The 57,671-nt window shown below is 56.7% G+C and carries 44 protein-coding genes (2 of these 44 running past the window's edge); 19 read left to right on the forward strand and 25 right to left on the reverse strand.

Annotated features, from left to right (window positions below; translation table 11 throughout):
* From DSM3645_RS21305 to rsmG, 8 genes are all read right to left on the reverse strand, one after another.
* Positions 1–890, reverse strand: the 5' portion of a protein-coding gene (locus DSM3645_RS21305) for a prepilin-type N-terminal cleavage/methylation domain-containing protein (RefSeq protein WP_002654645.1). It extends 268 nt beyond the left edge of the window; the window shows 890 of its 1,158 coding nt (coding positions 1–890); its start codon is at positions 888–890; the stop codon falls past the left edge of the window.
* Entirely contained in the window at positions 887–1,972 is a 1,086-nt protein-coding gene (locus DSM3645_RS21310; protein WP_002654646.1) for a prepilin-type N-terminal cleavage/methylation domain-containing protein, read from the reverse strand. Before DSM3645_RS21310 ends, DSM3645_RS21305 begins: the two co-directional genes overlap by 4 nt.
* Positions 1,972–2,940: a prepilin-type N-terminal cleavage/methylation domain-containing protein gene (locus DSM3645_RS21315; RefSeq protein WP_002654647.1), complete on the reverse strand. Its 969-nt coding sequence runs from the start codon at positions 2,938–2,940 to the stop codon at positions 1,972–1,974. The genes DSM3645_RS21310 and DSM3645_RS21315 overlap by 1 nt, the downstream gene beginning before the upstream one ends.
* Before the next feature lie 125 nt (positions 2,941–3,065).
* Positions 3,066–4,466, reverse strand: coding sequence for a type II secretion system F family protein (locus tag DSM3645_RS21320; protein ID WP_002654648.1), 1,401 nt, complete (start codon positions 4,464–4,466; stop codon positions 3,066–3,068).
* A gap of 192 nt (positions 4,467–4,658) precedes the next feature.
* Positions 4,659–6,386, reverse strand: a complete 1,728-nt coding sequence (locus DSM3645_RS21325) for a GspE/PulE family protein (protein WP_002654649.1) — start codon at positions 6,384–6,386, stop codon at positions 4,659–4,661.
* A 72-nt stretch (positions 6,387–6,458) separates the two neighbouring features.
* Positions 6,459–7,568 (reverse strand): type IV pilus twitching motility protein PilT, encoded by a 1,110-nt coding sequence (locus DSM3645_RS21330; RefSeq protein WP_002654650.1) that lies wholly within the window; start codon positions 7,566–7,568, stop codon positions 6,459–6,461.
* 382 nt (positions 7,569–7,950) lie between these two features.
* The gene (locus DSM3645_RS21335) at positions 7,951–9,672 is read right to left on the reverse strand and encodes a GspE/PulE family protein (protein ID WP_002654651.1); all 1,722 of its coding nucleotides are present in this window, start codon (positions 9,670–9,672) and stop codon (positions 7,951–7,953) included.
* A 194-nt stretch (positions 9,673–9,866) separates the two neighbouring features.
* Positions 9,867–10,553 carry a 16S rRNA (guanine(527)-N(7))-methyltransferase RsmG gene (gene rsmG / locus DSM3645_RS21340; RefSeq protein ID WP_002654652.1) on the reverse strand — a complete coding sequence of 229 codons (687 nt, stop codon included), beginning with the start codon at positions 10,551–10,553 and terminating at the stop codon, positions 9,867–9,869.
* Between the two features lie 83 nt (positions 10,554–10,636).
* On the opposite strand from rsmG, the gene DSM3645_RS21345 reads away from it, so the two are divergent.
* The 5 genes from DSM3645_RS21345 to DSM3645_RS21365 all read left to right on the forward strand — a co-directional run bounded on the left by DSM3645_RS21345 (position 10,637) and on the right by DSM3645_RS21365 (position 17,590).
* Positions 10,637–11,953: a Gfo/Idh/MocA family protein gene (locus tag DSM3645_RS21345; RefSeq protein ID WP_050769479.1), complete on the forward strand. Its 1,317-nt coding sequence runs from the start codon at positions 10,637–10,639 to the stop codon at positions 11,951–11,953.
* A 197-nt stretch (positions 11,954–12,150) separates the two neighbouring features.
* A complete protein-coding gene (locus DSM3645_RS21350; protein ID WP_040353171.1) occupies positions 12,151–13,878 on the forward strand; it encodes a purine-cytosine permease family protein in 1,728 nt (575 codons plus the stop codon).
* 50 nt (positions 13,879–13,928) lie between these two features.
* Positions 13,929–15,425: a mannitol dehydrogenase family protein gene (locus tag DSM3645_RS21355; RefSeq protein WP_002654655.1), complete on the forward strand. Its 1,497-nt coding sequence runs from the start codon at positions 13,929–13,931 to the stop codon at positions 15,423–15,425.
* A 291-nt stretch (positions 15,426–15,716) separates the two neighbouring features.
* Complete coding sequence (gene mqo / locus DSM3645_RS21360; RefSeq protein WP_002654656.1) at positions 15,717–17,225, forward strand: malate dehydrogenase (quinone); 1,509 nt, start codon at positions 15,717–15,719, stop codon at positions 17,223–17,225.
* The gene (locus DSM3645_RS21365) at positions 17,222–17,590 is read left to right on the forward strand and encodes a cupin domain-containing protein (RefSeq protein ID WP_002654657.1); all 369 of its coding nucleotides are present in this window, start codon (positions 17,222–17,224) and stop codon (positions 17,588–17,590) included. The genes mqo and DSM3645_RS21365 overlap by 4 nt, the downstream gene beginning before the upstream one ends.
* A gap of 113 nt (positions 17,591–17,703) precedes the next feature.
* Here DSM3645_RS21365 and DSM3645_RS21370 read toward each other — a convergent pair whose 3' ends face one another.
* Positions 17,704–18,087, reverse strand: coding sequence for a hypothetical protein (locus tag DSM3645_RS21370; protein WP_002654658.1), 384 nt, complete (start codon positions 18,085–18,087; stop codon positions 17,704–17,706).
* Positions 18,088–18,646: 559 nt separating this feature from the next.
* On the opposite strand from DSM3645_RS21370, the gene DSM3645_RS21375 reads away from it, so the two are divergent.
* A complete protein-coding gene (locus tag DSM3645_RS21375; RefSeq protein WP_002654659.1) occupies positions 18,647–20,128 on the forward strand; it encodes a sulfatase family protein in 1,482 nt (493 codons plus the stop codon).
* A gap of 51 nt (positions 20,129–20,179) precedes the next feature.
* Here the strand turns inward: DSM3645_RS21375 and DSM3645_RS28760 are convergent, their stop codons facing one another.
* Positions 20,180–23,686, reverse strand: a complete 3,507-nt coding sequence (locus tag DSM3645_RS28760; protein ID WP_002654660.1) for a tetratricopeptide repeat-containing glycosyltransferase — start codon at positions 23,684–23,686, stop codon at positions 20,180–20,182.
* Positions 23,687–24,139: 453 nt separating this feature from the next.
* Here DSM3645_RS28760 and DSM3645_RS21385 point away from each other — a divergent pair, with 453 nt between their 5' ends.
* A complete protein-coding gene (locus tag DSM3645_RS21385) occupies positions 24,140–25,243 on the forward strand; it encodes a glycoside hydrolase family 5 protein (RefSeq protein ID WP_002654661.1) in 1,104 nt (367 codons plus the stop codon).
* 113 nt (positions 25,244–25,356) lie between these two features.
* On the opposite strand, the gene DSM3645_RS21390 is transcribed toward DSM3645_RS21385, so the two are convergent.
* Both DSM3645_RS21390 and DSM3645_RS21395 read right to left on the reverse strand, forming a co-directional pair.
* Positions 25,357–26,028, reverse strand: a complete 672-nt coding sequence (locus DSM3645_RS21390) for a hypothetical protein (protein ID WP_002654662.1) — start codon at positions 26,026–26,028, stop codon at positions 25,357–25,359.
* Positions 26,029–26,055: 27 nt separating this feature from the next.
* Positions 26,056–26,460 carry a VOC family protein gene (locus DSM3645_RS21395; RefSeq protein WP_002654663.1) on the reverse strand — a complete coding sequence of 135 codons (405 nt, stop codon included), beginning with the start codon at positions 26,458–26,460 and terminating at the stop codon, positions 26,056–26,058.
* A 171-nt stretch (positions 26,461–26,631) separates the two neighbouring features.
* Here DSM3645_RS21395 and DSM3645_RS21400 point away from each other — a divergent pair, with 171 nt between their 5' ends.
* The 3 genes from DSM3645_RS21400 to ychF all read left to right on the forward strand — a co-directional run bounded on the left by DSM3645_RS21400 (position 26,632) and on the right by ychF (position 30,113).
* Positions 26,632–27,894, forward strand: coding sequence for a hypothetical protein (locus tag DSM3645_RS21400; protein WP_002654664.1), 1,263 nt, complete (start codon positions 26,632–26,634; stop codon positions 27,892–27,894).
* A 347-nt stretch (positions 27,895–28,241) separates the two neighbouring features.
* Positions 28,242–28,823 (forward strand): hypothetical protein, encoded by a 582-nt coding sequence (locus DSM3645_RS28765; RefSeq protein ID WP_237564907.1) that lies wholly within the window; start codon positions 28,242–28,244, stop codon positions 28,821–28,823.
* A gap of 198 nt (positions 28,824–29,021) precedes the next feature.
* Positions 29,022–30,113, forward strand: coding sequence for a redox-regulated ATPase YchF (gene ychF, locus DSM3645_RS21410; RefSeq protein WP_002654667.1), 1,092 nt, complete (start codon positions 29,022–29,024; stop codon positions 30,111–30,113).
* Positions 30,114–30,133: 20 nt separating this feature from the next.
* Here ychF and DSM3645_RS21415 read toward each other — a convergent pair whose 3' ends face one another.
* The 3 genes from DSM3645_RS21415 to DSM3645_RS21425 form a co-directional block, all read right to left on the reverse strand.
* Positions 30,134–32,566, reverse strand: coding sequence for a transglutaminase TgpA family protein (locus tag DSM3645_RS21415; RefSeq protein WP_002654668.1), 2,433 nt, complete (start codon positions 32,564–32,566; stop codon positions 30,134–30,136).
* Positions 32,563–33,747 carry a DUF58 domain-containing protein gene (locus DSM3645_RS21420; RefSeq protein ID WP_002654669.1) on the reverse strand — a complete coding sequence of 395 codons (1,185 nt, stop codon included), beginning with the start codon at positions 33,745–33,747 and terminating at the stop codon, positions 32,563–32,565. Before DSM3645_RS21420 ends, DSM3645_RS21415 begins: the two co-directional genes overlap by 4 nt.
* 96 nt (positions 33,748–33,843) lie before the next feature.
* A complete protein-coding gene (locus DSM3645_RS21425; RefSeq protein WP_002654670.1) occupies positions 33,844–34,785 on the reverse strand; it encodes an AAA family ATPase in 942 nt (313 codons plus the stop codon).
* Between the two features lie 464 nt (positions 34,786–35,249).
* On the opposite strand from DSM3645_RS21425, the gene DSM3645_RS21430 reads away from it, so the two are divergent.
* Positions 35,250–36,368, forward strand: coding sequence for a GNAT family N-acetyltransferase (locus DSM3645_RS21430; RefSeq protein ID WP_002654671.1), 1,119 nt, complete (start codon positions 35,250–35,252; stop codon positions 36,366–36,368).
* Between the two features lie 7 nt (positions 36,369–36,375).
* On the opposite strand, the gene DSM3645_RS21435 is transcribed toward DSM3645_RS21430, so the two are convergent.
* Positions 36,376–39,381 (reverse strand): hypothetical protein, encoded by a 3,006-nt coding sequence (locus DSM3645_RS21435; RefSeq protein WP_002654672.1) that lies wholly within the window; start codon positions 39,379–39,381, stop codon positions 36,376–36,378.
* Positions 39,382–39,700: 319 nt separating this feature from the next.
* Between DSM3645_RS21435 and DSM3645_RS21440 the strand changes: the two genes are divergently transcribed.
* Positions 39,701–39,937 (forward strand): hypothetical protein, encoded by a 237-nt coding sequence (locus tag DSM3645_RS21440; RefSeq protein WP_002654673.1) that lies wholly within the window; start codon positions 39,701–39,703, stop codon positions 39,935–39,937.
* A 255-nt stretch (positions 39,938–40,192) separates the two neighbouring features.
* On the opposite strand, the gene DSM3645_RS21450 is transcribed toward DSM3645_RS21440, so the two are convergent.
* The gene (locus DSM3645_RS21450) at positions 40,193–41,230 is read right to left on the reverse strand and encodes a hypothetical protein (RefSeq protein ID WP_131282774.1); all 1,038 of its coding nucleotides are present in this window, start codon (positions 41,228–41,230) and stop codon (positions 40,193–40,195) included.
* Between the two features lie 221 nt (positions 41,231–41,451).
* On the opposite strand from DSM3645_RS21450, the gene DSM3645_RS30305 reads away from it, so the two are divergent.
* The 3 genes from DSM3645_RS30305 to DSM3645_RS21460 all read left to right on the forward strand — a co-directional run bounded on the left by DSM3645_RS30305 (position 41,452) and on the right by DSM3645_RS21460 (position 43,896).
* The gene (locus tag DSM3645_RS30305; protein ID WP_131282776.1) at positions 41,452–41,664 is read left to right on the forward strand and encodes a hypothetical protein; all 213 of its coding nucleotides are present in this window, start codon (positions 41,452–41,454) and stop codon (positions 41,662–41,664) included.
* A 296-nt stretch (positions 41,665–41,960) separates the two neighbouring features.
* Positions 41,961–42,926 (forward strand): transglutaminase-like domain-containing protein, encoded by a 966-nt coding sequence (locus DSM3645_RS21455; protein WP_002654676.1) that lies wholly within the window; start codon positions 41,961–41,963, stop codon positions 42,924–42,926.
* Positions 42,927–42,930: 4 nt separating this feature from the next.
* Positions 42,931–43,896: a transglutaminase-like domain-containing protein gene (locus DSM3645_RS21460; protein ID WP_002654677.1), complete on the forward strand. Its 966-nt coding sequence runs from the start codon at positions 42,931–42,933 to the stop codon at positions 43,894–43,896.
* Positions 43,897–44,197: 301 nt separating this feature from the next.
* Here DSM3645_RS21460 and DSM3645_RS21465 read toward each other — a convergent pair whose 3' ends face one another.
* The 8 genes from DSM3645_RS21465 to DSM3645_RS21500 form a co-directional block, all read right to left on the reverse strand.
* Complete coding sequence (locus tag DSM3645_RS21465; RefSeq protein WP_002654678.1) at positions 44,198–44,695, reverse strand: peroxiredoxin family protein; 498 nt, start codon at positions 44,693–44,695, stop codon at positions 44,198–44,200.
* Positions 44,696–44,858: 163 nt separating this feature from the next.
* Positions 44,859–46,583, reverse strand: a complete 1,725-nt coding sequence (locus DSM3645_RS28770; RefSeq protein WP_161603398.1) for a TlpA family protein disulfide reductase — start codon at positions 46,581–46,583, stop codon at positions 44,859–44,861.
* A 154-nt stretch (positions 46,584–46,737) separates the two neighbouring features.
* Positions 46,738–47,544 (reverse strand): SDR family NAD(P)-dependent oxidoreductase, encoded by an 807-nt coding sequence (locus DSM3645_RS21475; protein WP_002654681.1) that lies wholly within the window; start codon positions 47,542–47,544, stop codon positions 46,738–46,740.
* A gap of 5 nt (positions 47,545–47,549) precedes the next feature.
* Positions 47,550–48,404, reverse strand: a complete 855-nt coding sequence (locus tag DSM3645_RS21480) for an LOG family protein (RefSeq protein ID WP_002654682.1) — start codon at positions 48,402–48,404, stop codon at positions 47,550–47,552.
* Positions 48,405–48,409: 5 nt separating this feature from the next.
* Complete coding sequence (locus tag DSM3645_RS21485; RefSeq protein WP_002654683.1) at positions 48,410–49,798, reverse strand: MBL fold metallo-hydrolase RNA specificity domain-containing protein; 1,389 nt, start codon at positions 49,796–49,798, stop codon at positions 48,410–48,412.
* An 89-nt stretch (positions 49,799–49,887) separates the two neighbouring features.
* The gene (locus DSM3645_RS21490; protein ID WP_040353180.1) at positions 49,888–50,907 is read right to left on the reverse strand and encodes a cytochrome d ubiquinol oxidase subunit II; all 1,020 of its coding nucleotides are present in this window, start codon (positions 50,905–50,907) and stop codon (positions 49,888–49,890) included.
* Complete coding sequence (locus DSM3645_RS21495; RefSeq protein ID WP_202595000.1) at positions 50,897–52,234, reverse strand: cytochrome ubiquinol oxidase subunit I; 1,338 nt, start codon at positions 52,232–52,234, stop codon at positions 50,897–50,899. The genes DSM3645_RS21490 and DSM3645_RS21495 overlap by 11 nt, the downstream gene beginning before the upstream one ends.
* 127 nt (positions 52,235–52,361) lie before the next feature.
* Positions 52,362–54,185, reverse strand: coding sequence for a UbiD family decarboxylase (locus DSM3645_RS21500; RefSeq protein WP_002654686.1), 1,824 nt, complete (start codon positions 54,183–54,185; stop codon positions 52,362–52,364).
* Positions 54,186–54,417: 232 nt separating this feature from the next.
* Between DSM3645_RS21500 and DSM3645_RS21505 the strand changes: the two genes are divergently transcribed.
* The 4 genes from DSM3645_RS21505 to DSM3645_RS28775 form a co-directional block, all read left to right on the forward strand.
* Positions 54,418–55,875, forward strand: coding sequence for a leucyl aminopeptidase (locus DSM3645_RS21505; RefSeq protein ID WP_002654687.1), 1,458 nt, complete (start codon positions 54,418–54,420; stop codon positions 55,873–55,875).
* Between the two features lie 274 nt (positions 55,876–56,149).
* Positions 56,150–56,518 (forward strand): DUF433 domain-containing protein, encoded by a 369-nt coding sequence (locus DSM3645_RS21510; RefSeq protein WP_002654689.1) that lies wholly within the window; start codon positions 56,150–56,152, stop codon positions 56,516–56,518.
* A gap of 3 nt (positions 56,519–56,521) precedes the next feature.
* Positions 56,522–56,857: a DUF5615 family PIN-like protein gene (locus tag DSM3645_RS21515; RefSeq protein WP_002654690.1), complete on the forward strand. Its 336-nt coding sequence runs from the start codon at positions 56,522–56,524 to the stop codon at positions 56,855–56,857.
* A 236-nt stretch (positions 56,858–57,093) separates the two neighbouring features.
* Positions 57,094–57,671: the 5' portion of a hypothetical protein gene (locus DSM3645_RS28775; protein ID WP_131282778.1), read on the forward strand. 10 nt of this gene lie beyond the right edge of the window; 578 of the gene's 588 nt are visible here — the first part of the coding sequence; the start codon lies at positions 57,094–57,096; its stop codon lies beyond the right edge, outside the window.

The following is a 57,671-nucleotide window of genomic DNA, read 5'->3' on the forward strand; positions in this document are numbered from 1 at the left end:
ATCAGCAAGTTGATATTGCCCACCGGCAGCGTCGCGGAAGCGGTCACGGCGGTAGCCGAAGTGCCCGATTGCCAATAGTAAGCGTCGACGCCCCCTTTAGGGCCGAACATGATCTTGGGGTATTCCTCGGTCGTGGGCGTGCCGGCAAACGCTTGCGAAGCGATCCCCGTCGAATTGGTCCCATACCCGGTCGTCCCTAAACCCGAGAACGCCAAGTCGATGCAAATGCCGGTCGGCATCTGCAGCGGCGTGACGCTGTTGCGCTGCGGTTGACGGTAGATTTTGAAAGGGGAAGTAATGGTTCCGGATGCGTACCATGGAAATGGGGATGGCTGATCAATATCCCACTCCACGCTGACCAATCGATATCCGTTCGTCGATATCGTCGGATTTACGGCGGTGACACGATACGGCTGATTTTGGTAACTAAAAAAAACAACGTCCCCCGGCTGAACAAAATCTGGATCGAGCAGCAATGTCGAATCGATCGGATGCAATGGCGGCATCCCCCCAGCTTGCACCTTGAACGCCAACGAAGCGGAGTTGGTTCCCATGGATCGGATTTCTACCGTCGATGCAGTAAAGTCGCCCGCATAGGGAGGCGGCGTTTCGACCATGAACAACGTGAGCCCGGCTTGCGGTTCGTTCGGACGATTGTTAACGATCTCGACGCCGACCGAACGGCCGAGCTCCAGCGCTCGCGTGCGAGCGCCGGCGATAAACGCGTTCACCTGACGCGCCGCTTCGCGTTGCTTTTTACCGCGAGCGCCGGTCCGCGCCGCGGTTGCGGCGATGCCGAGCAAGATCGACAACAGCGTCACCACGACCAACAGTTCGACCAAGGTCACGCCGCGGCGGTTTTGTTCCGATTTGTATGACTGTCCACTCATGGCGCGTTACCTCCGACAATCAAGTAATGATTGCTGATGTTGTCGACCGAGTTGTCGTAGCCGTCGCCGTTGACATCCGCACGGACAGCGCCCACACCGACCGAGCCGTTATCGCCGATAAAGGGCGCAGCGGTGAAAGCGTAGGGGTTGGCTACCGGCGATGTCGAAGAATAAACGATCGGCCCCGTACCATTATTTCCGGTGATGCCACGTTCGGTGTCGGCAGTCGTGCCTGACGAGTCGTCGCCCACGATATCAAAAATGCCATCCTTGCCAGGCGAAACGACCAGCGGCATCAGGTTGAAATGTGCAAAGCTATCGGCCGTTGTTGCCCCGGCGCCATCTGTATAAAGATTCGGGATTCCGCCTGTCCGTCCATAAACCTTCAGCGGATCGAAGGAATCGTAGACGCGAATATCTTGCAGTGAACTCTCGAAACCAAGATATCCCTGCGGCCAGCGGATAAACGCGATGGGGTTGCCCCAACCGTCCAGCACTTCGGGCACGCCATCCTCGTCGGTGTCTCCGACTTCGCTATCGTGCAAAAAGTCGAGCGCGCTCGTCTCACCGTCAGAGATCGACGCCAAAATGAGATAGAGACACTCAGAGTGTTGGTTCTCAGCGGTCCAGTAGTTGTCGTACGCATCCGTCCAGCTTAAAGCGCCAGTGAACGCGATAATGGCGCGTTGATGACGAGCGTAGGTCGACGAATATTGCCCCGCAGCGAGCGTTGTGTAATCTGTCGCCAAATCCGTTTTGCGATCCGGCATCTCCTGCATCATTAACGCACGAATGTTATCGACGCGATCCGTCGCAACTTGACGCGGGTTGCCTGTTGTTGGCCGGGGAGTCCGCCGCGTCCGATAGCTCTCGTAGCGAGTCATGATGAACTCGTTGAGCTTGGTGATTTGGCCGCGGGTCCGTGCTTCGCGGGCCGATTCGCCGGCGCCGGCCAGGGCCAGTAGGACCATGCCCGACAGTAGGCCGAGGATCACGACGACGACCAACATTTCGACCAGCGTAAATCCGCGGCGAGCAGCAGTCCGCCCGCGGCGGTCGTTTCGCGCGTGATTACGCATCATTATTCAGGCTCCTTGTTACGCAACGGCCCCTGAGCAAAGTTGGTGATGTTGTCGCGATCGTCGGTGGTGTAGGCGTACGCCGTCAACGAACTGGGAAGCGTTGCGCCAGCCAATCCTCCTGGATAGACTTTTACGTCGGTATTGGTGACCGCATAGTCGTCCCACTCACCGAAGGACCCATCGATGCCGGCACAGATAATTTGAAAGGTATCGGGATTGGCGAAACCCGAAGTGCTTCCCAGGATCTGGTAGTAAGGACGGGCCTGACCAATACCAGGGAACGCAGAAGATGTAGACGCCGGAAATCTCGCGGCGGCGCCTGCACCGGTCACGTAAGACCTGGAATCGAAATAGACGTACGGAGCATCCACACCGCTTGGATAATACTCGTACCAACCGTCGCCGTCTTTGTCTTGCAGGCGTTCCGGTTTGAAATCAAAATACCGCTTGCGCTCGCTGGATCCGGTGAGCGGATACTCGATGTCCGAACTAAATCCGCTCAGGCAGATCACCAGGATTTCGGGAGGGCTAATGTTATCGAGTGAAAGCGTGCCGGTCAAAATCGCAGGAGATACAATTCCTGCATCCACCAGATTTTGAATTTGCTGCTTCTCACCCGTATCAGACGAATCTAGCGCGTCATCGTAATCCTGTGAATTAATACGGGGGAAAAGCTTCTTGAAAAACGATTGAAATCTTGCTTCGCGAACGCCGTTGGTCGGATAGTAGGCGGCGTTACCATCTGGCGGATACGCACCATAATCATTCCTGAACAGCTTCATCGCCGTTTCCATCTGAACCAATTCGGCGGTCATCGCGCCTTCCTTCACGCGACCAACGGCCGCCGGAATCGCGACCAGCGCTAAGCCGGCCAGGATGCCGATGATCGTGATCACGACCAGCAGTTCGACGAGCGTAAACCCGCGCCGTGTTGATTTGCGCTGCGTTGCAAGTGCCCGAGTCTTCATGGCGAACCTTTCCTGGTAAACGCGTCGGCTTCGCTGCCGCGGTTCGTAGTAAGTGGTTATGTAGTTGGGGTGTTTGCAGCAGGGAGGCTCGGCTGGCGAGCGGCCTCCCTGCGGTGCGATAAGGTTTACGACAAGTTTTGAATCAAGCTGACCAACGGCAGGAAGAGCGAGACGACGATAAAGCCGACCGAGATGCCGAGAAACACGATCAAGATCGGTTCGAGCAGCTTGGTCAACGATTCGGTCATCACGCTGACGTCCTCGTCGTAGGTGTCGGCGACTTTGAAGAGCATCGTATCGAGTTCGCCGGTCTCTTCACCCACGTCGATCATGTTGGTCACAAACAGTTCGACCACGCGACGTTTCATTCGCATGAAGTACCAGAGCGCGCCGCAGATGGCGCAAACGCCGATCGCGGTGGGTGCGTACTGGGCCACATCGCCAGGCACAATCATCAGCGCCGCGGCCGGCAGCGCGGGGAACAGCATCCACAGGAAGAGCGCGACCGGGTGAAACGGAGCGCGACAGTTTTCTTCCATCGGTTTGAAGATCGATTCGCCCTCTTTGATCGACTCGGAGACGTTGTGATACATCTTCTCGAACATCGCGTGCCCTGACGTATCGCGGGCAATGTTCAAGCATTCGAGGATCGGCACGCCTGAGGCGATCAACGTTCCTAGGGTACGCGTGGTCCGCGCCAGGATGTTCTTCTCTTGCAAGCTGCCGGCGATCGGCACGTTCAGGAAGAACAAGTCCCAGCCCATGCGCCCTTGTCGGAATTTCCGCAGCAACTTGACGAACAAGACCAACGCCATCGGAATCAACGGAATCACGTACCAGTAGTTCACGATCGCCGTCGACATGGTGATCAACAACTGCGTCGGCGGCGGCAAATCAAGTTCGAAGTCGTCAAAGATCGTCTTAAACACCGGCACGATCTTGATCATAATGAAGGTCAAAATACCGACCGCCACCGTGATGACCACCGCGGGGTAAATCATCGCGCCTTTGACTTTGCGCTTCAGGTCTTCGTCCCGTTCCATGAAGTCGGCCAGGCGAAGCAAAATCACTTCCAAGGCGCCGCCGGCCTCGCCGGCTTTGATCATGTTGACGTAGAGCCGATTGAAGCACTTCGGGCACTTCGACATCGCTTCTGACAGACCGGCGCCCGACTCAATGTCTTCGCAGACGTCCATCAACGAGTTCTTCAAGCGTCCCGGTTTCGACTGCTTCTCAAGAATCTTCAAACTGCGCAAGATCGGCAGACCGGCGTTTTGCAGAATAGCCAACTGCCGTGTGAAGGTAGTCAGCTGACGACTGCTGACGCCGCCGATCGCGAACGTGCGGCCCCCTTTGCTACCTGCCTTACCGGCCGCCTTCGCCCGCGCCTTCTTTTCAGAAATGCGGGTAATGAAGTAGCCCATTTGGCGTATAGTAGCCACCGCTTCATCTTCGGTTGGCGCATCAATTACATCGCGGATCTCCTGACCCTCGGTGTCCATCGCTTCGAATTGATAGGTTGGCATGATCTTTTCCCGCGTGCAGCCTGGATTGTCGAACGGCGCGGCTGGTCGCGTCGGTCGAAGGATGTTGGCGTCAGGCGATTATTTCGCCGGGTCGCTCAGTTCGTGTGAATTCAACGTGTTTGTTTGTTAATTTTTCTCGTGTTGGCAGCATGACGCCGCGAGCACGAGGAGGCTTCGATTTGTTTCGCTTTGCTATGCTTCGAGCACGGTTTCGCGAACGACCTCTTCAATCGAGGTCAAACCGTCGTAAGCCAACAGCATTCCGGCGTCGCGGAGCGAGGTCATCCCCACGCGCCGCGCCTCTTCTCGAATCTCGTCGGTCGACGCGTTCCGCATAATCATGTCGCGGATATCGTCATTCATAATGAGCAGTTCAAACAGGCCGATGCGCCCTTTGTAACCGGTGTTGTTGCAGTTCTCGCAACCGATCCCTTTGTAGAACTTGCGGCCGGCCAGTTCTTCGGGCTTCATCTTCAACTCGAACAACATATCGTTGCTCGGGATCGATTCTTCGCGACACTGACTGCAAATGCGCCGCACCAGCCGCTGAGCCAAAATGGCTTCGACCGTCGCGGTGATCATAAACGTCGGAATGCCCATGTCCTTCAAACGCGTGACCGTCGAAGGAGCGTCGTTGGTGTGCAGCGTGCTGAACACCAAGTGCCCTGTCAGCGACGCTTGAATCGCGATCTCGGCGGTCTCTTTATCACGAATCTCGCCGACCAGGATCGTATCGGGATCTTGTCGCAAAATGGCTCGCAGGCAATTCGCGAACGAGTTGCCGATGTCGGCGTCGATCGGAATCTGCACGATGCCGTCAATGTCATACTCGACCGGCTCTTCGGTCGTGATGATCTTCTCGGTGATTTCGTTCAGTTCGCTAAGCGCTGAGTAAAGCGTGGTCGTCTTGCCGGAACCGGTCGGTCCGGTCACGAGCACGATACCGTTGGGACGCTCCATCACGACGCGAAAATCCTTCAGCGTGACCGGATCCATGCCGACCTTCTCTAGATCGAGCGACACGACGCTGCGATCGAGCAGTCGCATCACGACGCTTTCGCCAAACATCGTCGGCAACACTGACACGCGCAAGTCGACCGGGTGCCCGCCGACGGTCAGTTCGATCCGACCATCCTGCGGCATCCGCCGTTCCGCGATGTCGAGATCGGCCATCACCTTGATCCGAGTAGTAATTGCAAACGCCAAGTGACGCGGCGGCGGAACCATTTCAAAGAGCACGCCGTCCGCTTTGACGCGAATCCGAAACTCTTCTTCAAACGGTTCAAAGTGAATATCGCTGGCGTGATCTTTGATCGCCATCAGCAGAACCATGTTCAGCAGCTTCCGCACCGGGGCGCTGTCGGCCAGCGCTTCGGCGTCCGTAATGTCGATCGGCCCGTCACCCATCAGCGCCGATGCGGCTTTCGCCAAAACGGCGTCACCCTCGAGATCGTGGACCAGGCTTTCGAAGCTTTCGGTATCTTCCGAGTAATAGCGATCGAGCGTTTTTTGGATGTCTCGTTCGGTCGCGACGACAACGCGAATCGAGTAGCCCAAAAACTGTCGCAATTCATCCTGCGTCGACAAATTCTGCGGTTCGCACGTCGCGACCGACAGCTCGTTCAAATCTTCGTCAAACGAGATCGGAATCACTTTGTAGAGCTGGGCCATCGGCTCGGTGACGCGCGACAGCAAGTCGCCCGGAATCGAGACGTCGTCCAGACTGACGACCTGCATTCCCAATTGCTCGGCCAACGCTTGAACAAGCTGATCATCCGTGATCAGGTTCATGTCTTCAGCAATCTTGCCGATCGCCTGATGTTCAGCTTGCTGCTCTTGCTCTTCGAGCAATAGCACCAACTGTTCATCACTGATGAACCCTAAGTCGACCAGAATTTGTCCCAGGCGTCGAATCGCCATTGATAAGTCCTTGCTGCTTCTACTTGGCTGCGTCTATTTGAAGGTAAATCTCTGCCGTCGTTTCGGTTGACGTTAGTGAGCGGAAGCTTCGGCCACTTCGTCTTGCTCCAAGCCTCGTTTGGCGTCCGCGATTCGCTTGGCCAGGTCGGTCGGATGCTGGGCTTTGCCGAGCACCTCTTCTTGCGAGACTTTCTCTGCTTTCCACAAGTTGTAAAGCGAGTCGTCCATCAGGATCATCCCGTGCTTGGCGCCGGTTTGAATCATCGACGGAATACGAAACACCTTGTTTTCGCGAATCAGGTTCTTGATGCCGGAGGTGCAGTTAAGCAGTTCGTAAGCCGCACAACGTCCGCCGCCGATCTTGGGGCAGAGCGTTTGCGACAACACGCCGATCAAACCTTCGCCCAACTGCGTCCGAATCTGGTCCTGCTGGTTCGTCGGAAACACGTCGATAATGCGGTTGATCGTGCCGGCGGCGCTGTTGGTATGCAACGTACCGAACACGACGTGCCCTGTTTCCGCCGCGGTGATCGCCGCTTCGATCGTTTCCAAGTCGCGCAGCTCACCCACCAGAATCACGTCCGGGTCTTGTCGCAATGCGCGACGAATCGCTTCGGCGAAAGAGGGGACGTCGACCCCAACTTCGCGTTGATTGACCGTCGACTTTTTGTGGTAGTGATAAAATTCGATCGGATCTTCGATCGTGATGATATGGTGATCGATCGTCTCATTAATGTTGTTGATCACGCTCGCGAGCGTCGTACTTTTTCCCGAACCGGTCGGCCCGGTCACCAGAAACAGCCCGCGAGGGCGTTTGCACAACTCGATCACTTTGTCGGGCAAACCGAGTTGCTCCGGCGTCAGCATCGAGTTCGGAATCTGACGCAACACCATCGAGATGTTGCCGCGTTGGCGAAAAATCGAAACGCGAAAACGGGCCAAATCGCTGAACGCAAAACCAAAGTCGGCGCTGCCAGACTCTTGCAGTTCCCGCTGACAACGCTCTGGCGTGATGCTTTTCATCAGCGAGACGGTGTCTTCTGGAACCAAAGATTTCGTATCAAGTTGTCGCATTCGCCCATGCAACCGAAACACCGGAGGTTGCCCGACGGTTATATGAATGTCGCTCGCGCCTTGCTTCACGGCGGCTTGCAACAGCTTGTCAATCAGAATCGTGGCCATACGAATCCTTTAGCGCATTCAACAAGAGACGTATTACCCCCAGCATTGGGAGCAATTACATAACGACAGCAAGCGTTCCAGCACATTCCCCAATAGGGAGCGCCCTGGTTAACGTTTCTGGTTGGTATAGGAATGAATCACGTTCAACAGGCGAGCTCGATCGAGCCCGGCTCAAGCGAGCCCTGTTGCCGTGCGATCCGTTCTGTTCCGTGATGAGGGATAAGGAAAAGGAATAGGAAGCTGGCGGATCGTTGTTATTGTTACGTCGCGGCCCGATCGCTCAAGTAAATGGCCCGTTCTGTGGCGCATTTCGCAAAAACGGTTTGACCTGCCCTGCGACGCAAATTGGAACTGCTGCGAGACATGAGTCCTCTAGGAAGACTTATTGCTCGACTTGCTTGGCGACGCGGAACACCTCCTCAAGGGTGGTGAGCCCCTTCATTGCTTTGAGGATGCCGTCGTCATACAACGTCGCCATCCCCAGGCTAACCGCGGCTCGCCGAATCTCTTGAGTCGAAGCGCCTTCAAACGCTAGCTCTCGTATTTTTGAGGACATCGGCATCAATTCAAAGATACCGCGACGTCCCTTGTAACCGGTGCGCTGGCAGTTGCCGCAGCCGCGCCCCTTCATAAATGTCGCGGTCGCGGCTTGCTCCGGCGTGATGCCGGCTTGCTCCAAAACCGCGTCGCTGGGGGTGAACGGCGACTTGCACTTGTCGCAGATAATCCGCACCAAGCGCTGTGCCAGCACTGCGATAATTGTACTCGCGACGAGATAGGGGGGAACCCCCATGTCTACCAGACGTGTAATGGAACCGGGCGCATCGTTCGTGTGTAGAGTACTGAAAACCAAGTGTCCCGTTAAAGAAGCTTGAATTCCCATCGATGCCGTCTCTCGATCTCGCATTTCACCCACCAGGATGATATTAGGAGCCTGACGCAGCATCGCGCGAATAATCCGGGCAAAGTCGAGCCCGATGTTGTGACGCACCTGCGTCTGGTTGATCCCCGGCAGATAGTATTCGACCGGATCTTCGGCCGTGATGATCTTGGTGTCGGGACGGTTCAGCTCGTTCAACGCGGCGTACAGCGTGGTCGTTTTTCCGGAACCGGTCGGTCCGGTAACCAGAATGATGCCGTTCGGACGCTTGATCAGACTCTGGAACTTCTGGAATGAACCTTCCGACAGACCAAGCTGACGAACGCCCACCTTGATGCTGTCTTTATCCAGAATACGCATCACGATCGATTGACCATGGTTGGTCGGTATCACATTGACACGCAGGTCGATCTCTTTGGTGCCAACGTCTGCCTTGATGCGACCATCCTGACAACGTCGGCGTTCGGCGATGTCAATTCCGGCAAGAATCTTGATGCGGGAGATCAGCGCACCCAACATACGCCGGGGGGGGCTGTCCCGCTCGACCAATACCCCATCGATGCGGTAGCGAATGCGGACGCGATCTTCAAATGGTTCGACATGGATGTCGGAAGCACGCAGCTGGACCGCCTCGTTGATCATCAACTGCACCAGGCGGACCACCGGGGCGCTGTTGTCGTCGACCGCCGAGACGTCGTCGTAGGTCTGCGTATCTTCCTGCATCGTGTCGGTGAAGTCGATCGCCGTATCGGTAAACTCCTGCAGCATTGTATCGGCCGACTCCCCCTCTTGTTGGCCGTAGTAGCGGTTGATCGACTCCAGGATGTTTTCGCGGGGGGCAAGCGCGATCTCCACTTTGCGATTCAAGATGAACCGCAATTTGTCGAATGCTTCGAGGTCGAACGGGTTGCTGCAGATCACGCGCAGCGCCCCATCCTCTTCCGACATCGGCATGATGACGTTTTCGCGGGCGACCGATTCCGGCACCAGCTCAACGGCCGACGGGTTAATCAGCACTGAGTCGAGGTCGATGTACTCCAGTCCATGCTCTAGCGCAAGGGCCTTCATCACGTCGCTTCCTGACGCATAACCGAGCTGAACCAGGGCGTCGTGGACCTGAATCTTTTTCTTGTCGGCAAGCTGCTCCGCTTCGGCAAGCTGATCAGGGCCGACGATGCCGCGTCGAATCAGGTTTTCCGAAAAGTCTCCGAGTGTTCCGGCCAAGGCGCAATCCTCCCGAACGCGATAAGTCGCTGCGAGCGCAGTTGTTTACGAAAAGTCAGAATATAAGGAATGCAGCGGCGTCAGAATAGATTTGGACACCGCGCACCATAAAACGACGAGTTCCCTCATCATGTATCATGCTTCGGAAACCGTAGCCGCGTCAACCGATTGGTAAGTCGAAGTCGGGCCGAAATTTACGGTTCTTTCCGTCCAGCCGGCCAAATCTTCAAAACCACACTCGGATGGTCGTTGCCGGGGGTCGTGTATTCGACCTCTTTTCGGAGCTGAAGGTCGTTCAAAAGCCCGAAATGACGTGCTTCGTTCCGTTCTTCGACCCATTTACCCCCCTTGATGGCCAGAAGTTGATCAAAGGAGGCCCAATGGGGGGCCAACCAAGTCAGCAACTTCTTCAGAGGGGCGACCGCGCGACAAACAATTGCGTGATAGCGAAAATCTTCTAGCAAATCTTCGGCGCGAGCATGATAAACCGGAATCGACAGCCCGGCGCGATGGACGATCTCCTCTAAAGCTTTCGCTTTTTTCGTGACCGAATCGCACAAAGAAACCTGCACGTCAGGACGTAGAATGGCGATGATGACGCCGGGGACGCCGCCGCCGGAACCGAGATCCAGGATCTCGTCGCCCGGTTTTAGCTGCCCTGCCAATGCGAGACTATCCAGAACATCCCGCGCGACGAATTTGTCGTAGTCAGTGTGCCGCGTGAGGTTCAAACTTTGATTCATTTCCCACACGATCTGCGCGTACTTGTCGAGCGCAGCGACGATCGCATCATCAAGCGGCGCTCCATGCGCCGTCAGCGCCTCTTGCAGCGTGGCGAACTTGGGCGCGGGTGCGGGCGTAGGCGGGGGAACTTCGTTCAAAGCAATTCTCTTTGTGTGACCAACCAAAACCAATCTACTAGATTCGGCCCTACGGCTCGTTGCGACAAGAGGGGGAAAGCCCAGTGATAGACCGTATTTGCCGTCGTTCGTTCCTATTGGGAGGGTCAGCCGCTCTGTTCGCCGGCTCGGCGGCGCCGGTGACCAAGGCCAATTCGCCCAACGAGCGACTTCGTTTGGGGTTTGTCGGAGTCGGAAATCAGGGATTCAGCAATCTGAGCCTCTGCGAAAATGAGGAAGTCGCCGCTCTCTGCGATGTCGACGCGCGGTATCTCGGCGAGGCTCAATCCCGTTTTCCGAAAGCGGCCGGCTTTCGCGATTTTCGCGAAATGCTCTCGTCGGCCGATTTAGACGGCGTGGTGATCAGCTCGCCTGACCATACGCATGCGCTGGCCAGCTTGTTGGCGATGGAGCAAGGTCTGCACGTCTATTGCGAAAAGCCGCTCTCGAACAACTACGCCGATTGCCAAACCATGGCCGCTGCGGCTGCGACCACGAAAGTCGTCACGCAGTTTGGCGTCCAGCACCACGCAAAACGCGGCTATCGCCGGCTGCGGCAAATTTTGCAATCGGGCGAACTCGGCAAGATCGCAGAAGTCCACGCCTGGTCGACCGCTCCCTTTTGGCCACAAGGGGTGACGCGACCGATCGGCGAGTTCCCCGTTCCCGCTTGGCTCGACTGGAATCTCTGGCTCAGCGGAGCGCCGGTGCGTCCGTATGCTCCCGGCTACCATCCGATGCAATGGCGCGGACATTGGGCCTTTGGCAGCGGCGCGCTCGGCGACAACGGTTGTCACTTGCTCGACCCGGTCGTCTCCGGGTTGTCGCTTACGGCGCCAACCGCCATCTCGGCCCAGACCTCCGGCGACGGCTCCAACGAATCGCCTCCCAGTTGGAGCGTAGTGAAGTTCCAAGTCGCGCGCGAAAACGCCGCGCCGGTTCGTCTGACCTGGTACGACGGCGGCCAAAAACCATCGGTCGAAACCGTCGGCGTCGCGCGGGTACCGGATGACGGAATCTTGATCGTCGCCGAACAGGCGAAAGTCTACGCCAGCAAATTTGGCGGCATGCCCCAAATCGTGCCAGGCACGGCGGTCGATGGTTTTCAGCTTTCGCCGCTGCGGCTGGAAGACCCGCAAAACCATCATCAACAGTGGCTTTCGGCAATCCGCAGTCATGGTGAAACCGACACCTCTTTCGCCTATGGCGCGCGACTCTCCTCGCTTTGTTTGCTGGGGAATATTGCGGTACGCGTAGGGGGCGAATTGAGTTGGAACGAGAGCAAGCAGGAGTTTGAGGGTTCGCCAGAGGCTACGGCTTTTTGCACCGTCGCCCAGCGTGACGGCTGGCAGTTTCCTATACTGGATATCAAGCGTCCCTAAATACTCGTCTGGCGCTTCGCTCAAATATCTAGCCATATCGCCGAACGGAAGTGTGGAGAGAAAGGCATGCGTTGCGGATGCTGCTCTTTCGAATCCTCCGCTTCGCCGATGTGACTCCTCCTCAACAGCTCATCGAGATCGAAAACCGGTCCGTTCGATCGTCGACGCACGCACAATCAACTTCCGAGAAGAGCCCTATGAGTTCCGAAACAAGCTCGCAGGCAATTGCCGACATCAAGCAAGAGCAATTGCCGATTCCTAGTCACAAGCTGCATGGCTGGACTCATTTCCTGGGTTTGTACGCCGGCGAACATGTCGCCGCGACCGAGTTCGTCATCGGCGCTACTTTTGTCGCGTTGGGAGCTTCGACCAAAGACATTCTGATTGGCCTGTTGATCGGAAATTTCCTGGCGATTCTAAGCTGGACGGTCATCACAGCGCCGATTGCAGTTCAGACGCGACTGAGTCTCTACACCTATCTGCATAAGATCGCGGGAGACTCAATGACCAACCTCTACAACTGGGCGAATGTCCTGATCTTTATGGTCATCTCGGCGGCGATGATTACTGTTTCCAGTTCCGCCGTGCGACTGTTATTCAACATCCCCGCTCAATTGCATTGGTATCCCACGAGCAGCTTGTTCGTATTGGTCGTGCTGGCCGTCGGCATGATTGTGGTGGTGGTCGCGATGTATGGATTTAACGCCGTCGCCGAGTTCTCAGGCCTATGCGGTCCTTGGTTAGTCGTGATGTTTGTCTGCGGTGCGTTCGTGCTGTTTCCCGCCCTCGCGAATTCGGTCCTCGGCCGAACCGAACTATCAAGCTTCGGCGACTTCATCACGATCGGCGACCAATCGATCTGGACCGGGGTCAACAGCAAGGGAGAACCAGGCATCGGCCTCTGGGAAGTCATTGGATTTGCGTGGGCGGCGAATACGATTACGCACTTCGGCCTGATTGACATGGCGTTGTTGCGATATGCAAAGAGTTCGCTGTATGGACTATGCACTAGCGCAGGCATGCTATTTGGACACTATGTCGCATGGATCGCAGCAGGCGTCATGGGCGCCGGCACAGCGGTGTTGCTGAAATCGAACATCGTCGAGCTAGACCCCGGCGACGTCGCGTATCGTGCACTGGGACTTTCTGGATATGTGATTGTGATCGTTGCAGGCTGGACGACGGCAAATGCGAATCTTTATCGCGCGGGGCTAGCGGCGCAGTCCATCTTTCACACGCATTCTAGAAAGATGGTCACTTTTACGGTGGGCTGCATCACGGTTGTGATCGCCTGCTTTCCGTTTGTGTTCAGCCAGATGCTTCCGCTGCTAACCTACGCAGGTCTGCTCGTGGCGCCGGTAGGTGGAATCGTATTTGCAGAGCATGTGGTTTTTCCTCGCATTGGTTTTACCCGGTATTGGGCGCATTTCCGCAGGTCAAATCACAGCACGCCGGCGATCGCCGCTTGGATCGGCGGTTTGGCCTTTGGGTTTGGCCTTAACGCGATGAACGTGATGTCGTTTTATTATCTATTTTTGCCGACGTGGATCTTTACCATTCTGCTTTATACAATTCTCGCAAAACAATACGGCGCTGCGGAAAAGTATCCAGTCGAACAAGCGGAAGACGAAAAGCGAACTGAAGAGATCAAAGCGTTTCAAGCGGAACAAGCAATCTCAGAAGGTGATCCGATTCGAGATCATTCTTGGCTGTCGAAGGCGCTGACTGGAATTGCTTGGACCAGCTTGGGACTTACGCTGGTACTGGCTTTAAGAGTGATGTTTTGGAGTCCCGACATGACCGCTTACGAACAGAACGTCGCGATCTTTTACCCCTGGGCGTTTGTGTTCACGATCACTTATTTCGCTTTCGCCTACTGGGTTCTTCACCGGCGAAAGGCGCTGAATTTACATCTGGCGGACTGAGCAACGATCCCTTTCATGCCGTCGGCGGAAGCCGCAAGGAACATTCTATTATGAGCGAATCGATTTCACTAAATCAGGAAAACCTTCAACGGCTGCCGCATGAAATCGCTCGCCCCACGTATGATCGGGCTCCGCTGAAAGCGGGGATCGTCCATGTCGGCGTTGGCGGATTCCATCGATCGCACGAAGCGTTTTATACCGACCAGTTGCTGGAAAACGCCGACGTTTCCGATTGGGGCATTTGCGGCGTCGGCCTGAGAGAAGCCGATCGTAAAATGGCCGCCATACTCGAAAACCAAGATTACCTTTACACGTTGATCATGAAGCATCCGGATGGTGAAGTCGAAAATCGGGTCATCGGATCGCTGATCGATTTTGTCATGGGTTGCGACAATCCAGAGATGGTCATCCGCAAAATGGCGAGCCCAGAGACTCGCATTGTCTCGCTCACGATCACGGAAGGTGGATACAACGTAGCGCCGGGCACTGGAGAATTTGATTTCTCGAATCCTGATGCGCAACACGATTTAGAACATCCGTTGCAGCCAATTTTGGTGTTTGGATACCTGACTGCCGCACTTCGCCAAAGGCGAGACCAGGGGCTCCCGGCATTTACGATTCTCTCCTGTGACAATATTCAGCATAACGGCAGTTTGACCCAAAAGATGGTCCTGGATTTTGCTCGTCGACAAGATCCCGATTTGGCGAGCTGGATTGAGAACGAGGTTGGTTTTCCCAACGCCATGGTCGATCGCATCACCCCGGTGACAACCGACGCGGATATCCGCTATCTCGAGCATGAGTTGGGATTCAAGGATGAATGGCCGGTAACCTGCGAACCCTATTGCCAATGGGTGATCGAGGACAAATTCTCCAATGGCAGACCAAGCTGGGAAAACGTCGGAGCTCAGTTTGTGCCCGATGTAACTCCCTACGAGAAGATGAAACTGCGCCTGCTCAACGCTGGCCATTCGGTGCTGGGAATCCCCGGGGCGATCGTCGGCTACGAAACCATCGCCGAATGCGCTGCTGACAAACTGTTTGCCGCCTATCTGCGCAAATTCATGGACCTCGAAGCGACTCCGGTACTGGATGACGTCGCAGGAATTGATCTCGACGCCTACAAAGACACCCTGTTGGAGCGGTTCGGAAATCCGAATGTCCGGGACAATGTCTCACGAATCTGCCTAGCCAGTTCCAGCAAACTGCCCGTTTTCTTGATTCCGACGATCACCGAAAACCTTCAGCAAGGCGGCAACATCCAGTGTTCGGCGTTTTTACTTGCGACATGGTGTCTTTATAGCGACAAACGCGTCGATCAAAATGGCAAGCCGCTTGTCATCATGGACGACTTGAAAGACGAGTTGCACCAAGCCGCTCAAGGGACTTGCAATGACAAACTTTCCTTCTTGAAGCTGAAGCCAGTCTTTGGTGAGTTGGCTCAAAACGACCGTTTCGCCACGGAATATGTCAGCATGGTCGACCAGGTTTACGAGAATCCTGACGTATCTCTACTGATGCGAAAGCTCCTCGCGGATGACCAATAGGCGATCTCGCCGTAACAGCGCAATCATCATCCACCGTGGTAGCGGCGATGGGTAGCGGGGGAGAGACCGAATGCGCACGGCGCCCAGCGGACTTCCAGCTTCTTTTTGGGGAACATCGCGGTTCCCGGGGTGGCGAACTGACATGGAATCAGCCGAAGAAAGAGTTCTCAGGCTCGCCGGAAGCGACGGCCCTGTGTACGGTCAGTCAGAGAAACGGCTGGCAGTTTCCGACGATGCGATGAACGTGCATTAATCCTCGATTCACCTTCTATCTTTCTTGATAGCCATCCTATGAAGTCTTCCTCACCAAACGCCGACGCTCCGCTTGATGTCGTTTTGATCGGCGCCGGCATCATGAGCGCGACCTTAGCGGCAATGCTGAAGCAGTTGCAGCCTAACCTGAAAATCGAGATTTTCGAGCGACTCGATAGCGCCGCCCAAGAAAGCTCGAACGCTTGGAACAACGCCGGCACCGGACATGCGGCGCTTTGCGAGCTGAACTACACGCCGGTCATGAGCGATGGCAGCATCGATATTTCCAAAGCGTTGACGGTGAACACGCAGTTCGACCTATCGCGGCAGTTCTGGGCCTATCTGGTTCGCCAAGGAGTCATCAAGTCCCCCGAGTCGTTCATTCAGTCGGTGCCGCATTGCAGCTTTGTCCGCGGCGTCGACAACGTTGCATTTCTGCGTAAACGTTTTGCGGCGTTATCGGCCCATCACTGTTACCAGGGAATGGAATTTTCGGAAGACAAGCGGCAGTTGGAAGAGTGGATGCCGCTGGTCATGGAAGGTCGTGACCCCAGCGAGGTTGTCGCCGCTACGCGGATGGTCACCGGCGCCGATGTCGACTACGGTTCGCTGACAAATGCTCTGCTCCACTCAGCGGCCGAACACGATAACTATGCGATTCACTTTTCTCAATGCGTGCTCGGTTTGCGCCGCGCGGGGAAACTGTGGAATGTGCACGTCCGAAACGACAAAACCGGTACCCACCGAGACGTCCAAGCCAAGTTCGTCTTCATCGGCGCCGGCGGCGGATCGCTGCACTTGTTGCAAAAATCGGGCATCCCCGAGGCGCACGGCTACGGCGGCTTTCCGGTCAGCGGCATCTGGCTACGCAGTGACAACGCCAAGTTGGCCGAACGTCACCATGCCAAAGTCTACGGCAAAGCGTTGACAGGTTCGCCGCCGATGTCGGTGCCGCATCTCGACCAACGTCATATCGACGGCAAGGTGGCGCTGCTCTTCGGGCCGTATGCAGGCTTCTCGACGAAGTTCCTCAAGCATGGATCGTTTTTTGATCTCTTTGGGTCGATCGATCCAGAGAACCTTTTGCCGATGCTGGCCGTCGGGCGAGACAACATCGCACTGACGGAATATCTGATCGGCCAGGTCATCGAGTCCGACGCAAAGCGTTTCGCACTGCTGCGCGAGTACTTCCCCAACGCGGATCACGCCGATTGGAAATTAGAAGTCGCCGGACAACGGGTCCAAATTATCAAGAAGGATCCCGTCCACGGCGGCATTCTCCAATTTGGCACCGAGCTTGTCTTCTCGGCCGATCACTCGCTAGTCGCGATGCTGGGCGCATCGCCGGGCGCGTCAACTGCCGTCGCGATCATGATCCAAGTTCTCGAACAAGCGTTCGCCGATCGGCTGGCGCCAGGAGCTTGGCTCGATCGGGTGCAAGAGATGATTCCGTCATACGGCCATTCATTGATCGACGACGCGGACCTATGTCGAAAAGTTCGCGCTGATACCGCCGCCGTACTCCAACTGCAAAATGTGAACGCATGATCCAAGCCTATTACCTCTACACCGGCCCCGATGGGCACTCGCACGTGACTCGCGGCAGCATCGTTGACAATGAAGTCACCGCAGCCAAGTCGGTCTTGTTCAAAGAAACTCCGCCCCACGCAACGCTCGAGTGGCACAACGCTCCCACCACGCAATACGTGATCACGCTCTCAGGTACGCTCGAATTTACGATGCACGATGGCGAAACATTTACGCTGGGTCCCGGCGATATTCTCATCGCGTTGGATGTCACGGGGACTGGTCACTCGTGGAGACTAGTGGACGACGAGCCGTGGCGGCGGTTGTATGTTGCGTTTGATCAGGATGCAAAGATTAATTTTCAGCCCGATAAGTCACTCGGCTAATCTTCTTAGGAAGGCCCGAACACACGCTTATAGCGGTCTCTGACATAATCGCCCGAGTCTTCGGTCTCTTCACTTTGACCTTGTCAGATATCAATCGCCGGCTTCCCAACTTGTTAGCCGCCGATCCCCCATTTTTGTTTCATGACGGCGCTCCAAATGCGATGCAGCACGATGAGAAACGAGACGAGGGTGCCGGCCAGATATCCCAGGACAAACGTTGATACGCTCTGATGTTGGTAACTCGCCAAGTACAAAGCGATGCACGTACCGACGATCGCGATCACGGCTGCGATTAATAAATCCTTGCCGATCTGGCGGACCACTCGCGGAGGCGAGGCTACATCCCCCGTATCTTCACAGTTTTTCATCAGCGGATGCGATGGAGACGAATAGGGATTATCGTTCGGCTGGAGCTCCCCTGGATCCCCTAGCGCCGAATCATCTAACCTCAAGAAATGAACCGTCTTAATCGCCTCGCTGTTTTTCTGCTTATTCATTGGTTTTCTCGTGAGGAGGTTCGGTTTGTCCCAATCCGCCTGTTAACCGCGAAAGCGATGCACATCTTTTCGCCGTTCGACTCGGTTGCCTGCGAGGTCGAATGTGTGAAGTTTTTGAGCTCCCGCACATCTCCTCTGCATTCATTGCGTAGGCCAGACCTGCAAGTCGACACTCTTTTTCAAGAATTTTCGTCGTATTCCCAAGTTTCGCGGCGCGGCTCGTCAACACGCAGTCAACTGCGGACGGTCTAACGTCGCGAACTCTCGCCGAGTGCGCCGCAAGAATCACTTAGAAAACAACTTGGGCTATTTCGGCGACTTGGTAGAAACGCCGTATTCGTTAGGGTAAAATTCCATGACACTCAGCGAGTAGAATGGAGGCTTTTCGCCCATGCTCATCCAGACAGTCCTGTTTCGCCTGGAACGGAATCATCGGATGTTGCTCCCATCGCGACCCCATTGCCCAGCAGCCGAGCTCCCCGCAGTCGACTCCCAATTCACAAGCTCTTAGGCGCCCATCTGTATGAGAATGCTCATCACCTTCGCTCTTGTCTTCGTTATGACGGCTTCCTCTTTGGCGCAAGATAAGGCCCCACAAAAGGAAAAGTCCGCCAAAGCGGACAAGCGTCCTAACGTGTTGTTCATTTTGACCGATGATCAGCGTTCCGATGCGCTCAGTTGCATGGGGCACCCGCATCTCAAGACGCCGCATGTCGATCGGCTGGCCGACGAAGGCTTGTTGTTCAAGAACCACTACTGCACCACCTCGCTTTGTTCGCCCAGTCGTGCGTCGATCCTCAGCGGTCTCTACGCTCACGCGCATGGAGTGGTCAACAACTTTACCGACTATCCGTCGAACTTGGTCAGCTTCCCCATGCGACTGCATGAGTCCGGCTACGAGACGGCCTACATCGGCAAATGGCACATGGGCGAAGATAACGACGAGCCCCGGCCCGGCTTTGATTACTTTGTGACGCATAAAGGGCAAGGAAAATACTTCGACACCGAATTCAACTTCAACGGCCAAGGGCGCAAGGTCGTCGACGGGTACTACACGACGGTCGTTACCGATATGGCCGAAGACTGGATCAGCAAACAAGATGGCGACAAGCCGTGGATGCTGATGCTAGGACACAAGGCGCCGCACAGTTTTTATCTGCCCGAAGAAAAGTACGAACACACGTTTGATCAGGCCGATATCCAATATCCCAAAAGCGCCTTCGATCTAGAGGACAAACCAGAGTGGTTTAAAAAACGACTCGATACCTGGCACGGGATCTATGGGCCGCTGTTCGACTGGCGCAAAAATTTTCCGGACGAAAGCCCCGCAGGCGTGAAAGACTTCGCTCGGATGGTGCGCGCCTATTGGGGGACGATTCTCTCGGTCGATGACAGCGTCGGTCGTCTGTACGACTTCTTAAAAGAACGCGGTGAGCTCGACAACACGCTGATCATCTTTACGTCCGACAATGGTTTGTTGGAAGGGGAACATGGCATGGTCGACAAACGAACCGGCCACGAGCCTTCGATCCGAATCCCGTTGGTGGTCCGCTACCCAGGACTAACCCCAGTCGATCAGCCGCGCGTGATTGACAACATTTCGGTCACGATCGATTTCGCTCCGTCGATTTTAGAAATCTGCGGCGCCAAGCCGCTAGAAAACATCCACGGCAAAAGTTGGAAACAACTTGCCCAAGGGGACGCGTCCGACTGGCGCACCAGCTTTTATTACGAGTACAACTACGAAAAGCAGTTCCCCTACACGCCCAACGTTCGCGCGCTGCGGACCGATCGTTACAAGTACATTCGGTACCCGCACGGCGACGGTTCGCCCGACAAACACATGGCCGAGTTGTATGACCTGAAAGCCGATCCCGACGAAAACAAGAATCTGATCAACGAGCCCGCTCAGGCCGAAACGATCCGCAAGCTCCGCACCGAACTCGACCGCCTGATCGCCGAACATGGCGCCGGCCAACCAGACCAGATGCCGCTCGATCAAGGGATCCAATCCGGATTGCCGGAAGAGTCGATCCGCTAGAGGGACCTCGCCGGTTGCAGCCAGCAGCGCCGAAACCGGTATCAACCTCGGCTAAATATTATCGTTCGCTTTGGCCGAAACGTCCATCAGATCGCTTTCTTTGACCGAGGTGAGCAGCAATTGGTACTGTTCATCCGCGGCGGCAAATTCTCCAGCGTTATGCAGCACCTCCGCATATCGCTTGCGTATCCGCAAATTGGCTGGTTCCTGCTTCACGCATTCCGCCAATAATTTAACGCTCTTGCTCACCGCACCGGTTTGGACGAGATATTCGGCCAAGTCTTCTTTCAACGCGCAGGCGCCATTCTCTTCTGCGACAAGTCGCTTATAGATGCGATCGATTGTCGCGTTCATCTTGGGAGTTGTCTTACTCAGATGGCGAACCGCATTCACATAGGTCGGCCAGAACTGTTCGTCAATGTCGGCCCGCTCCGATAGTTCGTTCAAGAGCGCAGCGGTTTCCTGGTAACGCCCTTCCGACGCCAACAAATCAACCGTGCGCATCTGGAGCGTGGTCGTCTCGAACCCGGCTTGAATCAAGATCTTCAGCTGCGCGATCGCTTGATTGGTGTCGCCTGATTTGGCGAGCGCCTCAGCGTAGAGCCGCCGAGTATCATTGTCCGTAGGCCGTTCGCTGGAGAGCATCTTCAGCGATGCGAGCGCCGATGCGACCTTGCCGTCGTTCAAATCAAGCCGTGCGCGAATCAATCGCGTGTCAAAACTTGGCGCCATGGTCTCAAGCAAAGTACGAACCTCGTTCAGCTTGTGTTGGTCAAACAGGAGATTGGCCAATTCGAAGTCGATCTCTGGATTGGGCCTGATTTCCAGCGCTTTGCGATAGGCGGCGATTGCGATTGTCGTCTCTTTCAGCGCGCCCGCGCTGCGAGCGAGTCCCAGTTGAATATCGCCTTCCTGCTCTTGGGTCGCCAAAATTTCGCCAGTCGCCGTCTCGACCGCCATCGCTTTGTAGGCGGCGTACGCTTCCGGCGTCTTGCCTTGGTCGAACAGTTGGCTCGCACGGGCCAGTTTTAACCCCAAGTCATGCGGAAAATCGATCGCCAATACGGCGTCCAGTTTCGCGAGACGATCTTTTTCGCCCAGCATCTGCAGCACCTTGCGGGCCTCAAATAGGATCGCCGGGTCTTTCACGCTTTTCGGCGAATCGAGCAGTTGCGTGATGATCGTGTCCGCACGTTGGCGCTCGGCAGGCGTCAGCATCGCCGGACTTTTGGAAATGTTGGAAAGGAAGTAATTGTCTTTCCAGATGTGCCAAGCGCAGATCACGCACAAGAGCGACGCCGCCAGGGCCATCCAGCCTCCTTCGAGCAACGGAAGCATGATTGGCCGCGGCGCAATATCGACGGCAGGGCTAATCACTTCCGAAAGCTTCGATCTTCCGCCTGCAGCATGCTGAATGCTCTTCAGCACGCTCCGCGACTGATCATCGAATTTGGTGAATAGCAGCCGATACTCAGATGACTCGCCGGTCGACTCGAGTCGCCCGTGGCCAGACATGCGTCCGACCGGCGAGTTGATTCGAAAGTAGATTTCTTGATCGACGGACAACGGCGAATTGGTTTCAAAGACGATTGCATCATCGAATACCGCGCTGGAGACAGCTTTGGCGAGCACATCCGAATCGGCCGATGCGGCAATTTCCAACGGCAAGCGAACAAATTTGCGTCGCCCTGCGCGCGACGATCGCGGCGCCAAGCGTTTGTATTGCCCATCTACGGCGGTCTCGGCCGAAATGGACCAGATTTCACTCAACTGCTCGGTGGTCGCATTGATAAATTGAAAACCGACGCGAAACGCGTTGAAGTTCGTCTGCTCGCTATTGACCTGCCAACATTTGCGCACGACGGCCTGGCAGTTCAAACGCCGCGCGGTAGTCGACAAGGTCAGATTGACAATTGCGCCGACCGGAATCGGCATGTAGACAATCGCGCCGATCCCCGTTTCGTTCACATCGGTGCTAATCGCCTGGCCGGAGACGCCGTCTCCTTCAAACCGAATATGAACTTCGTTGGTGGGGTGACGCCAGGAAAATCGCCCATCGCCGGGACGCAGCGCTTTTCGCACCACTTGAAAGGCCATCAGAGACTGGATCGCGATCAAAATCCCGCCCACCGTCAAAGCGATATAGTCATTGCTTGCGCCCAAGTAGATTTTGGCTCCCGCCCAGGCGATCGCGGCCATACCAAGCGTGATGAGCGCGATGTGAGGAGCGATAAGCATCGTGACCTTGGTGTTTTGCCGCCCTCGCTTGCTGGTCACCACAAATTTTCCGCGTCCACGATTCAACATCGCGCGCGCCACGCAGCAGCATTGAATCCAGAAGTTGGTCATTGCCTGGACTTCCATATCCCAAAGTCGGCCGTATCCGTTGCTGATTAATTTGACCGTCGTCCAGGTCACGATCAAATACGCCAACGTGATCAGCAGCAACGTCGCGTTGAAGTGTCCGACCGGCGAAACGCCGCTAAACAGCATCAAAATCGGCGCGATATAGAGCAACGCCTTGGCTGGCCCCGTCGTCCATCCCAACATCGAGCCGAGATAGTTGAGGCGCTGTCCAATCGTCAAACCCTTCATCGTCAACGGATTGTCGTAGGCGAAGATGCTGAGATTTCCCTCGCCCCAGCGAAGGCGCTGCGACGCGAACGAAGTGATGTCGGGAGCCGCCTGAGCGGCGATCATCCGTTCGTTCACAAACAACGACTTCCAGCCTTTGGCGTGAATTCGCAGTCCGGTATGCATATCTTCGGTGATCGTTTCGGTCGCGATCAGGCCAACTTCCTCAAGCGCCGTGCGACGGAAAATCGCCGCGCTGCCGCAGAAGACGTTGGCGTTCCAGCTGGTTTTGCCTGGCTGGATGACGTTGTAGAAGAGCTGACCCTCTTCCCAGTAGATGCCGCGTTTGTAGTCGACATGCGACTGAAAGTTATCAAAGTTGTAAAACGCATGCGGCGTCTGGATGAACGCCAACTTCTCGTCGGCGAAATACCCCAGCGTGCGCGAGATAAAGTTCGAGCGAGCGATATGATCGGCGTCGAAAATCACGACGAACTCGCCGTCCGTTCGATCGAGCGCATGATTTAGATTTCCGGCTTTGGCGTGCAGATTGTTTTCGCGCGAGATATACTCAACGCCCATCTCCTGACATAGCTCGGCCACTTCGGCGCGTCGACCATCGTCCAATACATAGGTCCGATGCGGATAGTCAAGTTGATTGAGTGCGTTGATGGATCCACGCAGCAACTGCACGTCTTCGTTGTAAGTCGGCAGAAATACGTCGACCGTTCGCTCGGCAAGCGGCGGAACCGGATCGAGGACGATCGAGTCCCACACTTGCATGAAATAGAGGAACAGCAGGATGACTCCCCACGTTTCCGCCCCCAAGAGCGTCACTGAAGCGGCGATCGCATAGTAGCTCTCAAAGTTCAGCGTGTAGAACAGTCGATAGCTGATGTAAACCGTCGACATGATCGCCGCGAGCACAATCACAAAATGGTGAAAGTGACGAGGCTCCGAACTGTTTTTATCGAACGTGGACATAGCGATATTAATCCGTAATCCCGCGCAAGGGCGGTTGCGAAATCGTGACTGCAGCGAGCGTTCCTAGTGAAGTCTCGACTGCGGTTGTCCGTAAAACTAGGTCACCAGTAGTCGTTGGCCAGTAGAAACTGACTTGCGACCGTCAGAGCATTGGCCATGGCCAATTGCGAGCGGAGTAGCTGCTCTCAATCGGATCAAGCGAACGGCGTACGTCCTGCACCACATCGCGAACATTGCGATTATGTCAGTTAGAGGGATGAGATCGCCTGATTGCAGCCCCCCTCAGGCGCGGAACGAAACGCTGCGACTGGGGCGGCTTCGAATGGTTCGACATGCGAAGAATGTGAAGTAGAGTAGCGAAGCGCGAACACCTACGAGCTATCGAGAGAGACGCATAGTTATCTGTCGTTGTTGGGAATCAAAATCAGGTAAGGCGGTTAGAGGAATTTTTTCGTGAAACTCAATCGTCGACGATTTTGCCAAGCTACAACCGCTTCGCTCGGACTGTGGGGACTAGGGGACGAAGCAGACGCGCGATCACCGGTTGCGAGACCTTCGTTTCGGATCACGCTCAATCTTGCGGGCGCCGAATTTGGCGCCGACGCCAAGGACTTCTCCCAACAAAATCCTGGCGTTCTGGGGCGCGACTACACGTTTAACAATCAAGCGACCGTGCAATACTTTTGCCAGCGCGGCGTAAAGACTTTTCGCATTCCGTTCAACTGGGAGCGATTGCAGCCCAAGCTGCAAGGCCCGCTCGACGACGCCTATCTTGGCGGTCTCCAACAATTGCTCAGGTGGATCGCCGACGCCGGCGGCTCCGCCATTTTGGACCTGCACAACTATGGACGTTATCGTCTGTTCCGAGATGGGCGTCCCGTCGAAGCGATTCTGGGTCAAACGTCCAATGGCCGACAATTGCTGACGGTCGACGATTGGGCCGATCTTTGGCGCCGTCTCGCCAAACGACTGATCGACGACCCAACCGTTGTGGCCTACGGGATCATGAATGAGCCTCACGATATGCAGGGGCTCGACTGGATTGCGGCGTCCAACAACGTCGTCGCGGCGATTCGCGAGATTGATGCGCTTCGTTGGATTTCGGTGGGGGGCGCAGACTGGTCGAGTTCGCAAAACTTTGTCAGCGCCAACGGCGGGAAGAACTGGATCCGCGACCCATCAAACAGGACGATCTACGAGGCGCACGCTTATTTTGATGCTGACCGTAGCGGCAAGTATCAACTGACCTTCGAGCAAGAATTGGCGCGAGATCCCGATATTTGGAAGCGCCCGCAAAAAGTGCTGCAGCCGTTTTTGACTTGGTGCCGCACCAACGGCGTCTTTGGCTATGTGGGTGAGATCGGCGTTCCGAACACCGGCGATCCATGGCGCGTCCTGCTTGCCGACGCGATCCGCCTAATCAAAACCGCAGACTGCGCGGTCGGATATTGGGCCGCCGGCGACTGGTGGAACGACTATCCGCTTTCGGTTCAGCCCAAAACGTTCGATGCGCCGCTTCCCGCGCCGTTGGCCATCACGGTGGAAAACATGCGTTAGGTCGATCGCCTTTTCAAGGTGATCGCGGCCCACCATGCCCGACAGCGCAAGCAAAAGCCGCCTGCCTTTTTGTGCAGACGGCTTTGCAACTCGAGAAGAAAAAGGGAGCGTGACTATTTGTCGTCGGTCGCGACTTCTTCTTTAGTGCGGACTTCGCTGCTGATGACGGCGGCGGTTTTCGACTTCTCTTCTTTCTGCTCGTCGGTTGGCGGTTTCGGCATTTGTTCGGCGATCGCGGCCAGCATCGCTTCGTGCAGTTTCGGCGTCAGGGCCGCTTCGACCTGCGATGCGACTTTCGCCGTTTCGGCTTTGACTTCGGCTGACAGCTTTTCGGTCGCGGCGGCGATTTGAGTTTTCGCTTCGGTTTTGATTTCGGCGACAGCCGTCGCGATCTGCTTTTTCATCGCATCGGTCTCGGCGGCCAACTTCGCTTCCGCTTCGCTACGGAGCTTCGCGATTTGGGCGGCGGTTTCTTGCTTCAACTTTTCGGCTTCGGCGGCCAATGCCGATTTCGCCGCTTTGCGCATGTCGACCAGCGCCGCATCAACTTGCGATTTCAACGCGGTCGCTTCCGCTTGAATCTGCTCGGTCGTTTCGGCTTGCAGTTGCTCGGCGGTTTCCGCTTTGGCGGCGGCGACTTGGGCGTTTAACTCCCAGCGCAGCTGCGCCGAGACTTCGGCTTTGATCCGCTCGCGGCGGCGGCCGAAGATGCCTGCTTCGAGATCGGCGACCGTCCCCAGTGCGAGGGCGATGACCAGGGGAAATACGATTTGGGTTGCGTTCATAAAAGTGACTCCCAGGGGAAAGTTTGGCTAGGGTAGAAAGGGGGGATCAGCAGGGTAAACGGCGACCTCGATCGGGTTGCCGTCTGGATCGTGAAAAAAGGTCTGGTGAATTCCGCCGGCGTTCACGCGTTGAATAAACGGGATCGCATGGGCTTGCAGGATTTCGACAATGGTCGTCGGGTCATCCACTTCAAACGCCAAATGATTGGCCCGCGTGTCGATCGCGCCAACATCTTGCTGGTTGGCGGCGCTCCGCTGGATCACATGCATCTGGATCCCGTAGGCGACCAACCAGGCGCCGCGGAAATCAAACGGCGGGCGCTCGACTTCGCGAAACCCGAGTACGTCGCGATAAAAATCACGACTTATATCCGAGTCAGCGGCGGAAACAGCTATGTGTTGCAGCCGACGAATCGGCAAGGGAGGCGTCATAAGGCGGGACTGGGTAAAATCGATCGGGCGGAATTCCGCGAAATTGGCAGGACAAATAGTATAACTAGGCGATTGGGGCGAATAACAGGGTCAATCTGCTAGATTCGCCAACTCGTGACGAATAGTAAGTAAATAAGGCGCCTCTTTTTCTCTGGTCGAAAGTGAAAAGTCATGCGGACGATTCTTTTGACGCTGCTAATATTCGCTTCTACGGCGACCTTGGCAGCAGCAGTCGAACCGGCTGCCGGGAAGGTCGCCCCGGTTGAACACTCGGAGGACGTCGATTCTGACCATCGTACGGATCCACTCTACACGTCGCCAACGCATGTGCTTTCGCAATACTTTGGCCGCCGCCGATCTGGACTGCTGACCAGCGGCATGGAGAATGTGGTCGGCATAACCGCAACGGGACTTTCGCCGTTGATGGTGTTATCGGTAACCGGTCCGATCGTCTACTTCACAACCAGTGCACCGGATCGCGGCGAGCTCTTTTTCTTTTACCAACCCTGGTTCTGGATCATCACCGGCATCTGCAGTTTGATCGTGATCCTGAAAGACACGATTCTGACGTTTGCAAGTTATTTAAAATCGCCGCTCGATGTCTTGGGGTCGCTCTTCAATTTCGTTGGGTTCTTGTTCGGCTTTCGCCTGATCATCTATTTGTTGGGGGCCGATCTAGGAAATGACCCGAGTCTGGCGGAGAAGTTTTTAACCTATCTAACAATCGTCGTGATGCTCGGCTTCTATGCTGCGATTTGGATTTTCGGCAATCTGGTCGAAGTGATCATCCTCCTCTCTCCTTTCCCGCTGGTCGACACGACGCTTCGTTTTTCGCGGATCGCGATTGTGGTGGTGATGTACGTTTTGTGCTGGATTCATCCGCTGCTCGGGCTGATGTTCGCGTTACCGATATTGATCATCGCCGCGTTGACGCTCAACCGATCGCTACAGGCGCTAAAGCTGAGCGCGCGAATCGGCTGGGACCTGGTCGCATGGCGTCGCTATCGGCTGTCGCCCGCTGCGGAGTCGTTGACCGCTTTTACGGTGATCAGCTTGCCGCGGACTCCTTGGTTCACGTTGGGGCAGTTGGTCAAAAAAGAAAATGGCTGGCATTTTCGCTACCGGCGATTTTTGATCGGGCCGCGTGTCGACAATCTCGTCGACCTGACAAATCTGCAAATCGTCAAAGGGACGCTTTCCTCGCTGGCGGTTCAAAAGCAGGACGAGAGGTCGCGCCTCCTCTTGCGTTTCCCACCAGGCTATCGCGGCCAAGAGGAAACGCTCGCGCAGATCCTGGGAGGCGAGACGGCTGATTGGTCGGCGATAACGAAGATCCGGGATATATGGAAGAATGGGCGATGGCCTTTTTCGCGCAAATCGGCGGCCAAAGAAATTGTAAATTGCGATCAACCGCAACCAACCAACAGCCGATAACTTGACCTATCAACAAACTACAAAGAGAAGGGGTTCGCCCTTTCTTTTAGGGCCGTCGTGTTCCTGCCCCACACGACGGCCTTTATTTTTTTCTTGGCTGAAAAGCCGCCGCTGCTAGCGGAGCCGACCTGGAAAACTTTGCCGGTTGTGCGGATTTTCTCGATTGGCGGAATTCTAACGCCGATAGTGATCGTAACGGAATTTACGCCGTGATCTTACGCGCCCGTTCCCCCCGCCGTCAGCAAAGAGGTATTTCTCCGATGCGACTTTCAGCAATCGTGGCCATTTTCAGTATGGCGATCGTCCTTGGTTCGGCCCAATTCGCGTCGTGCCAATCCTACGGCCCTATGCCCACAACGTCTTGCGGAGACGCATGCGGACCAACTTGTGGTCCGACCTGCAACCATGGTTGCGCACCGTTCAAGTTGTGCCTGCCGTTGATTTCACCGAAAGCTTTGCTGGGCTGCCTGCATAAGAAAGTGACTTGCGGCGCCGGTTGCGGCGACGAAGTTTATTGGGGCGAATGGTGGTCCGATCCCCCGAAGTGTGATCCTTGCGATTGCCACGGCAACTGGATCGGTCAAAATCCAGGCCGGATCTGCCGCCCTGGCTTGGCCGGCGTGCGGTACGGTCAGCGCGGATGCGGCTGCGGTGCTTGCGGCGGAAGCGGCTGCACCTGCGGCAATACCTGCGGCGGCGACTGCGGCCCTGATTGCGGCTGCGGCGGACACGCCCATTCGCAGGGAACTCCGCACTATGCGACCCCGCAGCAAGGCGAGATCATCTACGAAAGCGGCCCGACCACCACGATGGGCCGGCCAACCTACTCCGCGCCTTCCTACGAGACGTCCACTTACCCGACCTCGATGACCACTCGGAGCGGAGCCAGTCAGCGCAACCCCCGAAATTTGGGGCGAGGCTCCTACTAGGGCTCGGCGGCTTCGATCCCTCGAAGCAAAGACGAAATTCACGAAAAAGCGTCGATCAAGCCCGATCGACGCTTTTTTCGTCTGGCCGCAGCCGCAAACGCCGGGTCGGCAGCACCGCTTACCGGTGGGGCATTTTTGGGTAGAATCTACGGCTCGGCACAGTTCACTCCGTCCCTCTGCTTATGAAGTCAGCCTGCTATGGAAGCTGGAATCGTCGGTCTTCCCAACGTCGGTAAATCGACGCTGTTTAACGCCTTGACCGCCGCAGGCATCGCCAGCGAGAACTATCCCTTCTGCACGATCGAACCCAATGTCGGGATCGTTCCGGTCCCCGATGAGCGTCTCGAAATCATTCAGTCGTTCATCAAGACGCAGAAGGTGATTCCGGCCGTTTTGCAATTGGTCGATATCGCCGGCATCGTCCGCGGCGCCTCGGAAGGGGAAGGCCTGGGGAACAAGTTCCTGTCGCACATCCGCGAAGTCGACGCGATCGTCCATGTCGTCCGTTGCTTCGCCGACTCGGACGTGATCCATGTTGACGGCTCGGTCGATCCGATTCGCGATATCGAAACTATCGATACCGAACTGATGCTGGCCGATTTGCAGACGGTCGAATCGTCGAAAGATCGCGCCGCCAAGTCGGCTCGCTCCGGCGACAAAGAGGCTAAGGCGCGCGTCGAACTGCTCGAGCAATGTTACGCCGTCCTGTCCGCAGGGAAGCCGGTCCGTTCGATGTCGTTTCCTGATCCGGAAACGGAGAAGCGGGCTCGCGGACTCGGACTGATCACCGCTAAAAAAGTTCTCTACCTGGCCAACGTTGACGAAGACAACCTGACCGGCGAAGGAGAACTGGTCGCCAAAGTCCGCGCTCGAGCCGCCGAAGAAGAGGGCGAAGTCGTGCCGGTTTGCGCCCGACTCGAAGCGGAATTGATCGAGCTAGACGCCGCGGATCGTCAGGAAATGCTAGAGAGCGTGGGACTAACCGAACCGGCGCTGCATACGTTCGCTCGTTCCGCTTACAAGCTGCTCGGCCTGCAAAGCTATTTCACCGCTGGTGAAAAAGAAGTCCGCGCTTGGACGATTCCGATCGGCGCCACCGCGCCGCAAGCGGCCGGCGTGATTCACTCCGATTTCGAGCGCGGTTTCATTCGGTCCGAAACCTACTCGGTCGCCGACCTGGAACAATTGCACTCGGAAAAAGCGATTCGCGATGCAGGCAAAATGCGCGTCGAAGGCAAGCAGTACGTCATGAAAGATGGCGACGTTTGCCACTTCTTGTTTAACGTGTAATCGCTTTCGCCTAGCGGCTGCTAAAATCGGGGCGACCGATCGAGTTGATCGAGTTCCACTTGCAGCGTCGTCAGGCGATCCTCGATACCGGACAGCGCCTCTTCGCTGAGGACAGCGCCCCCAAAGCGAACGCGATAGTACGCTTCGACGACCGGCGCGATCGCGTCCATCGCCACCGGCGTTAGACGAGCACGGAGCGAATCGACAAATTCGTACGGAGTTTGCCCCGGCGCGCGGCGCATCCCGCGTCTCGCCAGACGGCGTTCGAGTTGCAAATAGAACGTGACGCCGTGGCGGTTAAAGTGCAATTGCCGACGAACCCAGCGCCACAACGGCTGCCCAAAACGCCGGATAAACCAGCGCGAACTTTGGTAGATGCCGAATCCGGCGATCGTGCAAAAAATGGTCAACAAGCTCATGTACCAGCTGAACCACTCCCCTTCGATGTCCACGCCGACGCTGGCCGCTTTTTCTTTCACCCACAGGCGCCATTCCTCGTAGTTAAACCAATCGCCCAGCGGCCGCCAGATGCGATCGGCGAACGGTTTGTAAATCGCGTTCTCTTGGCGTTCTGAGTTCATTTCTACTACGTAGTCGCGCCACATCAGCTCGAGATAATCGAACCAATCGAGGGCTTTGCTCAGCATCCCCCCCTTCTCTTCATAGACCACTTCCGTTTCGCCGCTGGGAGTGGGATCCAAGCGGAGCCAGGCGCCGGTCGGATAGTTCTCACGCACCGACTCTGGCAAATCTTTCTGTGGAATGTACGCTTCGACCCACGCATGAGCGTGCATTTGCTTGACGGCGTAGTAATTGCCAACCGAGTTATATTCGCCCCCTTTGTATCCCACGACGATACGCGACGGAATCCGCTGGTATCGCAGCATCAGCGCCATCGCGCCGGCGAAATATTCGCAGTGCCCAGAACGATGATTGACCAGAAAATCTTCGAGCGGGTCAAGGTTGGGATCGCGAACGCGCGGATCAATCTCTAACGTGTACGAAAAGCCCCCTTCATCGGTGAAGAAACGCTCGATCGCCTGGGCGACTTCAAAGTCATTTTTCTGATCGACGTTGGCGCTCTCGACGACATTGCGCGTCGTTTGCTGCAATTCCCCGAACGCGAAAACTTCAACTTTCTCCAACGAATCGAGATAGCTCTTCGTACGCCAATCGAGTTTTGTCTTGTCCTCGTCGCGACTCTCCAGCGCCAGCAAGCGATTTTCGAGTTCAGCGGGTCGCCAGGGAATCAACACGTTGTACTGCGACGGCTTGGCTCCGAGCGCATCGGACGCCGCGAACGACAAAAATCCGGCCAGCCGATCGTCGATGATTTCGCTGGAAGTCAATTGATCGCGATAGGCGGGATAGACGCTAAACAACAAATGTCCGTGAGCTGTTTGCACGAGGCGCGTGCGAGGATTCAGCACCACGAGTTGCCGCACCATCTCGACGTTGGGCGGAGCCGCCGGCAATTGCGTTGCGCCTTCGTCATCAGGAGAATACGTGGTGATCCAGCTGGAGGTCTGAATTTGATAGCGATTCAGCACCGTGCCGCGAAAATAAGGCTCCAGCGGCGATTCTTTGGGAGTGTCGGTTACGGGACTGCGAAATGCGACCCGCATCACCATCTCGTCGCTTTGCAGGATTCTTCCCATTCGATCGAACGAAATCTGATCTTTGAAGCCGGTTTCGCGGAGCCCGCCGGCTAAGCCGCCTCCCCATTGATCACGACTGGGACGTGGAAATGCGTAGAAGCAGACAACCGTGGCGATCAGCGTGACGATTCCCAACTTGCAAACCTGAACGAACATTTGCCAGCTAGAAAATACGGTCGCCAGATTTTTCGGCAGACGCGATTCCAACAGCACCGCTTCGGTCATGACGCCGCCGCCATCCCCTGCTTCGTCGCGCGAACCAAATAGCGCAAAGACCGGGCGATTGTCGATCGCATCATGTTCCGCTTTTAAGATCGGGTCGACGCGAACCGTCTCGCGATAGATGAAGAACAGACTGAGCGTCGTCAATGCGGCCAACATATAGGCGACCAACATAAAACCGAACGAAACGTTCAAGTTGAGCGCAGCGGCGACCACGACTTGCAGCAAACTAAGGACGCACAGGTGCCAATAGACGCGCGTCGATTTGCGTTGAAACAAGAGTACGATCTGCAGATAGATCAACAACTTGGCGATCGCCTGCAGCTTTTCGGTGCTGTTGCCTGGCCAGAAATCGGAAATCGAAAACGCGACGGCCAACAACGCGGCGACATTGGCCAGATTTCGATTCAGGCTGAACCAACGTTGAATATCGGTGACATAGACCGAAATAAACGCCGCCAACACCGCGGCGATCGGCAGCGCCGCGTCGTCCGTTTCGCCTCCGCCGAGCAACATCGCTCCCAGCGCCGCAAGAACCGCCACGCTAATTTGCAATAAGCGTTCGACCTTCATGACGACTCCTTTGCGCCGCTGATTTGGGCGCCATCGACAAAGAGATTCGTCAGTTCATCTCGCGCGTCCGACAAACAAATAACGCGTCCGATTTCGGATCGCACTTTGTGATCGTTCCAAACTTCTTGGAAAGTGTTGGTGTCCGACAACTCCAGATTGCGAGAGCTGAGCAGGACCACTTTTCCCGTGCGGCCGACGCGGAGCGCGTCGAGCAGACAACCATCGATCGACTTGTGCGGCGCAGGCGTGACTTCGGCCAATATCGTCATCGCTTCATGAACGAACGCCTGAGAAACCGACCCATGCAGGCTCTTCGTTTTGGCGCCGGCGCAGGCCAGATACATTTGGCAGCCGCCGACCGCAGAGAGATCGGCGACCACTGACGCCGCAATACTCACGATGCGTTCGACGCTGGCTTCTTCCTGGGGAGTCGGTTGCGGCGAAACCCAAGCGTCGACAATGATGGTGACGTCCTGCTCACTCTGTTTCTCAAACTGCCGCACGACCAATTGATTGCGTTTGGCGGTGGTTCGCCAGTGAATCCATTGCTTCGGGTCGCCGGTTCGCCACTCGCGCAGGCCGTAAAAGTCGCCCTCATGCAAACCGTGCGTGCGGCGACTCGCCGCATAGCCGGAGCGATCATCCTGAATCAAACGCCGCCAAGCAGGGGTCAAGTGTCCAATCCGCGGATAGACGATCAAGTCGTCGATTTCGCCGATCTTGAGCGTGTTACGAATCAATCCCAAGGGAAACGCCGTCGACGTTTCTAAGGGGCCTACGCGATATCGTCCGCGGTGCTGCACCCGAGCGCGATAGGTGGACGATTCCGGAATGCCGTTCCGGACGCGCGCGAAAAAGACTTCGACATCGCAAGACTCGCCGATCTTCGGGCCGTCGACCGCTTCGATCACATCACAGGCGACAACCGCATAGACGGCCCCTCGCCCAGAGTTTTCGACGCGCAGCTCTACCAAGAGGGGATCGCCGGCACACACCGAGTGAGAGAGCTTGCGTGAGAATTTGAGCCGGCGCAACGATCCCTGAACGACGCGCCAGTTGTAAAGCAAAGGGCCGACCATCATGCAGGCCAGGACCATCAGCAACTGGAAGTTGCGAATCATAGCGCCAACCACAATGAACGTCATCACGAGGAGATAGTAAGTCCCTTCGCGAGTGATCATGGAGCCCTGTCTGCTCCAGAACGACATTCGTACCTCCTCAAGCGCGTTTGAATGGGATGGTCGAACTCTATCGGTCGGCTGCCGCTGTCGGCCGACTTAGGTCGGAACCGCTACTTCATCGACAATTCGACTCACGATCGTCTCCACCGCTTCACGTTGACCAGCGTGGAGGTAACCCTTGGGAATCACGCGGTGGGCGAGCACCGAAACGGCTAGCTGTTTCACATCATCCGGAACGACAAACTCGCGGCCTTCAATCATCGCCAAGCTTTGCGCCGCGCGATACAGGCTGATCGCCGCTCGGGTACTAGCGCCAACTTGTAAGTCATCCGTGTCGCGGGTCGCTTCGATAATATCGAGCAAATATTCGTGGATCGAATCGTTCATCTCGATTTCGCGCACCGCCGCTTGCAACTGCTTGATCTGATCGCTGTGCAAGACTGGGGTCAATTCGGTCACCGGTTCGCCGCGACGATGCGACTCCAGAATCTGCCGTTCGGCGGCGCGATCGGGATAGCCCATCGAGATTCGCATCAAGAATCGATCGAGTTGGCTTTCGGGAAGAGGATAGGTCCCTTCAAACTCGAACGGGTTTTGCGTCGCAATCACCATGAACGGCGTCGGCAGATCATGCGTCACGCCGTCAACTGACACTTGGTTATCGCTCATCGCTTCCAGCAGCGCACTTTGCGTCCGCGGCGACGTCCGGTTGATCTCGTCGGCGATCACGATGTTCGCGAAGATCGGCCCACGGTGAAACACAAATTCGTGCGTCTTCGTGTTGAATACGTTCGACCCGACAATATCGCTTGGCAAAAGATCGGGCGTGAACTGCAGACGACAGAAATCACCGTCCAGGCTCCGCGCTAACGCTTTGCCGACCAAAGTCTTGCCAACTCCGGGAACATCTTCTAACAGGAGATGTTCGCCTGCGAGAAGCGTAATGAGACACTTTCGAACGACCTCTGACTTGCCTAGAACGACGCGGGAAATGCTGTTTTCCAGTTCCGCGACGAGACTCGTTAACTCCGCCGGCATTCAGGGCTCCTTCTCGGGCCGTTGTGATCGTCATTGCAAATCAAGTTGTGGGTACGACCGCCACTTGGTGACCATTATATCCAGATTTGTTTTGTGCGCAACGATACGGAGCCCGCAATTCCGCTGCGTGTCTCCGCTTACCGCTTTGCCAACTAGACGGGGGGACTATTCGACATTATTAGCAGATCTCGCACATTCGACACTTTATTTGTTCCCCTGCCTGATGATCTATTCCGTCGCTCCCCAATCGAACTGGCTGTTGCGGGTCGTAACGCCGCATCGGATAACCGGAATGCGTTTCCTTTTTTCAACACGCAAAATAAGGATTTGTAGCGTTCAATTTCGACGTAATCTCCTAATACGACACATGTTTGTCGATGCGGCCTCCGTTTGGGCTTGCCGCCGGCCCAGGATTTGCAATTTATTGTAATTCGTTTCTCTACTCCTGCGCCGGATTCGACTCTATGACCGAAGTGGTCGAAATCAACGATCTCAGCGAACTTGCCGCCTATGCGACGGTCTGGAGAACGCTCTTTCTCCGCATGCCGCGGGCGACATTTTTCCAGACTTATGCATGGCTATGCGCCTATTGGAAGCATTTTGGGGCAGATCAACGGCTGCGTGTGCTGCTTGTCTACGCTTCCGGTGAACCGATCGGAATTCTGCCGCTAGTCGTGCGCCGCGAACAAACGCGTCTCGGCTCGTTTCGCGTACTTACCTACCCGCTAGCCGATTGGGGTTCTTACTACGGACCGATCGGCAGCGACGGCGCCGCAACTTTGGCCGTTGGACTCCGCTATTTGGCCCAATCCAGGCGAGACTGGGATTTGCTCGATCTGCGCTGGATCGAAATGGAAGCGGTCGATCGCGGACGGACCGAAAACGCATTTCGCCTAGCTGGGATGTCGTCGCTGGTGACTCCCTGGAAAGAGATCTCTATTGTCGATCTGCCGAATTCCTGGGAGAGCTATCTCGAGACGCGCAAACCAAAATTCCGGCAAAATGTTCGGCGATTGATCCGACGGGGAGAAACGACGGGGATCGAATTTGTCCGTTACCGCCCTGACGCGCAGCCCAGTGGATCGGTGGAAGAGAGTTGGTCGATATTCGAGGAGTGTCTCGACGTAGCCGCGAAAAGCTGGCAAGGCTCCTCCGATTCTGGCACCACGTTGTCGCATGCAGCGGTCCAAGGTTATTTTCGCGACACCCACGAGGCCGCGACACGCCTTGGCATGCTGGATATCGGTTATCTGCTTCACGAAGGGAAAATGGTCGCCTTTGGCTACAAGTACCATCACCAGGGCGAAATCCAGGCGATGCGCGTCGGCCACGACCCCGCGTATCAGGCGCTTGGCCTGGGAACGTTGCAGTACGCCCATGGAATTATGGACAGCATCTCCCTGGGCCAACGCCGCATCGACATCGGGCCGAATCACTTAGAAACGAAAGCGAACTGGCGGACGAACTTGCTGATGAGCTATCGGATCTGTCATCACTCGCAATGGATGATGCGAGCCCAGGCGCTTCGTCTGCACCGCTGGTTAAAGTTTCGCCGCAATCCTGAGCCAGAATCGCTCGAGTAGCTCGCAGCTACGGCGTCTCCGTTTCCTGCGGAACGATGCCGGAATCGATCACCATCAGATCAGCCCAGAAGAACGGATGATCCGCAGTCTCTGGCGGCTTTAAATCTCCAAGTACGCGCAACCGGGGTTCGTGCGCTGCATCGAGCGGAGCACTGCGAACCTCGGCAATCGCTTCCTGCCAGGCTTGGCTCGCAGGCAGGCGATCGATGCGAGCGCCGATTCCGGCGGTCATTCGCACGGCCGCGTCTCCGGCGCTATGCCAACGACTGAGGACCAATGTCTGCGTTCCGCCGCTGTAGGTTCCCATGGCGGCGGCGAAGATTTCGTCTCCGTTGCCCCCGCGTTTCAGACTATCTTCGGCGGCGGTATGAAAGCCCGGCAAATAAACCGTTTGCGGCGTCGCCAGCGGCAAGGGAAACCAACTTCCCAGATCGCTGCCCGGCTTGCCGCGATCAATTTGCGCGAGCGACCAACCGTAAGGGAGCGATTCGAGATCTTCGATATCATCCAACACCACCAGATTGTCCCAGGTTTTCCCCAACAAACTGGTTGGGCCCGGCGTCTTCTTATCGAGTCGCGCCGCGGCGGCGAACGCCGGCGACAGCTTGTCGTAGTAGAAATTGGTCGCTTCCGCGTCGTCGCGCACGTAAAGTCGTCCTGAAACGATCGCCGAGAGGAGCGGACGTCGGCGTTTATCGATTTCCGGAATCGCCAACGAAGCCAACGGCGCGTAACGAATCCGCACCTTTTCGGTCAGCGGCAGCGAGCCGCCGGCTCCATCATCGAGATGGAGCATCTCGACCGGCACGTACCACAGCGGTCCGTCCGGCACGACGATCAACTCTTCATATTGGTCAAAAAATCCGGCTTTCAGTGTCGGCATCAGCGTCAACAACAACTTCGCCGAGTTCGCTTTCCAAGCTTCGTCGTTGAGCGTGGCGACATCGATCGGGCCATCTTTTTTTAATAGTCCCATCGAGCGAAAGAGCTCGACGATCTGCTTCTTAAGATCGCTAGGATTTTCGATTTTCCAATAGACGTAATCCTCTTTCGTAAACAGAAACGCAAAGACGCCGCCGGAGGAGTTGAAGAAGGCGAGAACCACTTGCTTCTCGCTCAGCTTCTCGCGCAGTTCCTTCGTCGTTCGCAGCGGGGGAAAGAGGAACGTGCTGCGATCACGACGCAGCGACACTTCGCCCAACTTCGTCTCGATGACCATCGTCGCTTCGGCGAGTTGCTCGAGCAGCTTTTCCTGGGCGACAAATTGCTCTTTTTCGATCGCTTGCGGCGGCAGTTCTTTCAATTGCTTGCGGATGTCTTCGGTTCGATCGAGCGCGGTCTTCAAGACCGGATATTTGGTGAGCAAATCCTGACGTTGCAAGCGTGCGTCGGTCGACAAGCTTGTCTCCGGCGCGTCGAGAATCCAGCGGAGCGCCATCTCGCGACCGCCCAGCGGGAGCGTCGCAAAATAGCGAATGCGACGAATTCGATCGGCGATTTCCAGCGCCAACTCTGGCTGCTTACGTTCTAAGGCCGAATAGAACCAACGCTCCAGCGCCACGCCATTCGGATTTAACTGATACGTAATCGTGTCTAACGGATCGGTCGCCCAGTCGGAGTCGGTCGGTTCGCGCAACAAATTGTCATACAGCAATTGGGCGCTTCGTTCGGTCAGCACGTTCGCGGCGAACCACTCGTTGGTCAAAATCGTTTGAAAGATCCGGAGCGACACGACGCGTTGAATTCGGACCGCATCGTTGAGAGACGCGCTCCCCGCGATCATGTTGCCGCGTTGGAACTCCATCAGCGCCAGTTGATAGGCGTAGCGAGCGCCGACGCGGCCGGTCATCATGTCGGTTCGATTCATCGCGCGGCGCGCTTCGTTCAGTGCGGCTCCTGCTTTGTTAGCGTCTCCGGCGCACGAATAGTGCTCGGCCAGAGCGATCAAGACGGTCCCCTTCAAGACGTTAAACTTGCCAAAGTTGCGCCACGCGGCGGCTGTCGCGAGATACTGGGAAACCTGGTTCGGCTTACTGATCAGATGGACGCTTCCCAACAGGGCGAACGCTTCGGCGGCGATGTCATATTGGCCAAAGGCGATCGCCGGATACGTCGCTTCGACAAAGTAGGTCTCGGCGGCTTCCAGATTTTTTTGCTCCAGCGCTAGTCGCCCCAATTCCAACAAGCCGATCGCGGTCAACGGATGATCGTATTGTCCGCCGATCGTCAGGCTGCGCTGGATGGTCGGGATCGCATCCCGCAGTTTGCCGGCGGTCGCTTGCGCCAGCCCCAGTTGCATATCGACCCAGACGCCCAACCAATGGTTTGGCGGCGCCGGCCGGCGCTGCAGCGCCGTGATTAAGTTTTTGTTGAGCGGGTCACTTTCGCCGAGCGGCCCCAGGAGTTGTCGCCGTCGACTAATCGCCAAAGCCAGGCAACGCGCGATCTCGCCAGCCCGAATCGGATGGTATTGCTGCGCCATAAACGTGCCGCCGTTGTTCACGACGTTCCGATTTTGTTCCGGGCTATTCCCTTGCAACGAAAGCAACGTATCCGGGAACTTGCCGATCGCAGTCGTGCGCGCCGAAGGCCCCCACGTAATCGACGAACGAGGGTCGCTGCTGACCGGCCCGATCGCCTGCACGGTGTCGGTGCTCAGCCGCATCATCCAGTCAGAGTGTTGCAAATACAGGAGGACCGCGGCGTTGTACTGTTCCAGCGCTTTCGCGTTGGCCCCCATCTGGTAATAGCACTCTCCGCGCATCGTCGCATAGCAGATCGAATCGACCCACCGCCCGTTGGCCGTGACTACCGCGGTCGACGAGACGTTGTCGAAGACGTTGAGCGCTTCTTTAAACTCGCCGGCGTAAAGCGGTGAGAAGCCGAGAAAGAAGGCGTTGTTCGGCTTCGTCGCATCCCCATTTCGCTGCGCCTGCACGGCGCCAGCAGGCCCGGCGGCGACAAAAATCAAAGAGCAGGCGATCAGCCAACCGGTGAGAGGGCGTGATGTCATGAAGTGATTTCCCGGTAGCTAGCATGAAGTGGGGGAGCGTGCGCAAGTCATTTCATTATAAACGATTACCTATTCCCACCCCACAAAAATGCGGCATTTGAGGCCGGACAGACTGCAAATCTACGTCGGTCCCGCTGGACATCTGGGAAAATGAACCGGTTTTTCGGGTTAATCGGTTTAAGTCTCCCCTCGGGTTCGGACGATACGGATAGTGGCGATAATACCGAGAACCAGCTCGGAGTCTCCCTGCTCTAGATTCATCACCGGCGCCGTTTGGCGCCGCTTTAACGGACCGCACAACCAGCGGAGTATTCCCACAATGGTCAAACGACAAGCCTGGATGAAGGCCGCCTTGGTTTGCGGCATGACGGTCATCGCCGCCGCCGCTACCGGCTGCCAAATCGATGTCGGCGGTCAAACGCTTCCCAGCCCGTACTATATGACGGACGACGTCCAGTACTATCCGAAGGGCCCAGAATTCATTCTGCAGCGCGAAGCGGACCAAATGCAGGCCACGCTGGCCGAACAGGCCGAACTGCAAGGCGAAGGCTACTAACAGCCGCTCCCCACAAAACCGTACCAACGACGCCGTGCTCGAGAAAACTCGCAGCACGGCGTTTTGCTGCGCGGTCGGAAAAACCTGGATGGCCCGACCCGACTGTTCGATATTCGCTGCGGTTGTGATAGCGACATTGGGTTTCGCCAACCGAGACGAAGCGAGTATCGGCCGGAAATCGACGCGAATGGCGTCGCATCTTGCGAAAGCACCCCGGCCAGTTCTGAACCAACTGCCCGAACGATCCAATGGCGACTAGAGCGAAACGACTTCCGCTTCCACCGGCTCCACCGCCGGCGTCACATCCCCAAACCGCAGCACTTCGCGGGCCTGGGTCATGATGCAACTGTTGCAGATGTACTGGTTAAAATCATGCTCTTTTCCCATCAACCGCGCGGTATTGTACTGCTGGACTTTGCTCCAGCCTTCGCTCGATAGTCCGCCGGCGCCGGCGTAACCCATCGCTTTGTTGCCGTGACCAGCGACCAGCCAATACCGCTTGAGCACCGGATCGGCGCTGTTGTAGTAGTTGAGCAGCTTCTCGACACGTGAGAGTCCATCTCCACTACTGCAATAGGGAGAGAACGCGCCGCTAGAAGTCGCCGCGGCGAAGAAGACGACGCGATAGTCGACCGTCGAGCGGTTCTCCAACACGCGGCCGTTCAACCTGCCGCCGGCTTGCAGTTGCAAAGCGCCGGTGACAACCCGAGCGCCCAGGCTAAACGCCGAGATGCTGACTTGCTCATCGGCCGGCATTTGCGAAAGAAACCAGGCCAGATAGTAAGCGTCGGAGTCGGCTCGCTCGGTGTTGCGGCGGATGCTGGCCAACGACTTGGCGTCTTTCTGGGTCGGCCATGACCAGATGACATACCGAATATGACGCTCTGGCTCCCAGTCGCGGGTCAGTTCGTGATACGTCGCCCAACCGCGGCGCTTGGTCCACCAGGTATCCATCCAATTGCCGTGGACAAAGATCGACGTGCAATCGAACGTGTCGCCGGCGACCGCTTCTTCCAGCGATGACTCGACCCAGCCGAGTCCGCCATCGTACCGCTGCACCGACATCCGCTCGACCGGCAGTTCAAATCCGCAGCCGCTCGGCAAGCAGCGCGTCGAGATCAGATAGACTTCGTCCCCCGGTCGAATCGCTTCCTGATAGTTCGGGCAGCAATAGCCGCCGGCGCTCGCGCGGAAGTCGGCTTGGGCGGAGCGTGCAGAAACGATCACGGCCATCACAAGTAGGCAGAGAATCGATAATAACGATTGTCGTAACAGCAAGGATCGTAGGGGCATGGCAGTAGTGATACGAGCGGTGCTTAACTGTGAAAATAAATCGACTACGGTCCCTTTGTCGGCTAGCAAGGGGGTCGTGGTGTAGTCGCAACTTGAATGTTGCGAATTTTTCGCGCGTTGCGTTTGCACATCATGGTTCCTGATGTAGTGTTGCTTGCCCACAGTTTCGAACACGTTTATTTATTGACTCGCCAACATTCCATTTGCGGAGGATTTCTGCAATGAAACGTTCCATGCTGTTGCTTTCCAGCGCGATGCTGGTCGTGGCGGTTGTCGGCTGTCGCAGCGGTATGGGTTGGCGTCAGTCCGAGCCGTGCTGCGGCGGTTCCGAATTTTCCGGCCCTTCCGTTTCCTCGTACCCCTCCTACGATGAGGGCGTATTGATGCAGCCGTCTGGCGCTACGACCCAAATCCTGCCATCCCCCCGCCAATAAGCGTCACGCCCTCCTAGGCATTCCGCTCACCGTCGCCTTCGCAAGACGCACCTGTCTAGCGAAGGCGTTTTTTGTTTCGAACCCGAAAATCCTTTGGAGCGAATGATCCGATTAGGCCGTTTCCGCCGCGCAATCTGCATCACCACTACGAGCGCGGGTTCTTTTCGGTCGAATCGCTACCGACCATAACGGCATATTTTGAGCGGAGAGCGTCTCTGAATTACAATCAACTAGTAACCTCCGCCCAATCGTGCGCGCTTCCCTGTTCTGAGAATCTTACCGAAAGAGGTGTCCTGGTGCGACAACTCACTCCGCTGGCCGCCGCCGTGATGTTACTTTTGGCGACGACGCAACTCTCCGCTCAATTCGAGAAGGTGCAGCCTTCCGAATCCAAAAACGCGCCAATTTTGGGAGAAGCCCGGACCAGCCGTTATCAGGTCGGCATGACGATCGAAGCGGTTGGCGGCGATTGCGTCGGGCTTTACGGCACTATCCCGATCCCGGCCGATTGGCCCGAACAAACGGTTCGCCTGGTCGAAGAAGAAGTTTCGACCGAGTCGCGGATCGGCTATCGCATGCTGGAGAACTCGGTCAAGCAGATGATGGTCAGCGTGCCTTCGCTGCGTCGCGGCGAGACCGGCGGCGCCGTGATCACGCTGGAGGTCGAAGTTCGCTCGGCTCAACCTCCGGCCGATCTGACCGGCGTAAAAATCCCCAAACGTCCCCCCAGCGATATTCGCCGCTATCTTGGCTCCAGCCCCAGCATCGAATCACGGCATAGCTCGATTCGCAAAAAGGCTCGCGAGATTTTGGAGGGAGTCGAAGGGGACTGGCAAAAAGTAGAGAAGCTTTACGACTGGGTCCGCGACAACATCTCGTACGAAAGTCAAAAATCAACCACCGCCGTCACCGCGCTGCGCAAAGGCACCGGCGACTTTGAAGATCTGACCGGTTTGTTCATCGCACTTTGCCGCGCTGCGGATGTCCCGGCTCGCACGGTCTGGGTTCCCGGCGCTAGTTACGCCGAGTTCTACTTGGAAGACGCCAACGAAGAAGGCCATTGGTATCCAGCGCAGGTCGCCGGCACGAGAGCCTTCGGCTTCATGCCCGATCCGCGGCCGATCTTGCAAAAGGGAGACAACTTTCGCGTGCCGGAGAAAAACGAACCGGTTCGTTTTGTCGCCGAGTACTTGACCGGCAAAAAAAGCCCCAACGGCGGCAAACCCCGGGTGACCTTCATTCGCGAAGAGCCGGGGAGCTAATCGGATGCGTACGCTGGCGATCGGACTTGCGATTTGGATCGCGCTCGCGGCGACAGCCGCAGCGCAGTTCGAAAAAGCAGGCGAACCAAAGATGCTGACCGGGGACGACGTCACCGTGCAGATGATCGAAGTCGGATTTCATCTCGACGTGTCCGGTCTCGCCCAAGGGATTGTCGCGACCTTTCCGGTGCCGACCGATTGGCCCGAGCAAACGGTTCGTCTGGTCGAGAAACGTCTAAAAAACGTCCGCGAGCAGGACATCACCTTCGATATGCTAGGCGAGACCAAGCAGGCTCAGGTCTTGGTGCGAGCCCTTTCGCCGCATGAAGACGCCGAGGCGATCTTGGTTTACGAAGTCGCTCGCCGCGGCGTGATCATGCCGTCTCAGCCCGAGAAGTTGACGGCGCCGGCGCTGCGTGAGTTGGATCGCAGCATGCGAGTCTATCTGAGCCCAGGACCGGCGATTGAGAGTAATCACTCCAAGATCACCAAGCTCTCCGCCCAACTAACGCCGCCCGGCGGAACCGACTGGGACAAACTCGCGGCGTTCTATGATTACATCCACGAGCATGTCCAATACGAAAACGGCCCGCTGAAAGGCGCCGTCGCAGCGCTCGAAGAAGGTCGCGGCGATTGCGAAGAGATGACCGCGCTGTTTGTCGCCCTTTGTCGAGCCGCCAAAATTCCGGCGCGCACCGTCTGGGTGCCGGGACATTGCTATCCCGAGGTCTATCTCAATTCGGCGCTCGGCGAGCCGCACTGGATAGTCGCCGAAATGACCAATCAATTTCCCCTCGGCGAGTCGCCAGAGACGCGTCCCATCTTGCAGAAAGGGGACAACTTCCGCGTCCAGGGAAGTCGTCGACCAGAGCACTACGTCAAACCGACGCTACAGATGAAAAACTATCTAGGAACCACGCCGCCGATCGTCCAATGGTTCCCCCCGCCCGGCGTCGAACCGCCGCGCTGATCGCGAGCCCCAACGTCTCTTCGTAGCTCGAACCGCAAGCTTTGAAGTTGCGACATTTCGAATCAATCGGACACTACCCAATCCGCGAGCAAGGGAGTAGGGCTGGCGATTCGAACACGGATTGAAGTGGCCAACCGCATTCCCTCGCTAGCGCTGGCGGGCTAGTGTGACGGTTTTTCGCTTGATTCCTACCCTGTTTTACCGCTCGTCATCCGTGGCTTCGCCGCGCTCTATTCTTCTCTTCCACCAAATAGCGCAACTTCAATACCCGCGATGCGGGCAACGAAGAGAAAGAATGCGTTTATTTCAGGGCGCCCAAAATCTTATCGGCCAACGGACGATCGGGCTTGGTGCCGGGCAACACCTGGGCGATCTTCCCCTCGGCGTCGATGATGTAAGTAGTGAATCCTTCCGAGCTGTACCGTTTGGTTTGGACCGCCGTCAGGTCTAGTCCCAGCGGGAACTTGGCGCCGGTGATTTTCTGCACCTCTGCCAAACCCTTTTCGCCATCTTCCTCTTCGCGGAAGATCACTAACACTTCGGCGCCGGCTTCTTTGATTTTGTCGTAGTTGGCCTGAATGTCTTTGATTTGCTTCATGCAATAGGGACACCAATGGGCTCGGTTGAACGCGAGCACCAACTTCTTCCCCCGGAAGTCATCCAGCTTGATCATCGCTTCGTCGACGGTCTCGACTTCAAAGTCGGGCGCGACGGCGCCGACCTTCAATTCTTCGGCCGAAAGAGGTCCGACGATAAGCGTCGCGAGCAAGAGCGTTGCGATCGATAGAGACGTTTTCATGATGAGCTCCCAATGAAGATGGAGTGCGTTTTCCCGAGACAGATTCTATCCGCCACTCCTATCGGTTCATTGTAGGCGATCCAACGCAGCCGGTTCGAAAAAAGAAAAACGGAACCGAAAAGGCTCCGTTTTTACGCTGGACAGTTTTTAATTGGCGAGATTCTTAACGAATCGGCCCGGTTCCGGCGTTGGCGCTCGCTGCGGCGGCGCCGCCGTTCGCTGGCGCTTGTTGAGCGAAAATGCTCTCCAGCACTTCTCCCAGCCGTTCGCCGCGGGGATTGATTTCGATCACTTTCCCCTCCGGGTCGACCAGCACCAAGAATGGAATCCCATCGACGCCGCAGTGCACCGCGTTCACGTTGTTGAAACCGGTCGCATTCGGATCGTTGCTAATCACCGTGGTCCATGGAAGTTGCCGTTTGGCGAAGAACGCTTCGAGCGCCTTCGGATCTTCGTCGAGATTGACGCCAACCACTTCAAATCCACGTTCGCGGTATTTGACAAAGTTCTCCTGGATGTTCGGAATCTCTTGCAAACAAGGCCCGCACCAGGTCGCCCAGAAATCGATCAGAACATAACGGCCGCGATAGTCGGCCCAGTTAAACGGCGTGCCGTCTAGATTGGCGCCCACCAACGGCATCGGTTGCCCGATCAAGGCCAGGCGTTTGTTGGCGCTCGTCGCGCTTTCGATAATCGCCGCGGCGATTTCTTTGTTGGGATGGTTGCTGTAGTTGTTCAGTAACAGATCGTTCACCGCTTTGGCGAGCGCCATCCGATTGAACTCTTCCATCTTCTGTTCGATTGCTTGAATCGTGGTCACCGGCTCCACCGATTCCGGACCAAACGAATTGACCAATTGCTGCATCAGCTGCAACATTTCTTGACCGCGGACATCATCGCCGTTGGCGGCGTCCATCATTGCGCCGAAGATTTTCCATTGCAAAATATGATCGTCCAAACCAACCGAAGCTTCAGCCAACTCTTTGTCTTGGCTCTTGGTGAAGTTCTGGCGAGCGGTGCTCAAAATCTCGACCGCGACGTCCGAATGTCCCATCTGGCCAAAGACGTTGGCCGCATTCATGGCGACTTCCAAATGCTGCATCGATGCGCCCGGATCGCCGATGATCGCCAATGCGTCTTCTTTGACCATGCTTCCCAATTCTTGCTTACCGGAAGCGAAATCTTGCAGCATGTACTCAAACATGTACAACATGCCAAAGGTACGCAGCGTGCGATCCTGATCTTGCGTCAGCTTTTGCGCCAACGCCGTGCGCTCGGCGATCAATTTTTCGGACTGATCCGGATTGATCTGCGCCAACACTTCGTAAGCATGAAACTTGAACTGCAACGCGTCGCGAAGTTGATCGGACGTCGCATTAGGAATGGCCAGCAAGCGATCGGCCGCTTCCATGATGTTTCCATAGACCTTGTTGGCGAACTCGTGCAGCTCTTTCTGCGACGCCGTGTTGGGGAAGTTCGTTTCGCTGACCGCGGTCATGTATTTCAGCAACTCGACCGGATCGTTTTGCGGAATCTTATTGATGTCGACGGCCGCGTCCAACTCGGCGGCCGAAATCGGCGGCGGCATCTGGGGAGCGGCGGCGTCGGGCTGTTTCATCACGACTTGATTGGCGGCGTCGGCGGTCGGATTGCCGGTCGCGGCAGGATTGCCGGTGGTCGTCGCGCCTACCTGAGCAGGGCTGACCGCTTTCGGCGGCGTAACGGCAGGCGCTTCAGCAGTAGGAGCGGCGGCGCTGGAAGGCGCCGCTGGAACGCTGGCCGTCGGTACGGCGTCGCCGCCGCCGCAACCGGCGAAACTCAATAGGGCGCAAGCGGCGCTGCTAACGGCCAAGGTAGGGAGCCAAGGTAGGAAGTTTAGCTTTCGCATCGAACATGCCTCAATGAAAACGCGGCGGGAGTCGTATCCACATCCGTTTGGAAAGAGCGACCCAGGCGTCGCATCGTGCGGGATTCTAGGAGAATGGCGACAGGAAAGCAGCGCCGATTTTCGCGCAAAACTCGGCATTTTTGCGAGGAAATGACTAACTGCTAGCACCGAACTCGTCGCCGGCGTAGATCGTTCGTCCGCCGTCCACCGGCAAGCAAACCCCGGTCACAAAGGGATTTTCGGCCAGAAACAGCACCGCATGGGCCAGGTACTCTGGCTCCCCTTGGCGTTTGACCAGGGTTCTGGCGATATCTCGCGCGATTTTCTCTTCCGACGCGTCAGGCGGCTGCATGACTTGGCCCGGCAAGATTGCGTTGACGCGAATCCCAGGATTGCGTGTTGCTAGCTCGACCGCCAAGCTGCGGGTCATCGTCGGAATCGCTCCTTTGGAGGGAAAGTAATTCGCGTAATCGGGATAGGGACGCACCATTGACCAATCGCCGATGTTGATGATCGCGCCCCCTTTCGGCTGGTCGATCATTCGCCGGCCGGCCGCCTGACAACAGAGAAAGGTACCGACGGTATTGACGTCCAACTGTTGTCGCAGGTCGGCGGCGGTTACTTTGTCAAATCGCAAGGGTGACCAAATCGCCGCCGTGTTCACCAGCACGTCGATCCGCCCAAAGTAGAAATGAATGCTGTCAAACATCGTGTGAACAGCCGCTTCATCGGCCAGATCGGCGACAAAGGCCTTCGCTTCAATGTCGCGCTCACGCAGCATCGCGGCCGTCTCTTCCGCTTCGTCCAGCGACGAGTTGGCGTGCAGCGCGATGCGGTAACCATGCTCGGCCAAAGAGAGCGCCACAGTTTTGCCGACGCGATCGGCGCCGCTGCCGGTCACAACGGCGACCGGCTGCGGATTGCCAAACAGCGAGATCAGTTTTTCTTGCGAAACGGTCATAGCGGCTAAATATCTTTGACAGGATGTCCGTGGTAATGCGCGATGATGTCCCATGCCTGGGCTGGCGAATCGGCGAAGCTGACCAAATCCAGGTGATCGTCGCGAATCACTCCTTCGTCCGCGAGAAACTGAAAATTAACAACCTGTTTCCAGTAGTCCGATCCGTACAAAATGATCGGGATCTCTTGCATCCGTTGCGTCTGTCGCAGCGTGAGCGCGTCGAACAGTTCGTCCAAAGTCCCATAACCGCCGGGAAACACGACCAGCGCCTTGGCCCGCACCAGAAAGTGCATTTTCCGCATCGCGAAATAGTGAAACAGGAAACATAATTCCGGCGTCACGTAGGGATTGGGATGCTGTTCGTCGGGCAGCGTGATATTCAAACCGATGGTAGGTGCTTCAGCTTCAAAGGCGCCGCGATTGGCCGCTTCCATCACACCGGGTCCGCCGCCGGTAACGATCACGTAGTCGCACTGGCCGTCGACGTGACAATTGGTCGAGCAAATCTTGGCGAATTGCCGCGCCTCTTCGTAGTAGTGCGACTTGGCGAACACCCTTTCAGCTCGGGCCAGATCGCGCATCCGCTGTGGATCGGTCGGCGCGGCGGCCAGCGCTGACTTCGCTTTGTCTAACCGCTCTTGGGCGATATGCGTTTCGACGATTTGCGTACCGCCAAAGACGATCACCGTCGAGCGAATGTTCATCCGCTGGAACGCGAGTTCCGGCTTCAGGTACTCCAGTTCCATCCGGACGGCGCGCAGTTCTTCGCTTTGCAAAAAGTCGGTATCGAGCTCCGCCATCTTGTAGGTCGGCGACTTCAAGATCATCGAGAGATTGTCGCCAATCTTATTGTCCACCATGCGCGTTACTCTCCTAGCTCAAACGAGTCACCCAGTTGAGGAATGACCGTGTCGAATTGATATTGGTCACGCAGCGCCGCGGCGAACGAAGCGGCGCTGTCTGGTTCGCCGTGCGTGATAAACGTCTGTTTGGGCTTGGGCAAATCTTTGAGCCAACGGAGCAGCTCGCTGCGACCGGCGTGCCCGCTCAGCCCGGATACGCTGTCGATCGCCGCGCGAACCGGAATGTCTTGGCCATGGATGCGTACGAAAGAACGTCCTTCCTGCATGTCGCGGCCGCGCGTGCCGGCGGCCATATAACCGCCCAGCAAAACCGTGTTTTTCGGATCGGGCAATCGCCGCTTCAGATGAAACAAAATCCGGCCGCCGGTCATCATTCCTGACGATGAAATAATCACCGCCGGGCCCGTCACGCGGTTCAACTGCTTGGAGCGCTCGTGATCTCGCACCAGTTCGACATTTGGTCCATCCAACACGCTGCTAGGCGGCGACAATTGTCCCTCGCTGAGATCATGGTCTTGAGAGAACGTGCGAAAAATTTTGGTCGCGTCGACCGCCATCGGACTGTCGAGAAAGATCGGAAATCGCGGAATCCGACCGGCATGCATCAAGACTTGCAGTAAATAGATCAGCTGTTGCGACCGCCCTACCGCGAACGCGGCGAACAACATCACGCCGCCGCGCTGGAACGCTTTGTTCACACGCTCGGCCAAGATATCCAAGATATCCTCTTGCGGGTGATCCCGATCGCCGTAGGTGCTTTCGCAGATCAAATAGTCGCACGGCGGCGGGGGCGCGGGATCGAAATAAAGGGGAGCGTCGTAACGGCCGACATCGCCAGAAAACAAGATTCGGAGCGGCGGATCACGATCGCGGATTTCCATCTCGATCATATTCGAACCGAGCAAATGCCCGGCGTCATGAAACCGCACCCAAATTGGATCGAGAAGTTCGCGCCACTCGCCGCGCGGAACCGCTTTCAAGCGTTTGATCGCGCGACGCGCATCTTCGGCGTTGTACAAAGGGAGCGCCGGTGAGTGCTTCGATAACTTTTTGCGATTGAGATAGTCGGCGTCCCGCTTTTGATTTTTGGCCGAATCGAGCAGCAGCAGCTTCGCCAGCTCTTTGGTGGCCGGCGTGCAGACCACTTTGTTGCGGAAGCCGTCACGCACAAAGCGCGGCAGAAAACCGATATGGTCGATATGAGCGTGGGTTAAGACGACCGAATTGACCGTCGCCGCGTCAAACGGCAGTTTCTTCCAGTTCAGCTCGCGCAGCTTTTTCAAACCTTGAAACAAGCCGCAGTCGACCAAAACTTTCGCTTTGCCTGCTTCGACCAAATATTTCGAGCCGGTAACCGTCCCGGCGGCGCCGTAAAAAGTGATTCTCGCCATGCGGTTCACTTCGATCCTTCGCGCTGTTCATGATGCGGTGCAGAGGGTGGCCCAATTGTAGATGTTCGCACATCCCGGGACCAGCCGCATCAATAGTCGGCGCTGTCGGACGGCGTCAGCTTGAAGAGATAGAACAGCAGCGCCAGACTGGGCCCCAAAATGACAGCGCCTGCGGCGACCGCGCCGATCATCGCCCATAAAACCGAATCTGGCGCCTTCGAATCGGCCAGCGTCAAAAACGGAGGCGCGATCACTGGATACTGGGCGATCCCCCAGCCCCAGATAATGTTGGCGGCGGCCAACATCGTACACGCCGCAGCCGGCGTGTACTTGCGCCACAGCAGCAATAGCAGCGAACCGGTTCCGCAAATCGCCGACAACGCGACCAGCGGCCAAGCGCGGGTCGCGAAACCATGAGCAAGCTCCGGCGCTTCGAGCGAAACAAAAACCAATCCAACGGCCGCCAACACGCCCATCCAAATTCCGGTCGCCAGCGCTCGCTGGCGCCACACGAGCGTTAGTTCGACCTCGCCAGAATGCTCCGCTTCGCGGGTTAAAAAAACGGCCGCCAGGTAGCAACATAGGCCCACCGTAAAAAACGCCGTGAATAGCGCCATCGGCGTGATCCAGTCGGTCAGGTAATTTCCTTCGTAGACGCCGGCCGCGTTGATCTTCGAGTCGCCCGAGGCCAACGTGCCGGCGATCGCGCCCAAAAAGAACGGAGCCGCAGCGGAAGCGCCGGCAAATAAGGTTCGCCAAAATTGCTGCTGCCGGCCAGAGTCGATCGAATACGCGCGAAACACGTAACCGGCGCCCCGAAAGACAATCCCCACCAACACCAAAAACGCTGGAATGATAAACGCCGAGCACAATGCCTGGAACGCCAACGGAAACGCCGCGAACAACACGACCAACACAAAAATCAGCCAAATGTGATTCGCTTCCCAGACCGGGCCGATCGCATGATACAGCAGCTTCCGTTCTTTTTCATTCGACTGAAACGCCGTGTTGATTTCCCAGATGCCGGCGCCAAAGTCAGCGCCTCCAAACAGCAAATAAAGGGTCGTCGCCGCTCCCAGCACGATTCCCACAATCAGTTCAGGCGACATCGGCATCCTCCGGCATCGGTTGTTTCGCCAAGATTCGCAGCACCGAAATGCAGCCTACCGTCAGCACCAGGTAAATCGACATCGTCACGGCAAAGATGAACCAGACGCCGGGCGCTTGGGTCACCGCATCTTTGGTTCGCAAAAAGCCCTGTACGATCCAGGGCTGACGCCCCACTTCGGTGACGGTCCAGCCGGCTTCCATCGCCAACACTGTCAGCGGTCCGCTGGCCAGCAGCGTCAGCAGCCACCAGCGGCGCTCGTGCCACGCCGATTTGCCCCACTTCAGCAGATAGCCCGACCACAGACCGATGAAGATCAATAGCGTGCCGATTCCCACCATGATTTGAAACGCGACATGGACGATCGGCGTCGGCGGATGCAGATCTTCGGGAAAGGCGTTCAACCCTTGCACCTCGGCGGCCGGATTATCATAGGCCAACACGCTGAGCATCCCCGGGATCTCAATCGCATAGGGCGTCGTCTTCGTCTCTGGATCAGGTATCCCGCCGATCCGCAGCGGCGCGTAGGTTTCGGTTTCCCATTGTCCTTCCATCGCCGCCAGCTTGATCGGCTGCGTCACGGCCACAACGTGACCCGCCCAGTGCCCAACCGGCCCTTGCACCAATGCGAAGAAACCGCCCAACAGCACGCCCAACGTCAACGCTCGGCGCTGATAAAGACCGTTGCGTCCGCGTAAGATTTCCCAAGCGTAGAAGGACGCGACCAGAAACCCAGTCACCATGTATGCGGCGACAATCATGTGCGTCGTCTGCGCGCCGGTCGCCGGATTCAGCATCGCCGTCCAAGGTTGCACGTCGAGCAATTTTCCGTCAGCGTCCAACTGAAAACCTTGCGGGCAATTCATAAACGAGTTAGTCGTCACCACAAACCAGGCCGACATTGTTCCGGCCAGCGCGATCGGCAGCCCGCACAGCCAATGATGAAACGGCGCCAAACGATTCCAGCCGTACAGATAGATGCCGACGAAAATCCCTTCGGTAAAGAAGGCGAAACCTTCGAGCGTAAACGGCAAGCCGACGACCGGGCCAAACTTTCCCATAAATTCGGGCCAGAGCAGACCAAGTTCAAAAGAAAGCACCGTGCCCGAAACGGCGCCGACAGCGAACAGCACCGCAAAACCTTTGCTCCAGCGTTTGGCGAGCGTGCGCCACACGGGATCACCGTTTCGCAGCGAAAGCCATTCGGCCAGCACAATCAGAATGGGCAACCCCATGCCGATGCAGGCAAAAATAATATGAAAGCCGAGCGTAAACGCCATTTGCAGGCGTGCCGGCAGGAGATTCGCGCTGTCCGCTAGAAGCATCATCAAGTGGCCCACGGTCAAATGTCGGGCGCCGTGCATTTCTCGCGAAAAGCAGGTCGCCAAGGTGACAATAGTTTCGCCGGAATCATGGAGCGGAGCAATGCGACAATTTGCCGCACGAAACTAACCATCACAGATATTTCGCAATCGCTCCGCCGCGAGCCGCCAACGCGTCGACTCTTGCTGACACCGCCGGATCTTCCTCCAGCGGCGGCGCATTCCAAGGTTTTAACCGCGCGTCAATCACCAACGAACCGCGGCATCCCCAATGCTTCTCTTGAGTGAAAGACTCTATACCATGGGCGTCCGCCGCGGGATTGCTGCGCGTAAAGAGCGTCCAGACAAAGTTGTTCAGCGACGCCGCGGCAAAGGAGCTGTCGTCCGCGATCACGATCAGCGGAAACTGATTGATCGGCGCGCCGGCGTCAAATGCGGCGCAAAAACGCTCGATCTGGTTCGCCCCTTGAAACGCCGGACCTTGCACGACCATCACCCCTGGCAGCGCGACTTGCGGCGCATGAAAACCATCCGGCAACGACAGATTCTCCGGCAACCGGTTCACCAATTCCCGAATGGGTCGCCCCACCGCGGCCATGACTAACTTGGACCCGTGATTAAATTGCCCGCTAGAGTAGTCAAGCGTATCGATCGTCGTTTCGGTTTGAAAATGAAGATCGCGCCGCCAATCGATGCGTTCTAAGAGGTGGCCGAAGTAGCGCGGCAGATCATGAATCTCCAAGTTCGGATCGTCTTCGTTGGCGATGATCATCAGATACTTGGCCAGCGACATTTGGCCCTGCCCCAGGATCGCGTTGGCTTGCGTTAACAATTCTTTCGGCCGCGTCCGCTCGTCGTATGGCACATACCGTTCGCTGCCGATCGCCAGCATCAACGGATGGACGCCGGCCGCATCAACCGCATGCACCGCTTTGACCCCCGCCAAGACGGTTGGAATGATCGGGCCGGTGATCTCATGGATCAGCGCGCCAAACGTCGTATCTTCCTGCGGAGGTCGCCCGACCACGGTAAAGGGCCAGATCGCGTCATCGCGGTGATAGACCTTCTCGACCGTCAGCACCGGAAAAGGATGCGTCAGACTGTAGTAGCCCAAGTGATCGCCAAACGGACCTTCCGGCTTCGTCGGCGGGTGAATCGTCCCGGCGATGCAAAAGTCAGCTTCGGCGTATAACGGCAACGAAGTGGAGCCAGAGGCCATCGGGATTCGATGTCCGGCCAGCGCGCCGGCGAAGGACAACTCACTCAGCCCTTCCGGCAGCGGCATCACGGCCGCCAGCGACATCGCTGGAGTTCCGCCGACAAAGATGTTGGCGTGAAACGGCCTGCTCGCCGCCAGCGCCGCCGCGTGATGAACGCCGATACCGCGATGGATTTGATAGTGGAGACCAATCTCGGCATTCGCCGCATAGTCATTGCCCGCAAGTTGCACGCGGTACATCCCCAGGTTCGACTTCATCGCCCCCGGCTGGTCAATATCCTCGGTATAAACCTGCGGCAACGTGACATAGGCGCCGCCGTCAGCGGGCCACGAGACCAACTGCGGCAACTGGTCAATCTTGGTTTGATTTTTCAACACGGGGCCGCTGCGCCGCTTGGACGGCATCATCTTCAGCGCCCAGAGCGGCGCACCCGCGTACCGCAGCGGCCGCTTCCACAACTCGTTGGGATCAATCTTCAACTCAATTAGTCGTTTGACCTGATCGATGGTGTCGCGAAACAAAAACCGAGCCTGATCGAGCGAGCCAAACAGATTCGAGACCATCGGAAAACGACAATTCTTGACGTTGGCGAAATAAACCGCCGGGCCCCCGTTCGCGTACACGCGACGCTGGATTTCGGCCGCTTCCAAGTGTGCGTCGATCGCGTCATCGATTTGGATTAAGCGGCCATGCCTGCGCAGATCTTCTACACATTGCCGGAGATTTCGATAGCCCATGTTGGAAAGACGGAAGATTAAGGGTGATGGGGAAATTTAAAATTCCGGCCAGCCGCGGCGAACTATTACAGATTCCACCATATTTGCGCCGCTAGTGACAACCGACCGCAATCGTACCCCCTTATCAACGTCTTAACAGCCGGGGCTGCTGTGACAAGCGGGCCAATCGCATTAAACTGAGCACAGGAAAATCGCTTCTCGCTCTGTTTTCTTCGCTTAGAAAGACGCCGCAATGAAGATTCACCCCACCAAACAGCCGGTTCAAGACTTCGACGGAGACGCTATCATCGTCGGCGCCTACTCGGATGGCCTGTCGCCGACCGCCGAACAACTCGACCCGGCGATTAGCGGCGCGATCGAACGCTTGAAAGCGGTCGGCGAAATCACCGGCAAGCGATACGAAGCGACTCGCATCCTCGCTCCAGCTGGCGTTCCGACCATCGAAGTGATCGTGATCGGCTTGGGCGCGAAGGCCGATCTCAGCGCCGAGACCGTTTACGGCGCCACCGCGACGGCAGCCAAAATGGTCGCCAGTAAAAAGCGGAAAAAAGTCGGCTTCTTTCTCGACGACTTCTGGCCCTCGGATCTGACCGAACAAGCGATCGCCGGGCTCTGCGTCGGCATGCACGGACAAGACCTCTATCGCCAAGAGAAGAGCCTGACCACGCCGGAAGAAATCTTCTGGTACGGCGTGGATGACGCGACGATCGAAAAAGGCGCCGCTTACGGCAACGCGATCAACCTGACCCGCGTACTGGTCAATCGTCCGGCCGCCGACATGTACCCGGCCACCTTCGCCGAAGAAGCGTCGGTCGTCGCTGAGGATTACAACTTGTCAATCGAAGTCTGGGACAAGGCCAAACTCGAGGAAGAACGTTGCGGTTCGCTCTTGGCCGTGTCGCAAGCTTCGCCGCGCGATCCGCGTCTGGTCATCATTCGCTACAACGGCGGCAAGCTGGGCGAATCGCCGCTCGCTTTGGTCGGCAAAGGAGTGACGTTTGACTCGGGCGGGCTCTCGCTCAAACCGAGCGACGGCATGAAAACGATGAAGTGCGACATGGCCGGCGCCGCGACCGTGCTGGGCGCGATCAAAGCGATCGCCGCGCTCAAGCTGCCGGTCAACGTCGTCGGTCTGGTCGGCCTGGTCGAAAACATGGTCGCCGGCAACAGCTTCAAACTGGGAGACGTGTTGACCGCGCGCAGCGGCAAGACGATCGAAGTGCTCAACACCGACGCCGAAGGACGCTTGGTCTTGGCCGACGTGCTCAACGTCGCGCTCGACGAAAAGCCGACGCGCATCATTGACTTGGCGACCCTGACCGGAGCTTGCGTCGTGGCGCTCGGCCTGGATGTCGCCGGTTTGATGACCAACGACGAAGAGATGCAAGACATGATCTTTGACGCCGCCAAGCGCATGGGCGAGCCGATGTGGCCGCTGCCGATGTACCCGGAGTTTGGCGATCAAATCAAAAGCCAGGTCGCCGACATCAAGAACATCGGCGAAGGCCGCTGGGGCGGAGCGATCACCGCCGCCAAGTTCTTAGAAGAGTTTGTCGACGGGACCCCTTGGACCCACATCGACATCGCCGGCCCCGCCTTCTTGGAAAAAGCGAAACCCTGGATGGACGGCGGCGCGTCAGGCTTCGGCGTGCGTACGTTGGTCGAAATCGCGAAGACGCTTTGTAAATAAGCGTACGAAATAAAGTTGCGGGTCGCTATTTTATGCGACCCGCAGGTTCAAATTTCGGCGCCCAGTTTGGCAAAAGCCCGTAGAGAGAAGAGAATGTCGGACAGGCGCCCCTTCTCTCCTCAATCTGCGCACTCTTTGCCGCTCTTCTCAACAAGCAGTATGGTCGCCTTGCAACTCGAAGGAACGCTCGCTCATCAAGCGGCCCCGTCGATTTCGCCTAGCGGGAGCTGGTGAGGTATAATGAGGAAATACTCCGAACGAATAGGGCGTCATCATGCCGCAACGACAAGAAATCCTCGAGCAAATTGCGAAGCTGGATCCCGTCGAATTCGAAGGCCTTGTGATTGACCTTTTCTTCGCAAAAATGCTTCCCCATCCTTTCTGGACGCGCGGCGGATCTCATGCCGAAGACTATTCGTCCATTGTGGCGACTCCCAAGGTCTGCGGCGGCTCTGCACGGTTAATTCGTACTCGCATACCGGTATGGACGCTGGAGAGAATGCGGCAGCTTGGATTTACGGAGGCTGATATCTTGCAAAGCTTTCCCACGCTCCAAGCGCTGGACCTTGTGCAGGCGTGGGCCTACGTCGCACAGCACCGGCAAGAGATTGAACAGGAAATTCTCGAAAACGAAGAAAATTAAGTCGTGGCTCGTCTCTACTCCAATGAAAACTTTCCGATTCCAGTCGTCCTTGAGCTAAGACGACTGGGCCATGACATCGTGACGATTCAAGATCGCGGTAGAGCCAATGAAGCGGCGACCGACCCGCAGGTTCTCGCATTTGCGGTGACGGAAGGTCGCGCAATTCTCACGTTGAACCGAAGAGACTTCAAAAGACTGCATCTGTCGCAACCTGAACATGAAGGCATGATTGTCTGCACTGCTGATCCTGATTTCATCGGGCAAGCAGCACGGATTCACGATGCGCTGGAACGAACTCCAGATTTGCGAGGTCAGTTATCGTCAAAGCGACTAGCGTAGGCGCCTGCACGGTCAGCAATCAAACAATTTACAATTCTGCGGATTCAAGCAATCCTCCCCCCTGCGCGTGAATAATCGGCAAATCCAGGTGCAATGGTTTGACAATCCCCTGGCGCAATCCCAAGATACGGGGGGTTCGCAGCGACGGGGAATTCCCGCAATATTCGGCCTGCTAAAGCGAATACCTGGTGAACATCTAGTAACTAGGAATTCGTTCCTCACGAAAGGGGCGGAAAATGAGCACCATGTATCTGATCTGCGCCGTCATCGGCGGTTCGGTCTTCGTCATTCAATTCTTATTGACGTTGATCGGCATCGGCGGCGAAGCGTTCGACTTTGAGTCGGAGCTGCCTGACGATCTCGATTTGCCGGACGACGCCGATCTTTCGGCGACGGCTCACGGTTCGACCTGGCTGTTTGGCGTGCTATCGTTCAAGACGGTCGTCGCCGCGTTCGCCTTTTTTGGCATCGCCGGCTTGGCGGCCGAAGCGGCCGGCGTCGGCAGCGCCGCAGCGATGATTGTCGCGATCATCTTTGGCTTGGCGGCCATGTATACGGTCCACTGGGTGATGCTGTTCATCTATCGCTTAGGCGTCGACGGCACCACCAAGATCGCCGATGCGGTCGGTCTGTCGGCCAAGGTCTACGTGCCGATCCCCGGCGAAAACCTGGGACAAGGCAAGATCCAAATGAAGCTGAATGATCAGATCGTCGAGTACGCGGCGATGACCGCCGAATCCGAAAAACTGTCGACCGGTACGCCGGTTCGCGTAATCCGGGTCATCGACGATTCGACTCTCGAAGTCGCCCGTTT

It is taken from the genome of Blastopirellula marina DSM 3645 (assembly GCF_000153105.1).
In the GTDB taxonomy this organism is placed as follows: domain Bacteria; phylum Planctomycetota; class Planctomycetia; order Pirellulales; family Pirellulaceae; genus Blastopirellula; species Blastopirellula marina.

What these genes read in the sequence shown, in the direction of transcription:
- DSM3645_RS21370 (WP_002654658.1), bottom strand. Translation starts at nt 18,087, where the DNA reads ATGAATAAGCAGAAAAACAGCGAGGCGATTAAGACGGTTCATTTCTTG.
- DSM3645_RS21420 (WP_002654669.1), bottom strand. Translation starts at nt 33,747, where the DNA reads ATGATCACTCGCGAAGGGACTTACTATCTCCTCGTGATGACGTTCATT.
- DSM3645_RS21390 (WP_002654662.1), bottom strand. Translation starts at nt 26,028, where the DNA reads ATGAACGCAACCCAAATCGTATTTCCCCTGGTCATCGCCCTCGCACTG.
- DSM3645_RS21465 (WP_002654678.1), bottom strand. Translation starts at nt 44,695, where the DNA reads ATGAAAACGTCTCTATCGATCGCAACGCTCTTGCTCGCGACGCTTATC.
- DSM3645_RS21475 (WP_002654681.1), bottom strand. Translation starts at nt 47,544, where the DNA reads ATGACCGTTTCGCAAGAAAAACTGATCTCGCTGTTTGGCAATCCGCAG.
- DSM3645_RS21400 (WP_002654664.1), top strand. Translation starts at nt 26,632, where the DNA reads ATGCGGACGATTCTTTTGACGCTGCTAATATTCGCTTCTACGGCGACC.
- DSM3645_RS21355 (WP_002654655.1), top strand. Translation starts at nt 13,929, where the DNA reads ATGAGCGAATCGATTTCACTAAATCAGGAAAACCTTCAACGGCTGCCG.
- DSM3645_RS21480 (WP_002654682.1), bottom strand. Translation starts at nt 48,404, where the DNA reads ATGGTGGACAATAAGATTGGCGACAATCTCTCGATGATCTTGAAGTCG.
- DSM3645_RS21490 (WP_040353180.1), bottom strand. Translation starts at nt 50,907, where the DNA reads ATGTCGCCTGAACTGATTGTGGGAATCGTGCTGGGAGCGGCGACGACC.
- DSM3645_RS21320 (WP_002654648.1), bottom strand. Translation starts at nt 4,466, where the DNA reads ATGCCAACCTATCAATTCGAAGCGATGGACACCGAGGGTCAGGAGATC.
- DSM3645_RS21505 (WP_002654687.1), top strand. Translation starts at nt 54,418, where the DNA reads ATGAAGATTCACCCCACCAAACAGCCGGTTCAAGACTTCGACGGAGAC.
- DSM3645_RS21365 (WP_002654657.1), top strand. Translation starts at nt 17,222, where the DNA reads ATGATCCAAGCCTATTACCTCTACACCGGCCCCGATGGGCACTCGCAC.
- DSM3645_RS28770 (WP_161603398.1), bottom strand. Translation starts at nt 46,583, where the DNA reads ATGCGAAAGCTAAACTTCCTACCTTGGCTCCCTACCTTGGCCGTTAGC.
- DSM3645_RS21375 (WP_002654659.1), top strand. Translation starts at nt 18,647, where the DNA reads ATGACGGCTTCCTCTTTGGCGCAAGATAAGGCCCCACAAAAGGAAAAG.
- DSM3645_RS30305 (WP_131282776.1), top strand. Translation starts at nt 41,452, where the DNA reads ATGAAACGTTCCATGCTGTTGCTTTCCAGCGCGATGCTGGTCGTGGCG.
- DSM3645_RS21415 (WP_002654668.1), bottom strand. Translation starts at nt 32,566, where the DNA reads ATGAAGGTCGAACGCTTATTGCAAATTAGCGTGGCGGTTCTTGCGGCG.
- DSM3645_RS21495 (WP_202595000.1), bottom strand. Translation starts at nt 52,234, where the DNA reads ATGATGCTTCTAGCGGACAGCGCGAATCTCCTGCCGGCACGCCTGCAA.
- DSM3645_RS21350 (WP_040353171.1), top strand. Translation starts at nt 12,151, where the DNA reads ATGAGTTCCGAAACAAGCTCGCAGGCAATTGCCGACATCAAGCAAGAG.
- DSM3645_RS21430 (WP_002654671.1), top strand. Translation starts at nt 35,250, where the DNA reads ATGACCGAAGTGGTCGAAATCAACGATCTCAGCGAACTTGCCGCCTAT.
- DSM3645_RS21330 (WP_002654650.1), bottom strand. Translation starts at nt 7,568, where the DNA reads ATGGCCACGATTCTGATTGACAAGCTGTTGCAAGCCGCCGTGAAGCAA.
- DSM3645_RS21435 (WP_002654672.1), bottom strand. Translation starts at nt 39,381, where the DNA reads ATGACATCACGCCCTCTCACCGGTTGGCTGATCGCCTGCTCTTTGATT.
- DSM3645_RS21460 (WP_002654677.1), top strand. Translation starts at nt 42,931, where the DNA reads ATGCGTACGCTGGCGATCGGACTTGCGATTTGGATCGCGCTCGCGGCG.
- DSM3645_RS21440 (WP_002654673.1), top strand. Translation starts at nt 39,701, where the DNA reads ATGGTCAAACGACAAGCCTGGATGAAGGCCGCCTTGGTTTGCGGCATG.
- DSM3645_RS21325 (WP_002654649.1), bottom strand. Translation starts at nt 6,386, where the DNA reads ATGGCGATTCGACGCCTGGGACAAATTCTGGTCGACTTAGGGTTCATC.
- DSM3645_RS21310 (WP_002654646.1), bottom strand. Translation starts at nt 1,972, where the DNA reads ATGATGCGTAATCACGCGCGAAACGACCGCCGCGGGCGGACTGCTGCT.
- DSM3645_RS21510 (WP_002654689.1), top strand. Translation starts at nt 56,150, where the DNA reads ATGCCGCAACGACAAGAAATCCTCGAGCAAATTGCGAAGCTGGATCCC.
- DSM3645_RS28760 (WP_002654660.1), bottom strand. Translation starts at nt 23,686, where the DNA reads ATGTCCACGTTCGATAAAAACAGTTCGGAGCCTCGTCACTTTCACCAT.
- DSM3645_RS21450 (WP_131282774.1), bottom strand. Translation starts at nt 41,230, where the DNA reads ATGCCCCTACGATCCTTGCTGTTACGACAATCGTTATTATCGATTCTC.
- DSM3645_RS21500 (WP_002654686.1), bottom strand. Translation starts at nt 54,185, where the DNA reads ATGGGCTATCGAAATCTCCGGCAATGTGTAGAAGATCTGCGCAGGCAT.
- DSM3645_RS21315 (WP_002654647.1), bottom strand. Translation starts at nt 2,940, where the DNA reads ATGAAGACTCGGGCACTTGCAACGCAGCGCAAATCAACACGGCGCGGG.
- DSM3645_RS21395 (WP_002654663.1), bottom strand. Translation starts at nt 26,460, where the DNA reads ATGACGCCTCCCTTGCCGATTCGTCGGCTGCAACACATAGCTGTTTCC.
- DSM3645_RS28765 (WP_237564907.1), top strand. Translation starts at nt 28,242, where the DNA reads ATGCCCACAACGTCTTGCGGAGACGCATGCGGACCAACTTGTGGTCCG.
- mqo (WP_002654656.1), top strand. Translation starts at nt 15,717, where the DNA reads ATGAAGTCTTCCTCACCAAACGCCGACGCTCCGCTTGATGTCGTTTTG.
- DSM3645_RS21425 (WP_002654670.1), bottom strand. Translation starts at nt 34,785, where the DNA reads ATGCCGGCGGAGTTAACGAGTCTCGTCGCGGAACTGGAAAACAGCATT.
- DSM3645_RS21485 (WP_002654683.1), bottom strand. Translation starts at nt 49,798, where the DNA reads ATGGCGAGAATCACTTTTTACGGCGCCGCCGGGACGGTTACCGGCTCG.
- ychF (WP_002654667.1), top strand. Translation starts at nt 29,022, where the DNA reads ATGGAAGCTGGAATCGTCGGTCTTCCCAACGTCGGTAAATCGACGCTG.